Here is a 45538-nt window from a genome sequence, read left to right on the forward strand (position 1 = left end):
CGTCTGAAAATTTCGACAACATGGTGGGTCTCGCTTGGTGTTCGCTTTTTTCGGCACCGATGGCGTTTCGTCCTGACTTTTTTCCAATTTCACAGTTTCACCTACTTGACATTGCACCGCTGGGCTCATACAATGGATACCTCGCTAATTTTTTTAGAAATCCGATTAGCTGACAACACCAGAATTAATGAAATGACCCCATTAAACAAGCCTACAGCTGTCGACATGGAGTAGTTCGTATTCTCCATCCCCATCCTGTATACGAAAGATCCTATAACATCGGCTGTTTCATAAGTAATTGGCTGATACAACAGAATAATCATTTCATAACCAACATGCATAATGTTCCCGATACTGAGAATAAGCATAATGCCAATTGTCGAATACAACCCCGGCAACGAGACATGCAAAATCTGTTTGAACTTCCCTGCTCCATCGATGGTTGCGGCTTCATATTGAGACGAATCAATAGACATCAATGACGAATAGAAAATAATCGAAGAAAATCCTGCGGTGGCCCAAATGCTTTGAATAACATAAATGATGCGGAAATACTCTGGTTTCGTTAAAAAATAAATGCTTTCAAATCCCATCATATTGAGAAAAATATTGACGATCCCCGTAGATGGCGACAAAAAGTTAACGACTAAACCCGCAATGACAACCGTTGATATAAAATGCGGCATATAAGAGATTGTCTGCACGAGCGTTCGAAACCTTTTGCTTCGTAGCTCATTGAACAAAATAGCAAGAAGAATCGGAATCGGAAATGAAAAAATTAGCATCAGAATACTGATATAGATGGTGTTGCGAATAATCCTCCAAAAGAACGGTCCATTGAAAAATTCGATGAAATTGTCGAATCCGACCCACTGACTCCCACTCATCCCCAGAAAAGGCTTGTAATCCATAAATGCCATTCGCAATCCGCTAAAGGGTACATAATAAAAAATGATGTAATACAGAAGAAACGGGGCAATCATCATGTACAAATAACGATTTGCAAGGATAGAATCCAGTTTTCCTCTCCGGCGGGACCGACTGCTTATTGATGTGCGTAATTCCAATTTTTTCAAATCCGCCCCTCCTAATGCGCCTATCGCGTTCGCGACCGCTACAGGCTATGATGCCAAGGCAACGCTTTCAGTTCGCTGACGAACCTTCTGCCCTTGCAATGTAACACCTTCACTCATCTATGAAAACCCTTTCTTTTTCCGATCGTCTTAAAAATATCGAAACAGCCCTTATTTTTTACAAAACAAGCAACCGTAACTTTTAAGGGGCAGTCCAGCCTTCATTTATAGTCCTGGTTTCGTTAAAATAAAATTAGATACACAAGGGGGAATGTCATTGCATTATTACAGAAAAATGTTCCGTACCTTTGCCGGAATCGCCGTCATCTATACAATTCTGTTAGAAATCGGTTTCATCAGTTTCTACTGGGTATCCTTTCACAACAAATTTTCCGAATCATTAGAGACAACCATACAGCAGTTGATCGAGTATTCCGACAGCAGATTGCAATCGCCTCAATATATAGGTCATATGTTAAGCATATCGGATTACACGAAGAAGTATTTGGGGCAATATATGACCGATTTCGAGAGGCTGAAGTTTTATCAATACGTGAATGGCATATCTGGAATCACGCTGCCCCCCTATAACGATATTGCCGTCACAATGATTACAGACGATTACGTCACGATGAATAACATGACAGGAAGCATTGACTTCTTTCAATCTACATTTCATATCGACGATGATCGACTTGAAGAAGTCATTCAGGTTTTCTATGATGATCGCATCCTTCCGATGCAGATGTTCTCCGTGCGCGATGACCGAGATCGGGAATTGTATGTTATCGCCCGCAGAGAGTGGCTCGGCGCATTGCAGCCATTATATATTTTCTCAAGTTATTACGACTATCAATTGTTTAATTTGAATGCGCTTCCAACTGGTGGAGCCTTTGCTATTCTCTACAATAATAAGCTTGTAGCCTCCGTAGGAGAAATCGCTTCTGTAGAATTACAGGATATAGGGGCTGCCGGGCTAAAAAACTCGGAGAAGGAATATCGAATGGGATATTCCGCTGTCAGCGGATTCAGCTATGTATACCTGTATGAACCACAATCGATCATGTCGCCAACGCTAATGATGATTATCGGCATCAGCTTGCTTGCGCTTGCTGCAAGCATTGGTCTGATGGCCTATATTACAAACAGGATGTACACACCGATCGAGGGCGTTCTTCAATCGACTGGAGAGTCATTCACGAAAGGAGACGAATTCGCTCACATTCGCAATACAATTCAATCCTTACACCTTGATATGGAGACTATGTCCCATTCTCTTGGGGAGTATCAGATTTCGGTCGAGAACAAGCAATTCCGCGAGCTATTGCTCGGCCTTATTCCCCCGGAGCGTATAGATGAAGCGCTTGTCCCCTTTCCGCAGCTTCAGGTCGAGGGGCCCTTTATAGCAATTCTGCTCAAGTATGTTGACACCGGGCAATTCACAACAGAGTTTTTGCAGAACATCGTGCTCGATTCCAAACAAAGTCTGCAAACTTCGCTTGAAGCGCTCTTCGCGGCCAGACGATTACTTCGAATCGTAGACTTGAACTTTGAGACGCAGGTAATCATTGTCCATTCCGAAGAGGAACAGTTGGATCTTGAACGCCTTCGCAACTCGATCATCTCCGCCGAGCCCAAGCTCGGCTTGGAAATCTCGGCAATTGTCGGTTCTCCATGCTCCACATTGCATGCTATCCCGGCTTCCTATCGACAATTGGTCAATGCAGCCGATCAACAACTGTATTGGAACGTCAATTCCAAAGTCATTCGTGTGAAAGAGTTGAACGCCCATTGGACAAGCTCCGTCTATTATCCTATACGAGTGGAGCAATCGATTGTGAATGCCGTTGTCCATGGCAAGTCATCCGTATGGAAGGCTGCGCTTGAAGAATTGATTCACACCAACAGCATGGAACGCAAGACAAGCTTGCTTCCCTTAGCCCGAATGCTTGAAGCGACTATAACCCGGATTATGGATGGAGCCGGAGTAGAGAATCTGGAGCCAATTGGAGCCGAGGCCACCAATCCACGCTTCCGCAACTGTCAGACATTCGGGGAACTGCACCATAAGGTTGAAGATGTTCTCCGCTTGTTCGAGCGTTGGTTTGCGCACGAGCAAGACAAGTCAACCACGGGACTCGCATCCAAAATGCTGTCCTATATTCACGAACATTATCAAAGTGACATTGGTCTGTTCGATCTGGCGGATCACTTGAACTTATCCCGCAATTACGTGTCGACCTTGTTCAAAAATACCGTCGGGCGCAATTTCAAGGACTATATCGGAGAGTTTCGCTTTCAGAAGGCTTGTAAGATCATAAAAGCTGATCCAGATATGAAAATCAAGCAAATCTCTGAAATAACCGGCTGTAATACGGATATCCTGACCCGGCTTTTCATCAAACATGCTGGTATGCTCCCCACCGAATTTCAGCAATTGATGAAGAATGGGCAGCAAAAATCGTAATTGAAAATCGATAAAGATTCACAGAAAAAAGGTACTGCTCCTCCATTTGTTCAGGAACAGTACCTTCTATGCGGCGAAACTTTTTTGGAGAATCTCCCATGCGTCCGGCTTATTTTCCCATCTGCTTGTAAACCATCTCCATCACCTGTTGAGTGTACAGCGCCACCTTGCCGGACGTCAACGGCTGTGCGCGCGTACGCACACACTCCGCAAAGTGCTCCAGCTCCTGCTGAAAGCCAAAGGAATTGCTTCCCCCTCCCGGACCAGTTACTCCAAATACCGTCTCGGTAACTTGGCCGTTCTCCTTGACTTTGAAAACATTAGGCGCCTGTATCTCTATCGTCCTCGCATGCCCGAACATGCGCACCGTTTCCTCCCACAGACCGGCACAACAGCTCATCAGGAACTGCCCCTTTACTCCGTTATCAAAGCTTAATTGGACTTGAACAGAGGATTCCCTCCCGTCCGGCATTCGCGTATAATTGACAGTGCACGACGTAACTTTCCCATCGCAAAGCCACAGTAGTACATCCAAGGAATGGATACCGAAATCGAGCATAGGCTTATCGTGATAATAGGTCATATGCTTGACCTTCTCGACTGAGACCAGTTCCATCTTCGCAATTGGCATCAGTTGCTTCGCTCTTAGGAACGAATCTGCGAACCTTCGATTTAATCCGATCATATAGATCGCGTTCTTCTCCTCGGCTAACCGCACGAGATCCTCTGCCTGTTCCAACGTCTCCGCCATCGGTTTCTCGCTGAATACGTCGATTCCTCTTGCTAGCAGCTCCCGTACGATTCCGAAAGTTGCTTTATAGGGAGTCAGTACAAGTGCAGCGTCGATATCAACCTCCATCATCTCCTCGACGCTGGTGAACAACTTCGGAATATTGTACTTGCGTGCAGCGTCCTGCAAGCGTTCCTGATTCGGTTCAATCGCGCAAACAATTTCTATATCCTTCATCTTCATCAGCGCTGGCAGAAATTCTGATAACGAAATAAACCCAAGTCCGACAATTGCTATTTTCATAATCGCATCCTCCCGTGGCTCAAACAGACAAAGCATTCATGTAATTCACATAATCGGGAAAAATCACTTCTGGTTCCATACCGGTTATCTGAAGCTCTTTGCGCCATTTCGTTTCCCACTCTAGAGAATAATACCCTCTGTATCCTGCCTGATTTAGTAAGCTGATAATTTCTGCGATTGGAATCGCGCCTTCACCAACCTTCTTGTACTCCCAATCTATTTTCATCGGATCTTTGAAGGGCACGCCATCCTTCATATGAACAAGTGCGCATTCCTCTCCCAGGTGCGCAATCGTATCCGCCGGAGATTCATCTGCCTCAATGGGATGAATAATATCGTAGATTACCGCGCAGTTCGCCCGATTGACGTCATCAAGCAACTTGCGGAGTAGCTTGCCTGTTGCAAATTCATTATGTGTTTCTATCCATACTTGCACTTGCAAGAAAGCTGCATAATCACAGGCTTGCCTAATCGAAGCTATCATATATTCATAAGAGATTTCAGGAACTTCATTGTCTCTGCGATCATTAAAATTTCCGAGAAAAACTCGGACTCCGTGAGCCTTCAGATCATGAGCAAGCCGTGCAACCTTCTTAAAATGCTCCACCATGGAATAATCCGTATCTCTCCCCTTAAAACAGACGTTTGATCCGATATCCAAAATATCCAATCCCGCTAATTCGAATAGCTGACTGGCCTTCCATCGTTCTGCTGATGACATGTCGACAGTAACGGACCATTCTTTACCTTCGCGCAATTCAAGAGCTGAAAATCCGTTTCTCTGAGCGAACATGATCATTTCTGGAAGACTCCAACCTTCAAAAGGTAGCGTACTAAACGCTAATCTACTCAAGCAGTTCCCTCCTTCTTGTCACTTTATTTTTATGGCCTGCATTAGCCTTCCAATCGAAACCATATTGTACATTTTCACGCCCCCATGTAAAATCATAAATAAAAATGAAAGCGTGGCGCGTCACATGTTGGATTTCCCCGTCTATTCGTACATAGAAATGTTGGGCGATGATTTTCCATTTAAAGTTGAAGTGCGAACTCCAGTAGACATGAATAGAGTTAAGCATGCACATGAGCATTTGCAGCTTTGCTATATGATGTCAGGCAGTTGTCAGCATGTGACGAATAGCCGGTCTTACATTCTAACCAAGGGAGATTTATTTTCCATACCACCCTATCAAGAGCATCGACTTGAAGTGTATGAGTCAATGGATTTTGTGTTAATTCAGATCGATTTCATGCCGCATGTTATTAACGAGAATCTTCGAGACCTTACCCGCATGCAAACCTTCATGGATTTTGCGTATATCAGACCATTGATTTCTCAGGAAGATCTTATTCCAAAAATGACCCTTCCGCCGAGCAGCCAGATATCCGTTGAAAATTTGCTTGAGGTCATGATGACCGAATGGATGAAGAAGGAAGACGGGTATCAGTTGGCAATTAAAGCTGAACTCTTAAAGTTGCTTGTGATTACAGGTCGACAATATGCTCGTTATTCAGAAAATCAGGGTCAGCAAGAGCATAGAATCGTCTTATTGCATCGTGAAGCTTTGAATCAAGCAATTGCTTTTATGGAATCTCATTACCATGAAGACCTTCATCTTGAAGACATAGCCAACATCGCTTATATGTCTCCTTCTTATTTCAGCAGTATTCTGCGACTGATTAAAGGAAAATCGTATATCGAATACTTGTCCGCTATTCGTATGCAAGCGGCTATGGAACTCCTTCGCTGCACCGAACACAATATAACCGAGATTGCTTCCCGCGTGGGCTACAATCATATCAGCCATTTCACTCGCATGTTCAAAAAATATACGGGTGTGACTCCGAGTGATTTCCGAAAGTATCCTTCTTATTCAGGTTAGTAACACGCGAGTCACCTAAAATTCATCTTGGTGTCGATCTTCTATAATGCTCCAAAGAAACTTTGCCGAGCAGAGCCTCTCCTTTTACAAATCTATGTAACTCTTCCACGATAAAATCACATAACTCACGCTTATATAGTCCATGGTACCCGCCAATATGAGGGACACACAGAACATTAGGTAAGGTCAACAACACATGATTAATGGGAAGCGGTTCGTTTATGAACACATCAAGTGCCGCAAAAATACGTCCTGTCCGAAGCTCCTCCAGAAGCGCTTGTTCCTGCACAGTCGCCGCCCTTCCCGTATTAATGAAGAGCGCCCCGTCTCTCAGCCTTTTCAGTTGTTCCGCTCCAATCATTCCTTCTGTTTTGGGTGTCCATGTATTGTGCATAGAGACAATGTCGCTGCGTTCAAACAGTTCATTCAATTCACAGCGTTCAACACCAATCGCAATTGCCTCCTCCTCGCTGCAGTAGTTGGAGTGAAGGAGAATCTTCACATTAAAAGGTTGAAGCATACGGATCACATTCCGGGATATTTCTCCATATCCCACCAATCCCACCACTCTACGCGACAAACCAAGTACGGTTTCGCGGCTATTGTTGCTCCACTTCCCCTGCTTCAATCTTGAGGCGTACCCGCTCAAATCCCAAGCTCCCGCAAACATCAATGAGACTGCACACTCTGCGGTCGATAATCCCAGTACTTTGTTCGCAGAGGTTACGGTTATTGCGTTATAGAATACCTCTTCATTGACTATGGCAGCGACGCTTCCTGCACTATGACCAATAAACTTTAAATTTATGGCCCTTGCAAGCACTTCATTCGTAAACGAAGGGGAGCCCCAAGAAGTAATACAGGCATCATATTCTCCGATTACTTCAGCAAAATCATCACTGCTCAATTTAATTCCCCTTGGAATGAAATCGATTTGTGAGAAACTCGCCAGTTTATTCTCCGTAGCTTCTTGCCAAAACAATTCTCGCAGATCTTCATTTGAGATGGCGATTAATGTTTTCAACATCATTACCTCATTTCATTGAAGTTGTACGCTACTGGCAATATTACATGGATGCCATATGAGTACATGTCACCACTATGACACGCACTGATACGCGGCGCCTTACCTTTTCCACAAAACTTTTGCATATTTCCGCAAATCGTATAGCAAAATAAATGATTCCTGCGCAAACGTCAAATAGCCCCCACCTGGCGATAGAAGCGGATTATGAATATGCTGAACGGTTCGAATTTATTTTCGAGGCTTTGCTGTTGTAACACCCGTTTCGATCTCGCATTGAATGCGAATATGTTCATACGGAAGAGTTGGATTCGCCAACCGCCAAAGCATCCGGTCCGCAGCCCGATATCCAGCTTCCCATATGGGCAGAACCGGCCTTGTAAATTGCGGATACGACAAGACATTTTCATTTAAAAATCCGATTATCGATACATCTTCCGGTATCCCCCAGCCTAATTGTTTGCAAGCTTCATACACAAAATGAACTTCATCACTTATTCCGCATATGATCGCTGTCGGAGAAGAGCGCAAGAGCCGATCTTTCAAACACGCCAAGATATCACTTGTTGGCGGGCTGTTTGTGAAAAAGTACATTTCGGGATCAAAGATACGACCAATTTGGTCCATTGCGTGTTGAAAAGCTTGCCACCGCAAAATATAGCCTCTTTGACTTTGAATATCTCCTACATACATGATTTTTTGATGTCCAAGTTTGTGCAGGAAGTCAACCGCTTGATAAGTGGCTTCATATACATCCCAGATTACACTATCGATTTTTGTTCCAGGCTTCGGATAATTGAGCATAATCCTAGTGATCTTTATTTCCAAAAGTATCGTCTCCCACAAACCAGGAGTAATGCTCGGAGCAATGAACAAGCCATCCGCATATGTAATTTCGCGCTCTTCGATCCATGCTATCATCTGTTTTTCACTTAAATCCTTCGGTAACAATACCACCTCAATTTGATGTCCGAAAGCTCTGAATCGATCCCTCAGTCCTTTTAAAAGCAACCGGTTATATGCCACCGATTCCTCCGTCTGTGCGAGCAAAAAGTGCAAGCTTAAATTGGGGTACGGTGTAATTTGCTCTATCTTTAAACTTCGAATTTGTTCGGAAGTATAGTAGCCCAGCTCTTCAGCCGCCTGAACGACAAGTCGGCGAGTACCTTCTGACATTCCGGGTTTCCCTTTTAACGCTCTGGATACTGTCTGTATAGTCAGGCCTAAGTGCACAGCAATCGTTTTTAGTGTTACCGCTTTCCGAATCGGCATTTTTGTTCCCTCCATCCTTAACACAACAATACAACTCTTTTTATTGAAACAAAAGTTAAACTAGTGAATTGTAAATCGACTCCTATAATTAAGTTCAGTACAACTTATCACTAATGTCCAATGATTGGGGAGATTCGGTTTATGCAAACTGTTCTGGTTCCGGAACAAACCTTGAACGTAAGCCATTTGGCGGATGTCGTTGTCGTCGGAGGTGGTCCGGCAGGAATTGCTGCAGCAATTGCTGCAGCGCGCAATGGTTCAAGTACGCTCTTAATCGAACAGCGAGGCTACATGGGCGGAATGGGGACTGCCGCCTTGGTGCCTGCTTTTTGTCCATTTACGGACGGAGAAAAACCTGTTATTCGTGGTATCGGCTTAGAGCTTCTGGAAATAATGAAGCGCGAGGCAGGAGAGAGCTATTACGATCGCTTTAAACAACAGTTGGACTGGGTCCCCATAGATGTTGAGACGTTAAAAAGGATATACGATCGAGAGGTGCTGGGAAGCGGGGCTCACATCCTGTTCCATACGATGGTCGAACAAGTACTTCTCAAAGATGATGCAATCGAAGGCATAGTGATCGTAAATAAATCAGGTCGCACCGTTGTAAAAGCAAAACTTTATATCGACGCGACAGGAGACGCCGATCTGGCTGCATTAGCAGGCGTACCATTTCAACCGAAGGATGATAACGGAGAGCTTCAACCTGGAACAATGTGTTATGTTGTTGCAGGTGCAGATAAAGCTCGCTTTGAGAAATTTCTTGAGGAAACTGGCGAACAACGGCATTTAGAAAATATCGTATCTAAGGCCCAACAGCAAGGAGACCTACCTGCCGGACGCAAGCGCATATCCGGTATGGCTTGGATTACTGAAACCGTTGTCGGGTTTAACTTCGGTCATCTATTCGGCATCGATGGTACAAATACTTCGGATCTGACGCAAGCAGCCATTGAAGGCCGCCAATTGATCCAGACACAAATTCGTTTCCTGCGCAACTATATACCAGGGTTCGAAAACATTCACCTCGTTCACTCTGGGGACCAAGTAGGCATTCGAGAAACGAGAAGAATCCTCGGAGATTACACACTGGTAGTCGATGATTACATCTCGGCCAGAACATTCTCAGACGATGTAGCCCGCAACTCCTACTTTATCGATATTCATCTCGCAAATGCACAAAGTACAATGACAATTAAGCATTTGCCTAAAGGTTACTCCCATGGCGTACCTTATCGTTGTATGCTGCCGCAAGGTAAATCAAATTTAATTATTGCAGGACGGTCTGTCTCATCCGATCGCCCCGTACAAGGCTCTCTTCGGGTTATGCCAAATTGTTTCGCCATGGGGCAGGCTGCCGGCACCGCGGCATCAATAGCAGCCGAATTGGATATTGGATTTCGCGACGTTAAGATTCAAGAACTTCAGCACAAATTAATCCAACAAGGCGCCTATTTAGGAGATACACCTGGGGTTGAAAGTACAACCTTGCAAGGAGGAACTGTTGTCTTCGCTGAAGAATGTGAGGACTCTGATCATCAGTAATCTTTAAGAACCACTCTCGAAGTTCTTAACCCCCGCATCGTCATTAAAGCTGAGGAGTTCGAGAATCTTTTATAGATTCTCGAACATTGTTTACATCCATTCTCTTCCTGTTGGGAATCTTGCAAATGACTATTTTTTCCGCGCCTCGTACAGCAACCGCGCTTCGTTGTCTCATCTGGATTCAATCCTTGAACGCACTTCCGGCAACCATCATATATCCGGCCCCCCGAATCGTAACGATTCTCTCCGGGTTGGCAGGATCGGCCTCGATTTTTTTGCGTAAATTGCTGATGTGCACGGCGACCGTCCTCGTATCCTCCAGACTCTCCATTCCCCAGATAAGCTGGAACAACGTATCGACAGGGACGACACGATTGACATTCTGCGCCATATAGGACAATAGACTGAACTCTTTTTTCGATAAAAAGACGGTTTTACTATTCATGTTGACGGACTGTGCGTAGTAATCCAGCGTCAGCCCCGGCAGCTCCAGCAGTTGTTCTCTTCTGCCCGTCGACACCCTGCGAAGGTGAGCCTTGATCTTGGCCATGAGCACGCCCGGACTGAACGGCTTGGTCACATAATCGTCGCCGCCATCCGACAATGCGCTGATCTTCACCTCGTCCTCCCCGCGGCTGCTCAGAAACAAGATCGGCGCATTCGTGCAGTTGCGTGCGTTCCTGCACCAGTCAATGCCGTTCTCATTCGCCAGAAGGACATCCAGTACAATCAAATCCGGCTCGAGCGACACAAGCAGCTTCATGGCTTCTGTCCCGCTGTGGCTATACGAGGCTATAAAGCCCTCCCGCTCGCAATACGCCTGAACGATCTCGCATATATGGGGATCATCGTCGACGATCAGAATTTTGTACGCATCCATCACGCCGTCACCTTCCTTCTTGTCGGATACATAGGCAGCGTTACATGGAATATCGAGCCCGTCTTGCCGTCGCTCTCCGCTCGAATGGTCCCTCCATGCGCCTGTATGATTTCCCTGCAAATCGCCAGCCCGAGCCCGCTGCCTTCGATCTCTGCCTCCGCCTCCGCTTCTGGCGAAGCATACCGGTAATTACGATCGAAGATTTGCTCCAACTGATCCGGAGGAATCCCCATTCCGGAATCTTGTACGCTCATGATCGCATAACGGGTATGATTCACCTCGCACAGCGCTAGCGCAATACGCACCACTCCGCCTCTTGGGGTGAACTTTATCGCGTTCGACACGAGGTTAAACAACGCCTGCTCCAGTCTTGGCGCATCCATGTTGACAACCATTGGCACGTCGGGGCGTTGCTCTTCCACCTCTCCAAGGTCCAGTTGGAACTCCAGTCCCGCGTCGCGCACAACAAGCTCATACTGCTCATAGAACCGGCGAAGGAAGCGAACCGCATCCACCTGCTCCATTCGATACGACACTTGTCCCGTCTCCAGATGCGACAAGAAGCTCAGCTCCTCGATCATGCGGTTAATTCGGATCGTGTTATCCCGGATATACTTCAAATACTGTTCATTGCGCTCCGGCTTGACGCTGTCTCGCACAGCCTCGACATAACCAAGCATGCTGGACAGCGGCATACGCAGATCATGCGTAATATAAGCCAGGAGCTTCTTCCTCCCTTGCTCGGATTGAAGCAACCGATCATACGAGGTGCGAAGATCTTCATGCGCCGTGGACAACGCATAGGTGCGCTCCGCTACGAGCTGTTCCAAATTCGTATTCATCTCGATCAGCCTGCTGTTCGCGTCCTGCAGCTCCCGTGCAATCCGCTCTTCGTTCGTTGCCGTCCTCGTAAATCTGGAGAAGAGAAGCATCATCTGTGCGATTGTAAAGATTAACAGCCCAATCGGGGAGATATTCCCGATTCGCGACCATTCATTGTAATATAGAAAATCGTCGATGACCGTAACGAGAACAACGACCGACGCCAGCAGGAAGATCAGCGCTCCTTCCACACGCCTCGCAGCCGCATCGACCAGCCCAACCATCAGATACACCATATGCAGAACAACGATCACGCCGATCAACAGTAACATTTTCGAATAAATCAATGCAGGGGTTGCTACGACAACTAGACAGAGTGTGCCGGTTACGACCCGCGTGCCGAGACGGAACCATCGCGACACATAATTCGGGAAGACGCAATCAAAGTACATCGTGATGATATACCCGCTGCTGCACAGAATCAGGTATTCGAGCTTGAACTGCAATTCCCATGGAATAGCCGGCCACAATTGGGCAATCATGAGATCGCCGACCAGCAAGGAGCGAATTCCGAACAGCAAGGCGAACAGGCCGAAGTACAAGGGAGCCCTGTCCTTGCGCCGCAGGAGGAACAACAGCAGGTGATACACGCCGATGATCAGCAGGCTTGCGGTGACGAACATCTCGGCGGCAATGTCCACATTGGTCCTGACCGTTAACCCATCACTGCCCCCCAACTCAATAGGCTTGGTAATACCGCCTCGCTTATGGGTGAAGTTGGCGACTTGCATCACCAGCTCCAGCTTGTCATTCCCCGGCGGGATGAACACCAGCTTCGTTGCCAGATGCGGTGTCGCGCTGCTCTTGTCCTGACCAACCGTACCGACCTGTGCCAGCAGCTCGCCATTCACCCATAATTTATACGCGTGGAAAATCGTCGGCAGCCGCAGCGCAAGCCGCTCGTTCCGATCCTGCTCGCCAAGCTGGATGTTAAGCCGAAAGGTTGCATAGCCTGTACCGCTCAACCGCTGCCCCTCTAACCGATAGCCGAGCCAGGAGCCGGGGATGTTGATCCAGCGATCCGCATTGCCGTCCGTGGCCGAACGAAGCCGGATATCCTCCGGCGACAGCAGCTCTTGCCAGTAGAACTCCCACTCCCCTTGCAGCTTGAGCGGCTGCTCACTGACATGAATCTGCGTGACATCCAGAACGCCTTCTTCGCTTTGGTACTTAGGGGAGTCCGGTGCAGGGAGGATGGCATAGCTTACCATCATTCCGACAACAACCGCAGCAGCTATATATAGCAAGATCGAACGAGAACCGAAGCGGAGCATTCCCCTCATAATGAGACCGACCCCAATCTGCAGGATACGAGATACATTCGTTGATTATCTCAACAATAGCATCGTTAAGGAAAAATGTACCCTGCAAATATCTGTAAAGTGTGGATCGGCCTGCCCCCGGCGGGAGCAGGCCGATCTGTCTCTTATGTGCTAACGAAGAAAGTTAAAGACCGGAATCGTGCTTCATAACCATCAAGTGAGCTTTCCCTTGCGTATATATGGCGTCCAGATAGAACACATATAAGTTGTCATGGCTGTCTATAGCCATTCCGGTATCGTAAGCCGCAGTATCAGAGAATTCGGCATTGCCTACGGGGGTCCAGTTGCCATCGACGTATTTCACCACGGTCGCCTTGCTCCCGAATCCATAGATCATATAAGGAATACCGGAGCTATCGAACACAAGATTGTCACGGGCGCCGAACCAATTATCCCCTAATTCGATCGTGCCGATCGTTTCCCAATCAGAACCCATATATCGCATCACGGTCATGACTGAACCATCCCTGTAAACGATATAAGGCACGCTATTGGGATCCAGTGCAAATGAACTATATTGAGCCCCGTAAGGGGAACTGCTGACGACAGTGTTCCAACTGCCGCTCACGTACGTAGAAATAAATGCGCTTCTCTCTCCCGACACCAAATCCGATGTTTCTTGGAATACATACGGGATGTTGTTTTTGTCAAACTTGATGGTCGGAGGCATCCAACCGCTAACGAGAGCATCTCCGCCAACTAACTCCACCCACTGATTACTGCTACCGTCAAATTTGGCCACCTTCGTGCTGTAAGAACCTCCACTAGCAAACACATAAGCTAGATAAGGAATATCATTGTTGTCGAAGGCGAGGGACGGGGCGTTAAGGCCGCTGGAGAGGCTCTGGCCTACGTCTCCCCAAGTGCCAGCGTTATACTTGCGCACAACTAGCTGTCCACCTTCAGGTGCGTAAACAATGTAAGGAGTGTCATTGTGATCCAGGGCAATCGCTAGCAGGTCCCCTCCCGCGAACGAACCGATGTTTGCCCAAACGTCTCCTTCATATTTCATCACATTTATAGTTCCATTTAGCGATGTAATCACATAAGGAGTTCCCTGACTGTCAAGAGCAAATCTAAAGCTAAACGCTTCACCTGGCGAGTCCCCTACAGCTTGCCACGGCGACAAGGTCCACTTCGCATATATCGTCAGATTGCCGGTCACCGCCGCATTGAAGTCGTAGGCTTGCGTACCCGAGAGATCCATATACCAGCCCTCGAACGTATACCCCTTCCACGTCGGAACGTTAGGCGCCGTCGCCTTATTGCCCGGATCCACCGTTTGGCTATTCACGGCTGCCCCGCCGTTGCTGTTGAAGCTCACCGTGTAGCTGGTCTTCGTCCACTTCGCATATAACGAGAGATTAGCCGTCACCGGTGTCCCGAAGCTATAGTAGGCTTCATTCTGATCGGCGTCGATATACCACCAACCGCCGAACGTGTAACCGTCCTTCGTCGGTTCGTCAGGTTCCCTTGCCGTGCCGTTAAATTCCACCGTTTGGGCCTCAGCCGTCGGCAATCCTCCGTCGCTGTCGAAGCTCACCGTGTAGGTGGCCGTCCACTTCGCGTACAAGGTGAGATTAGCCGTTACAGGCGTCGTGAAGACGTAGGCATTCGTCCCCGCGAGTTCTCTGTACCAACCACTGAACGAGTAACCGGCCAGCGTCGGTGCAGCAGGCTCTGCAGCCGTGCCGTTATATTCCACCGTCTGATTCCCCACCGCAGAGCCGCCGTTGCTGTTGAAGCTCACCGTATAGCTGTTCGTCGTCCACTTCGCGTACAACGTGACGTCCGTCGTAATTGGTGTCGCCGTGAAGCTGAAGGATTGCGTCACGCCGCTGTCGCTGTACCAGCCGCCGAACGTGTGACCGGCCAGCGTCGGTGCAGCAGGTTGGGTAGCCTTGCCGTTATATTCCACCGTCTGGCTACCCACCGCAGAGCCGCCGTTGCTGTTGAAGCTCACCGTGTAGCTGTTCGTCGTCCACTTCGCGTACAACGTGACATCCGCCGTGATCGGTGTCGCCGCGAAGTTGAAGGACTGCGTCACGCCGCTGTCGCTGTACCAGCCGCCGAACGTGTGACCGGCCAGCGTCGGTGCAGCAGGTTGGGTAGCCTTGCCGTTGTAGTCCACCGTCTGGCTACCCACCGCAGAGCCGCCGTTACTGTTGAAGCTCACCGTGTAGCTGTTAAGCGTCCACTTCGCGTACAACACGAAGCTCCCCGTCACCGGCGTTGTGAAGCTGTACGCTTGCGTCAGAGTTCTGTCGCTGTACCAGCCGCCGAATGTATGGCCCTCCCGCGTCGGTGCATCAGGTTCCGAAGCAACGTCGCCTTCTACCACCGTCTGGTTGTCCACTGTTGTACCGCCATCACTGTCGAAGCTCATCGTGTAGCTAGCCGTCCACTTCGCGTACAACATGAGGTCAGTTGTTACTGATGTCGTGAAGTCATAACGGCTTGCCAAGTTACTGTTGCTGTACCAGCCGCTGAACACATAACCAGCCTTCGTCGGTTCCTCCGGTTCTCTTGCTTGGTAGCCTTCTCCAACCGTCTGGTCAGCCACTTCCGACCCGCCATCGCTGCTGAAGCTCACCGTGTAGCTATTAAGTGTCCACTTCGCGTACAACACGAAGTTGCCCGTCACCGGTGCCGTGAAGTTGTAAGCGTCAGTTAGACCTGCGCTGGTGTACCAACCAGCGAATACATAGCTTTCCCGCGTAGGAGCAACAGGCATCGCAACCTGCGCGCCTTCGTTCACCATCAGGCTGTCCACTGGCGTGCCCTCAGTGCTGTCAAAGCTCACCGTGTAGCGATGGATCCACTTCGCATACAAGAGAAGATCAGCCGTCACCGGTGTCGCGAAGCTGTAAGCTTGCGTCAGATTGCTGTCGCTGTACCAGCCAATGAACTCATAGCTTTCCCGTGTTGGTGCCGTTGGCTCTGCAGCCGTTCTGTTGTATTCCACCGTCAGATCGCCCACATCCGTACCGCCGTCACTGTCGAAGCTCACCGTGTAGCGATTAAGCGTCCACTTCGCGTACAACACGAAGCTACCCGTAACCGGTGTCGTGAAGTTGTAAGCATCAGTTAGACCTGCGTTGGTGTACCACCCGCCGAACGTATGACCCTCCCGCGTCGGTGAAGCAGGTTCTGCAGCCGTACCGTTGTATTCCACCGTCTGGCTAACCACCGCGGAGCCGCCATTGCTGTTATAGCTCACCGTATAGCTGTTAAGCGTCCACTTCGCGTACAACGTGAAGCTCCCCGTCACCGGCGTTGCGAAGCTGTAAGCGTGCGTCTTAGCGCTGTCGCTGTACCAGCCGCCGAAGGTGTGGCCGATCAGCGTCGGTGCGTCAGGCTCCGAAGCCACGCCGCCCTCTTCCACCGTCTGGTCACCCACTTCCGTGCCGCCGTTGCTGCTGAAGCTCACCGTGAATAGGGCCGTCCACTTCGCGTATAACGCGAGGTCGGTCGTCACTAAGGTTGCGAAGTCGTAGCGGCTCTCCAAGACGCTATCGCTGTACCAGCCGCCAAACACATAACCAGCCTTCGTCGGTTCAGCCGGCTCGCTTGCCGGATCACCATAATCCACCGCCTGGTCAGCTACCTCCGGACCGCCGTTGCTGTCGAAGCTCACCGTGTAGCGGTTCGTCGTCCACTGAGCGACTAGCTCGATATCATGCTCAGGCATCGTTGTCGGTGGAGCGGGCGACCATCCCGTGAATACATGTCCCTGCCAAGTTGGAGCTCCCAGGTATAACCCCGTCGTTGCCCCGAACGGGATGTTAACCTCCTTAGTCGCAATACCGGCGCCATTGTAGTTGATCGTCATCTTGTAGCTATTACGCTTATAGTACAGCTTCAGCACCGTTGTTCCGTTGCCCGCAATCGGGGCCGCCAGCACGGTCCCCGGAACGCTCTCGTCGAACGTAAAGCTCTCATAGGACCTGGTCGGATTCGTCAGGCTCGCCTCGGTGCCGGTGGCCCCATAATACGTTTCCGTATCCGCCACGGTGTAGGTGTTGTTGGCGATATTCTGCTTCAAATATACGACATTATAGGACGTGTTCTCCCGAGCGGTCCACAATGCGGTATAGGTGGTGTTCGAGGTCGGCATGATGCTCGGCGCCTCCGGCGACCACCCGGCGAACGTATAGCCCGGTCTTGTCGGCACCGGTACACGAGCGGAGATATTTTTACCGAACAGTGCCGTTATCGAACTTTGAGGAGCGCCCTCATAATTCAAGTCGAAGGTCATGGTTCGACTCGTCGGATAGTATTCCACTCGCACTACCGTCGAACCGTCGCCCCTGATGTACGCACCGCTTGCCGTTCCGTTCGCGTAGCCTTGATCTTGGAAGCGGGCAGAGTTGATCCGAATTTCCGTATCGGTGGTACCGGTCAATTCCTCCGTATATGCAGGTCCGGACGATGTTCTTGTGTCAGGATCCATCAAGTAGTGTTCCACCGTATACGGCGTATTCGTATTCGCGATCCAGTGTGCGTACAGATGGAGATCCACTGTGGACATTCGACTCGGAATCGTCACCTTCGTGCCGCCAGCAGCAGCCGTATACCAACCGTCAAACGTGTATCCCGGATAGTTCAGCGTCGTTACGCTGATCGCCGTGTTAGGGGGAGCAACGATAACCTCCGTCACTCCGCCGTTCTGCGGCTCCAACTGCAGGGTATATTCCCCCGACCTGATGCGCCAAGTCACCGGAATCGAGCGCTTGATCGGATCGGACGTGAACGACAGCGGCGCCCCTCTCCACGTGATGACCAGGTTGCCTTTGCTCAACGGACTGCTTGTATCCACCACCTCGACCTTCCCGGTAGTCGTGTTATACCTGAAGTTCGCATTGTCTACCTGAATATCGAATCTCGAACGATCATAGGCTTGGGTATCCGTGTTGCCGGTCGTCAAATCGAACGTACTCATCGTGAGCAAGGACTCAGGCACAGCAAGAGATGTCGCTGCACCCGCCAAGTTCAATTCGATCTTATTATCCTGAGGATAGGCGAAGTCGCTGACATTCCGCTTCTCACCTACCGTGTACAGCGGCCATGTGTTCTCGTAGATCGGCACGCTGGCCGAGAGCAAACCGTCGCCCAATTGGGCGCCAACCGCGCTCTGCAGATAAATGCCAATCTCGACATACAGAGCACCCAAAGACTGGGTAGACTGCACCCCGTTCAATCGCTTCAACTGATAGTAGAAGTATCCCCATAGATTCACATAGGCGCCGGGTTCTATAGACAGCCCGATGCTATTCAGCTCGACACTTCCAATCCCGGCTTTAAGCTCCATATGAATGCCCGCCCGCAAGCCGAGCGTTCCCATGACATAGAAGGTGAACTGATAATTGCCGTCTCCCGGCAAGCTTACGGTGCTGCTCGTACCTGTGAAGCTAAGCACGCGCAGGGTAGCCGAGTAACGCTTCGCAGTCGTATAGTTGAAGTCCGCCCCGACCGTCAGGTTCACATTGGCGGTGACAACGAACTCTGCGGTAAAGTTGACTTCAACGATATTGAGCGCCACGCGCACGCTCTTGCTCACGAGTTCCTTCTTGATTAACGTAACCCAATCCGTCTCGTTCTCCATCATCTCTTGATACTGAGCTTTCAAAGTCTCCGCGTCTACTGCGGTATCTTGCACCCCATCAATTAATGCTTGAATCTCTGTCGCGATGTCTCGAACCTTGCCCAGCACACCGCCATTATTCGCCTTATCCCAGTCCGTTAGCGCATCCTCCAGCTTATCATGTTCAACGGTGGCGATCTTCGCCGTAACGTTGATACCGGTGTAGCTATAAGCATCCAGATTCGCGGTGACCACATAATCGTCTATGCTGTACCAGTAAGGGATATCACCGAGCCATGTCTCGATATAATGCCAATGTCCTTGCATATCCCCGTTTACGCCCAGACCCAAGTTAATCTCCTCAAGGAAGGTACCGGTCATATGGATAACGAGGTCGCTCTCTTCATGAATCCGAATGACAATGTCGGCTCCCACCTGCAGCGTGGCGCTTACACCGGAGGTTCGGCCCTCAATATGCTTCAGAGTCGTGCCTAGCGAAGCGACGACGGTCAGATTCTCTACGCTGACCTTGTCTGCTGCCTTTGATGCCGACAGCATGTTCACTTCCGTCCGCGCCTTGAATTCATTCGTCTGCATGGCCAGGGTGGACAAATAGTCCGCGGCTTGATCGACGAAGCCGCTCGCTATCGCTTGCTGCTCCATTTGATCCTCGAGCCTTGCGATGTCCTCGTCAGACAATAGCTGATCGCCGTCAATCGCCTGCTGCTGGTAGATGTTGAAGGCATTCTCCATATCTTCCACAGTCGCATCGACATACGTAATGATATCCATCTCCGCCGCTGGCGTAATGGACGTAATGCGCCCATAACCGACGATCGTAGAATCCTTTTCCGCGAATTGCCCCTCATAGAATCCGATAAAATCGCCCACATCGACGGTAGTGAGCTCACTCAAGCCGAATGGAGCATACCGACTGTCGCTGTAGCTCATCGAAGTGTGCGCTACCGTGATGGAGTAATTGTCCGGATCTTCATCCGTGTCCGCCTCTACGCTCACAGGCAGAACATCCGGCCTGAACAACACTTGCTTGACATCCGCGTGATTATAAGCGTAGGTGCTGCCGTCAATCGCTGTAATCTGGACGTAGGCGACATCGCCATCGTCGGCGCCGGTTGTGTCTACCGTACGCAGATCCGGGCGAACCCCTTCATAGATGGCGACGGCATCGCCCACCTGAATCTCGGCGCTGCCTGTATACGCGAACGTTCCGCTACTCGCATTCGCTGCAGCGAGTCCGGCATCGCCGCCGCCCACCGTCGTCGAGATCACCGGAATGGCCGGCGAATCCACATCCGCGCCGTTCAGTCTCATATCCGTGATATCCGCGAAGCGCAGATAGATCATATCCGGATTCAGCGGAATATTCATAGCTTCTTGCTTGGCGATGCTGAACACGAAGTTCCTCGTCGTCGCATCTTGCCCTTGGAACGATAGTCTATCGTCCGTCAACGTCAGTTGATAGGTATTGCCTTCTGCGAACAGACCGCCTTCGGCTGCGGACGCTGCCGTGAAGAGACCGCTCCCGCCGGTGACGGTAATCCCCGCAGAATCCGGATTTGCGATGTCTTCTAACGTTATGCCCGCCTGTACCTCAGTTGCCGTCAGGGTACCGGTTACGTCGTTAATAGCGATGGTGTAGCCCGGCTCGACATCCAGCATAGAGTAGCTAGGAACGCTCTGTATCGCATTGCTCACGTTATCTATATACTTCGCATACAGCTTCGTATCCGCAGTAACCGTACTGCCCTCCACGAAGATAAGCGACAGCTCGCTGTCCCTAAACCATCCTTGGAAAATATACCCTTCCTTCGACGGAGCTGGCAACTTGCTCAGCTCTTCCCCTTGCCGTACCGTCTGAGCGGCTACCGCCGTGCCGCCGTTGCTCTCGAACGTAAGGGTATACGTAGGAGCGTCAGGGTTGGATCCGCCACCATTGTTGCCGCTGCCACCGTTGTTGCCGCCGGTTCCGGTGTCGCCGCCGCTATTATCGCCGCTGTCGTCGCCGGTTCCGGTGTTGTTCGTCGTGCCGTCATCCGTACCGGGTTCTGACCCTTGATTTCGCCACATCTCCACAACAATGCTATTGCGCATGAAGAGAACAGCCGCTTCCGCTCGAGACGCTTGGGTACGCGGGTTGAAGTTCCCACTTGCATCCCCGGCGAACAAGCCCGCTTGCCACAGCTTAATGACCGACTCAACTGCCCAAGGAGACACATCGACGAGATCGCCAGGCTCCGTCGTTACGCCATTGCTTGATTCATAGGGAATCTGATAGCTTTCCAAATACCGCAAAGTCTGCGTCGCCATCTGCTCTCTGGATATGGTTGCATCCGGAGCAAAGTTCCCGTCGCCCGTGCCGACGGTAATCCCTCTCTGAGTCGCCCACTCTACATATGGCGCATACCAAATGCCTGCCGGCACATCGGCAAAGCTCGAGGTTGAATATTCGCTTACATCCACTCCCGCCATTCGTCCAAGCGCCGTCACATACATGGCACGCGTCATCGTTCCCTTGGGTGAGAAGGTGTCCGCGCCCGTTCCGCTGAATATGCCATTCTTCTGGACGTAAACGACCGCATCATAGAACCAGTCCGTTGGACTAACATCCTGGAAGCCGCTTGATGGGGCCGCTGCCGCCTGCTGCACCGGGAACCCGCCTGGCTCTGCCGCCGCTGCCGCCTGCCGCACCGGAAGTCCGGTCACCACCAGGCTGATGACCAGCATCCACACCAGAATCCGCGACCTCGACTTCCACCCCCGTTTTATTGCCTTCCTCACACTCATCCATCCCTTCCGGTATCTCTAAGTAACAAGCGAATCCGCATCCTATGTACCAGCGAAAATAGTTTATCATGGCAGATTCACTCATCTATGAAACTTAAAGAAAACTTTAAACAGAGCTGGACCGTGCACAATTCTCATTCAAAATCGTCACATAGAAAAACAACCCTCTCGAACGAATCTGTGCTACCCTTATGGCTCCTGGGCCAGAAAGGAGAGCAGATCGTTAGAAAGGGTTGCCGGTTACATTGGATACCTGAATCTCTTATTATTGCTTGCTTCCAAACTCATCGAGCCATGCACGCACTTCACTCGTTGACTTCGTATTCATTAAGTTATTTCTTAATTCGCTTGCCCCGCGGAATCCACGGACATAAATCTTGAAGAAGCGAGTCATCGGCTTAAACAGCCGTGGTTCCAGTGTTGAATAGTGATCATGGAGATCCAGATGCAACCGAAGCAGGGCAAGCAATTCCTCGCTGCTATGATCCCTTGGCTCCTTCTCAAAGGCAAATGGATTATTAAAAATACCGCGTCCGATCATAATTCCATCTACGCCATACTGTTCTGCGAGCTTTAAGCCGACTTGGCGGTCAGGTATGTCTCCATTAATGGTCAAGAGCGTATCCGGCGCCACCTCGTCGCGAAGCTTCTTAATCTCCGGGATGAGCTCCCAGTGAGCGTCTGCTTTGCTCATCTCCTCCCTTGTCCGCAGATGAATGGATAGATTAACGATATCTTGTTGTAAAATGTGGGTTAGCCAATCGCGCCATTCGTCTATAGCACGGAACCCCAGCCTTGTTTTGACACTTACAGGCAGATCTCCGGCTTTGGCTGCTTGAATGATATCCGCTGCAACTTCGGGACGACAGATCAAGCCGCTTCCTTTTCCATTCTCCGCAACGTTATCTACAGGACAGCCCATATTGATATCGATCCCTCTAAACCCTTGTTCCGCCATGCCTATACTCATCTGACGGAAGTGTTCCGGCTTATCTCCCCATATGTGCGCTACGATGGGTTGTTCGTCTTCTGTGAAGGTCAAACGTCCGCGCACGCTATGGTGCCCATCCGGGTGGCAATAGCTCTCCGTGTTCGTAAACTCCGTAAAGAATACATCGGGTCTTGCCGCCTCGCTCACGACATGGCGAAACACAACGTCCGTCACGTCTTCCATGGGAGCCAATACAAAAAAAGGTCGGGGCAAATCACGCCAAAAATTATTGATCATGTCATAAACCTCTCTGTATCCCAATTTATCTCAATTATTAGCTATCCGTTCAATTGTCAACCTTGGGCAACGTGAAATAAAATTGGCTGCCTTCGCCGGGCTTGCTCTCCACCCATATCGCGCCACCGTGCCGCTCAACAATTTCTTTGGTAATCGCTAAGCCCAATCCGCTTCCCTGCGCTTCGCCGGCTTTATAATGCCGCTCGAATATGCGTATAAGATGCTCCTGTTCGATTCCTTCCCCCGTGTCCCCCACCATAATGATAACCGCGTCGGTTCTATGAAAGGTCTGGAGCGTTATCGTACCGTCGGGCGGAGTGAATTTGCAAGCATTATGGACCAGATTCGAGAGCACTCGCTTGATCAGGTGAGCGTCGATCCAAACCTCGGTATCCGCTTCGCTAGTTGACCTTCTCCGTGCGCATCGCCGCCCGGTATGTTCGATGTCCATAGCCAGTTCCTCAAAGATGCCTTCAATCCAGTCGTTGAAAACGACCTTCTCCAGCGCCACGGGCGTCTGCATGCCTTGCGCACGGCTAATCTCGAACAAATCGTCGATATAACGATTCACCACTAGCACCTTGTCGTACACTTTGCCGAGTAAATAATGCTGCTGGTCCGGCGCCACCGTCAACTTATTCACAAGCACTTGAATACCGCCTTGAACGTAAGTGAGCGGACCGCGGATATCATGGGAAATGTTCTGCAACAATTGGGTACGCGACGCTTGAATTTGCTCGAGTTCTTCATTGGCCCGCTGCAAGCTCGCGGTTTGCTCCGCTACCGTTCTCTCCAGATCCGTATTCCAGTCCTCCAGCGTATTCATTAGCTTGCGCTGCGCATTCTCCTCTTTTTTGCGCATCTGATCCATAAGTCCGTACAGGATAATAGCCATAAAAATCAGTTCGCCAATCGAAGAGAACTGCGAGGAGAAATGCGTATACGGATTGCTCGGTAAAAGGCCGAGAAGAAGCAACGCTTTGGGAACAACCGCCACTAGAACAGTCGGCACTTTAACCATGGCCAATTGCCTGGCTACGCGACTTCCTCTCCATGCACATATAATAATAACCCAAAGGATAAGCAGCAAGGTGACATACTTGAACCAGAACAGGAAAGATCCGATTCCGAGCGGATAGGCAAATACGATGCCTAAGCAAACGATCGGGCATGCGATGTTTACCAATCGGCAGATCCGATCAGCCATCGGCGCATAGGTTCTCGGAAGCAGCAGGTGCAATAAGAATAAGCTTCCCATCCAACGGCCAAGCACGTAAAAGAAATCATACAGAGCGGACGGACTATTCCAAACTGAAATCTCTGACGTCGATCCCGATAAATAGCCTGCTCCGATGAACGGCCGCACGAGTCCGTTCCATATAAACAAGCCGCCAGCGAAGGCGACCACACTAAGCGTATAGTAAAGATAAGCTCGATTGCGCGTATACCAATAGAGGGCCAATTGATAGGCCACAATGACGAAGTTCGCTCCGTAAAAAAATCCGAATAAAATCAGTTCGACGTTCGCATGGTTATAAACCGCCGATTGTTCGATTAATTGAATCGGGGCAACCATGGAGCCTAGTGTTTCGATGCGAATATAGACGGTTGCAGGTTGATCTTGCGGAAGATTTATCGCGAAGGTGGGATAATAGCGATTCAGGAAGACCGCCCCGCCTGGTGCATAAACTTCCATTTTATCCATAAGGGAATTGTTTAAGATCATCTCCCATTTGGCCTCGGAAGACTCGTTTAGAATCACTGCGCGAATCCAATAAGCAGACCGTGTATATCCGAATGAAGATTTGCCGCCCGCTGATTTAAACCGTCCCTGCACCTCTTGCGATTGGATGTCCTCATACGACCATTGCCGCGCAGCATCCTCCAGTATGTCCATCGTGGCGTTCAGCGAATAATCGGATTGGCCGTCGCTTAACGTAAGCACTGCAGTGTCATGAGCTTCCTCAGCCTCGGCAACAGAGGCGACAAAAAGCACGTGAAATAATCCAATCACAAATAAACAACGTATCATTCTCATAACAAATCTCCGAGTGAGCTTATCCCGATATTTTAGAACATTCGATATAAATAGTTCCACTCTGCGGGTGCAAAATCCTTTTTATCTTGTCTAAAAGCAAAAACCTCCAACCTACTGTAAAGTAGATGGAGGTTCTTGTATGTTAATAAAGGGAATTCACGAGCCACCCGCTTGCCTGTGTCGGCATAGCCAATTGCATCGATGACTGCGATCATGCATCGTATTGCAACTCGACACCAGATACCCACTTTCCGCATGAATAAATTGGTCATGGTCATGGCGTTACTCATATTTTACTTCAGCGAGGCATACTTGCTCGATCTCACGAACTCGCGATGGGCTTCCTGAATCGCGTTCGCCCGCATCTGCAGCTCCTCGGAACCGCCATGCTTCAGTTGCCCGGCAATCTGCATCAGTTTGAACGTATGGTAATAGTCCGCAGCCGCTTTGCTACGACTATGCTGCAAGGCGTCCTCATACGCTTGGCGTTCCTTTGAGATGCTCATTGCTTGATTGTGTAGATTGGGGTCATATCGTTGCAAGTAGTTCATTTCGCCGGAGCTTAGCTTCTTGCCCATCATGAGTACATTGCGAATAGATGCTAATCGCGACCCATCCTTGCCTTGCTGCATGGATTTGAGATAATTACTGACTGGCTGCACGGAATTTACGTTCATGCCATTCCCCCCTAATGACAAACATCGCCACATGCAACGATGCCTTGATCCAAGTAACCGAAAAAACCTACAAATATTACTTCCAAATTTATCATGAAAGATTGTGCTACTTATGAAACTTAAAGAAAACTTTGAGTTCTTGAAAAAACCTTGGCATGCTTGAAGGCTCGTGAACGGGCCGTTGATCTGTAGATGCCCGAGAATTGGCGGCAACCTCGCGGCTCGTTGCTGAATCATCTGCCTCGAATATAACCCGACTTGGAACCTCCCCCGTCAACTGCTGCACCGTGCCGAGAATCTGCTGGGTATACCGCGCTTCCAGCCAATCACACGCAAACCTCGTGGGCGAATACACGGTCAGACATCCATCTACCATCACTGCACGGCTGTTATGGAACCAAGTGTCATAGACCGGCTTAGACAACTGGCTGCGGATCACAGACAAGGCATTGCTCCACAAATCATCAGCATCCAACGCAGTCTGCTCTGGCGGTTCATGTTGGTCGGGCAAAATCATAGGTATGACGAGCCCCCACCGTATGTTCAATCGCCCATTCTCTATATCAGTACTCAGGTCATTAGGCGGTGCATCTGAGGCCATGACGACTTGCTTGAAGTCAGAGCACATTCGCCTTACGAGGACCAGTAAATGCTTCCGCTCCTTGGCGTCGGTAAGTTGTTCCACCTCATCCAGCAAGAGCACATCGCATGACTCCAATGCAGACTCCAACGACTCACGGGCATGGAAATAGGATTTAAGCTCATTGGCGGTGAGATAAAGCACTTGTCGCCCAGTATTGAGCTTACCGATCGTCCTGCCTATCGCTTGAAGCAAATGCGTCTTACCCACACCCACAGGACCATGGATAAAGAGAGGATTATAAGCTTGGGCAGGACTCTGTATAACTGCTTCAGTTGCTGCGTAAGCCAAGCGATTTCCAGCATGAAGAACAAAGCTTTCTAGCGTCATTGTATCATCCGTTGTACAAGGCAATGTCGAATCCCCCTAACGGCAATTAGTTAGATCATTATAACCAGGAGTTGGAAAGGAAGCGACCGTGAAAATCTGGCTAAAACGGGCAGATTCGTGAGGAAAGTTTTACAGGAGTCAGACGTATCGGGGTCCTTGCCCACCAAAGGATTGTTTTTCTTAGTGTTGCTGTATAAGTTCAACTGGGCCTACCGATTATCCAATAATACGGTGAAATATTAATAACTGGTGGATTTTCGACACATTTCAAACGACTGCCCGTTTGCCTGGGCAGGGCGCAATTGAAGTTGCTGATTTCATTGGATACCTGAACGCAAAACGAGAACGCGAAGCATTAAAAAATCTCGAATACGCCAGCCTGACCAGCATGGAATTCTGGAATAATTCAGTGGATGATGAGGTTTGGAACAATGTATAGACAAGGAGATATTGTACTGATCCCTTTTCCGTATAGTGACTTGTCTGCAACCAAACAGCGTCCCGTTCTTGTCTGGTCCAACGGCCGCTGATCTCGATGAAGGGCTATTGCGCGCTACGTCTGCTGTCCGTGCGGATAAAGTATATACGTTCTCGAATCAAATTGTTATTAAAAAATTCGGACACCTAAAGCCTTCGCTTTTCACAGAGGTTAAACAGCAATTTATGCATCTGCTCGACGAATGAATTAAGAAGCAACAACAGCCTTTCACCGCTCTACTCAGTGATGAAGGGCTGTTGTTGTGCATCGCGATAACTCGGGTGTTAGGCGCCCCCAATTATTGATCAGTCCGATACAACGAAGCTACCGCTTCTGTATGTGTCATCTGAGGAATAGGAACATGAATCACTCCTTTCACTTACTGCGGACTTTTTTTGATAATGCTTCCCCATCTTGCCTTACACGCCTATCAAGGATTTAGAGTCCTGTTTACGTTTTCAGAGAGCGGTTTATTGTTCCATGCGGCAAGTTCGGTTACCGTCGCCCTTTGACCTACTCCTCTTCGCCGGTTGGACGCTCCACATAGCTATGGACGATGCTGGCCTCCTGGATTTGGCCATACGCCCAGTAGCTTTCCGGCACGTCCGTCCATTTCGGCACCGTCCCGTACAGCGGCCCTCTGCCCAACAATCGATTAAGGATTGTCACCGCTTCGGCGCGGGTCAGCGTCCGGTCAGGGCGGAATGTTCCGTCCACATAGCCGTTCACAATACCCGACGCCGCTGCCCGCTTGATCGCCGCCTCCGCCCAATGGCCGTCAATGTCGACGAAGTCTTCCACGCTGCCGCGTACATTTGTCACAGGTAATCGCACCAGGATGGCTGCCATCTCCGCACGAGTAATCGGCGCTTCCGGCTTGAATCTGCCGTCGGGATAGCCCGACATCATTCCCGTTGCCGTCACTTTGTCGATCGCGTCTTTCGCCCAGTAACCGGACGCGATATCCGTGAAAGTTACGCTGGCTTGCCGGCCATTGACGACGAACAGCCGTGCCAGTATTGTCGCCATCTCTGCGCGGGTCATCGTTCGCTCCGGTCCAAATGTGCCGTTTGGAAAGCCGAAAATATAAGCGCCATGCTCCTCGTCGGTCGACTCGCTCTTCATCTGTATGACCGTAAACGTGCTGAATTTGCTGGTGGTGAACTCGATGCCGGACATGCCGGTTGCATCGTATGCGACAATGTCCCCTGCGACCAGTTCTTTGGTCCCATCGCTATGCTCGATGAAGACGCTCCATTCGCTCGCTTGCCCTTCGTTTAAGGACGCATTACTCAGCGGCAGTACCAGCGTAACAGGAAGGCTCGGCATGTTCGTCTCGATCGTCATCGGCCGGCCAATAACTTCGATGCCGCCGCTGACGGCCTCCTCAAGGACAAACTCATCCGTCTTCGCGCGTTGTTCAATTTCTTTTCGCTCGTCCTCTGCCTTGATAGGCACGACGCGGAAGAATAGATCGTCCGCTGTGCCTTGCAGGGAAGTAGATGGAATACGGATGAGCACGTTGTCCGTGTCGATCTCCATACCGATGCCTCCGCCTGCCAGCAGCCTCGCCGACTTGGCCGAAATCGAGAAGGTTAATTCCGCCACTTCGTCGTTCGGGTCTGGAATGACGATCCGAGCCAAGTCGGAGCCTTCCGCCGTCAACTGCTGGACCGCCTTCGACGCTAGCTCGACCGGAAGCGCAATTTGGTCCGTCTTGCGGCCGCTCGCATCTGTCATTCGGATAATGTTGACGATCGCGACTACCAAGCCGCCGACGCTTTCCACATTCGCCGGGATGATCTCATACTTCGAAGCACTTGCCGAATCCGTCGGAGTAGAGCCGTTCTTTTTGACCTCCCACTTAGCATACAGCGTCACGTCGGCCGTTCCCATGAGGAACGTCGCGCCTGCGGAATAACGGTGGTCGCTGTCGTCCGCCGCCGTGTTCCAGCCAGAGAAGATATACCCCGTTCTCATCAGGCTCCCTGTATTGTCAAGAACTGTTACCGTATCGCCTTCCTCATATTTGTCGTTGTCGACAGGAACGCTGCCGGAAGTAGCCCTGTTGCCGCTATAGGTTACGGTGTACGTCGTGGCCGTTACCGTTGACGTTGTCCATTTCGCATATAGCATCACATCGCCCGTAATCGCCGTGTCGAACGTATATGCAGCGGTCAGATCGCTGTCCGCGTACCAGCCGCCAAACGTATGGCCTGGCTTCGTCGGGGCCGGCATCGGCTCGCCTGCCGTGCCTCCATAGCTCACCGTCTGGTCAGCCACCGCCGTGCCGCCGTCCACGTTGAAGCTCACCGTGTAGCTGTTCGACGTCCACTTGGCGTAGACTGGCGTATCGCCGGTGATCGGCGCGGCAAAGTCAAACGACGTCGTCAGTTCCTCATCCGCGTACCAACCGCCAAACGTATGGCCCGGCTTCGTCGGATCCGGCGTCGGCTCGCTTGCCGTGCCGCCATAGCTCACCGTCTGGTTCGCCACCGCCGTGCCGCCGTCCACGTTGAAGCTCACGGTGTAGCTGTTCGGCGTCCACTTGGCGTAAACCGGCGTATCGTCGGTGATCGGCGCGGCAAAGTCAAACGACGTCGTCAGTTCCTCGTTCGCGTACCAGCCGCCAAACGTATGGCCCGGCTTCGTCGGGTCCGGCGTCGGCTCGCTTGCCATGCCGAGATAGCTCACCGTTTGGCTCGCCACCGCCGATCCGCCGTCCACGTTGAAGCTCACCGTGTAGTTGTTCGGCGTCCACTTGGCGTAAACCGGCGTATCGCCGGTGATCGGCGTGGCAAAGTCAAACGACGTCGTCAGTTCCTCGTTCGCGTACCAGCCGCCAAACGTATGGCCCGGCTTCGTCGGGTCCGGCGTCGGCTCGCTTGCCATGCCGAGATAGCTCACCGTCTGGTTCGCCACCGCCGTGCCGCCGTCCACGTTAAAGCTCACGGTGTAGCTGTTCGGCGTCCACTTGGCGTAAACCGGCGTATCGTCGGTGATCGGCGCGGCAAAGTCAAACGACGTCGTCAGTTCCTCGTTCACGTACCAGCCGCCAAACGTATGGCCCGGCTTCGTCGGGTCCGGCGTCGGCTCGCTTGCCATGCCGAGATAGCTCACCGTTTGGCTCGCCACCGCCGTGCCGCCGTCCACGTTGAAGCTCACCGTGTAGTTGTTCGGCGTCCACTTGGCGTAAACCGGCGTATCGCCGGTGATCGGCGTGGCAAAGTCAAACGACGTCGTCAGTTCCTCGTTCGCGTACCAGCCGCCAAACGTATGGCCCGGCTTCGTCGGGTCCGGCGTCGGCTCGCTTGCCATGCCGAGATAGCTCACCGTCTGGTTCGCCACCGCCGTGCCGCCGTCCACGTTAAAGCTCACGGTGTAGCTGTTCGGCGTCCACTTGGCGTAAACCGGCGTATCGTCGGTGATCGGCGCGGCAAAGTCAAACGACGTCGTCAGTTCCTCGTTCACGTACCAGCCGCCAAACGTATGGCCCGGCTTCGTCGGGTCCGGCGTCGGCTCGCTTGCCGTGCCGAGATAGCTCACCGTTTGGTTCGCCACCGCCGTGCCGCCGTCCACGTTGAAGCTCACGGTGTAGCTGTTCGGCGTCCACTTGGCGTAAACCGGCGTATCGCCCGTAATCGGCGCGGCAAAGTCAAACGACGTCGTCAGTTCCTCGTTCACGTACCAGCCGCCAAACGTATGGCCTGGCTTCGTTGGAGCCGTCGGCTCCGTCGCCGTGCCTCCATAGCTCACCGTCTGGTTCGCCACCGCCGTGCCGCCGTCCACGTTGAAGCTCACCGTGTAGCTGTTCGCCGTCCACTTGGCGTAGACTGGCGTATCGCCGGTGATCGGCGCGGCAAAGTCAAACGACGTCGTCAGTTCCTCGTTCGCGTACCAGCCGCCAAACGTATGGCCCGGCTTCGTTGGAGCCGTCGGCTCCGTCGCCGTGCCTCCATAGCTCACCGTCTGGTTCGCCACCGCCGTGCCGCCGTCCACGTTAAAGCTCACGGTGTAGCTGTTCGGCGTCCACTTGGCGTAAACCGGCGTATCGCCCGTAATCGGCGTGGCAAAGTCAAACGACGTCGTCAGTTCCTCGTTCGCGTACCAGCCGCCAAACGTATGGCCCGGCTTCGTCGGGGCCGGCATCGGCTCGCCTGCCGTGCCTCCATAGCTCACCGTCTGGTCAGCCACCGCCGTGCCGCCGTCCACGTTGAAGCTCACCGTATAGCTGTTCGGCGTCCACTTGGCGTAGACTGGCGTATCGCCGGTGATCGGCGCGGCAAAGTCAAACGACGTCGTCAGTTCCTCGTTCGCGTACCAGCCGCCAAACGTATGGCCCGGCTTCGTCGGGGCCGGCATCGGCTCGCCTGCCGTGCCTCCATAGCTCACCGTCTGGTCAGCCACCGCCGTGCCGCCGTCCACGTTGAAGCTCACCGTGTAGCTGTTCGCCGTCCACTTGGCGTAGACTGGCGTATCGCCGGTGATCGGCGCGGCAAAGTCAAACGCCGTCGTCAGTTCCTCATCCGCGTACCAGCCGCCAAACGTATGGCCCGGCTTCGTCGGGGCCGGCGTCGGCTCGCTTGCCATGCCGAGATAGCTCACCGTCTGGTTCGCCACCGCCGATCCGCCGTCCACGTTGAAGCTAACCGTATAGCTGTTCGGCGTCCACTTGGCGTAAAGCGTCGTATCGCCAGTGATCGCCGTAGCAAAGTTAAACGCCGTCGTCAAGCCGCTGTTCGCATACCAGCCGCCAAACGTATGGCCCGGCTTCGTCGGGGCCGGCGTCGGCTCACTTGCCGTGCTGCCATAGCTCACCGTCTGGCTCGCTACCGCCGTGCCGCCGTTACTCACGAAGGTGACAGTCGGCCTCGCTAATTTCATCACAGTGGCTTTGGCTTGAATATTATCCGAATAGGCGACATAGGGAGTGCCGCCTTCCACATAGAGCGATATGTAATTGGCAAGTCCTGCCGAAAATCCAGCGTTTCCCACCGTCTCCCAGCTCGCGTTCGTTTCGTTGTATTTCTTCACCGTCGCTGTGTTGGAATACCCTCCATCCCTATAGGCCAAATAAGGAGTGCCGTTATCTACAAACAACGACGTAAATAGGGCAGAGCCTGCCGAAAATCCGGCGTCCCCTACAGTCTCCCACCCCGTGCTCGCGCTTGTGCTCGTGTCGTCGTATTTCTCCACCGTCGCTTTGTTCGAATTCCACCCATCCTTATAGGCGAGATAGAGGATGCCGCCTTTCACATAAAGCGACGTGTATTGATGATTGGGGCCTGCCGCAGCCTGGGTGGTTCCAACCTCATTCCAGCTATCGCTCGTTTCGTTGTATTTCATCACGAACGGTTTTGCTAAACCACCCACATTCCCTACAAAGGCCACATAAGGGATGCCGCCATCTACTTGAAGCGATATGTAAGAGGCAGTTCCTGTCGAAAACCCGGCGTTCGCAAACCCGGCGTTCCCAACTGTCTCCCAATCCGTTCCGTTGTACTTCATAACCGTCACTTTAGAGGAATTCCCCGCATCCACATAGGCCACATAGGGGGTTCCGTTATCCACATAGAGCGACGTGTAGCTTGCCACGTATGCCGAAAATCCGGCATTTCCCACTGTCTCCCAGCTCGTTCCATTGAATGTCATGACCGTCGCTTTGTTGGAACTCCCATCCCCCATAAAGGCGATATAAAGGGTGCCATTATCCATATAGAGCGACGTGTAATCGGCATCGCCTGGCGAAAACCCGGCGTTTCCCACCGTCTCCCAGCTCGTTCCATCGTATTTCATGACGGTGGCTTTGTTGGAATTTTGAATATCCCGGTAAGCCACATAAACGATGCCATGATCCACAACCATCGAATTATATCGGACACTGCCTGCCGAGAATCCCGCGTTGCCTACTGTCATCCATCCTTCGCCTTCCGCATAAACATGACCTCCCCCCGACGTAAACCACTCGGAACTGCCACTAATCAGCATAAGCATTGCGAGAATCATCATTCCGGTTTTTTTCCACATGCGTATCATTTCTTGCCTCCCCGCTTCCGCTCCGTATTCCGTCCCTGTCCCAAAAGCTCCGATACTCTCTATTATAAAAAAATATCGAACCGCAAAAAAACTACCCCCCTGTATAGATTGGAGGGAAGCTTCGAATGAACGCTGAAGTCAGAGACCCAACGATTCGCCTTTTTGAATCGCTTCCGGGCGGGTTCTCACCTCGAGCTTGCTATAAATATGGTTGATATGCGATCTGACCGTGCCATAGCCGATCTGAAGCCTTGCCGCGATCTCCTTGTTCGTCAGCCGTTGCGCGATGAGTCTTAAAATTTCGATCTCTTTTCTGGTCAGAAGCAAGGGCACATCTGCCGACTCTCCTCCGTTCGTCCGATTTCTCCCGAAGGCAGCCAATATCCGGCGAGCATAATTCAGGGAAGGAGTGGCTCCTTCCTGCATCCGGGGCCACGCTTCGATCAGCTTCGCGAGCAGTTCGGCCATCGTCTCGCCCGCATCGACGTAGGCGCGAACAAAACCTTGCGCCTCGGTAGCGTGCAAATGCTGTTTCAGCCGGATTAGCGCTTCATCGGTTCGTCCCGTGAGATGCAGCAAAACGGTCTGCATCACGCCGACTTCGACCCGAATGTACCATCGATCCGCCGCTTCCGCGGCGGCTGCAAGCCTGTTCGCCAGCTCCCGGGCTGGCTCGTACCGCTCCTGATAAATAAGGAAGCGAACCAAATATTGATATTCAACAAGGCGCGATGCTGCAACGGGATCGTTCTCCGTGAGCCGATACATGCGCATCCACGCTTCGACGGAGCTTGAATCGCCTTCGCGCAAGGCCAGCCATGCCCGCTCCGCATCGCAATAGATGAGCGTTGTCGCCAGTCCCAGATCGATAAGTTCATGTCTGGCGCTCCGCAGCAGCTCCTTCGCTTCGTCGTATAAGCCCCGGGCCTGCTGAATTCGGGACAACAAGAGACGGGAAGGCAATACAAGCTCAAGCAGCATAGGATTGGATAGATCGGTCGATCGAATCGCTCTTCTGACGTTTTTCTCGGCTTCATCCAGTTCGTTGAATTCATAATAGCCTTCCGCCAGACAAACGAGCGACGAACCGGCCAGCCCCGCCTCATCAAAGGTTTCAATCATTTGATTAAGGAAGGAGACGAGAAATTCCTTGACGATCATTTTGCCTGGATGTTCCTTCGAAATGGAAGGCTTGCCGGCCAGCCTCGATTGTCGCGCGAAAACCAACCGGGGTCCCTTGGGCCTGTACTGCTTGGACAGGTTCATGTAATGGATCACCTGGTTCTGGTCACCGAGCACGAGAGCCGCATGAAGCATTTTGTTGAAATAATAGCTCGCCCAGAAGTCGTTCTTGCTCTCCTCCGTCCACCCTCTCGCCGTACCCTCGTAATGCTTCTCCGCGTAGCTCAGCAATCGATCCGCTTTGGCGGCCTGCTCTTCGCCGAGCAGCAATAAATGAATATACGAGAAATACAGAAAAGGATACTGCAGCAGGATCGGCTCGGGGATAAGCGCGAGCTGAGTGCATAGCCAATCGGTATTCATTCGCAGCAGCATCTTGGCCGTCGTCTCTTCGAGCAGGCCGACCGACCGTTCGTAAAGCTTGCCGGTCAGGTAATATTCAAGCGCTTCCTCCAGATACCCGTCCGCTTCGCACGACCGTCCCGCCGCTTCGAGCAAGTAGGGGATGCGATCGGGATTCGTTCGCAGAAGACGATTGTACAGAAACTCCGCAAAAAGATGATGGAACCGGTACCAGCCTCTACGGTCGTCAAGCGACACCATAAAAAGCTGGGCCCGCTCAAGCTGCTCAAGCATCTCTTGGCAGTCGTCGAAGCCGGTCAGGGCGCGGCACAGGGAGGCGTTCATCCGCTTCAGAATCGAGCAGTCCATCAGAAGCTGCTGAATCGGCTCGCTCTGCCTGTCAAAGACCTCCTCCATTAAATACTGCTCGATCAGAAGGGACGCCCCGGTAAATTTTCGCAGCAGCATGGAAGGGTTGTCCTCGACTCGAAGGGATAAAGCGGCCAGCTTCATGGCTGTAATCCACCCTTCGGTTCTCTCCAGCCATTCCTCCTCTTCCTCCTCCGGCAACGCAAGCGCCATGCAGGTCCGATAGAACTGTCTTCCCTCGCCAAGAGTGAAGCGCAGGTCCGGCGTATCCAGCCGGCTCATCAACTGGCGGCTTTGAAGTCTCGCCGTCGGGAAGGGAAGCTCTTCTCTGCTGACGATCGTCAGGTGAACGCTCTCCGGCATATATTCGATGAAGTAGGCTACGGAAGCAATCAGGTTGTCGTCGGTAAGGGTATGAAAATCGTCCAGAATGAGCGCAACCGGCTTGTCCAGCGAATGAAGCTCGTTCAGCAGCATCGTCAGCGCCAGCTCGTATTGCGCAGGCTGAACGAGCTTGAGAACGGCGTCCGTCCGCTCCCGGAAGCCGGGATGAAGCAAATCGATCGAGGCGATGACGTAGTGCCAGAACCGCTTCAGATCGTTGTCTCCCCGGTCGATCGAGAACCATGCGGGCCGTATGGCGGCCTGTCGCGCCCAATGCTCCAACAGAGTAGACTTGCCGAATCCCGCAGGCGCGCAGACTACCGTAACATTATTCCTTAGACCTTGATTCAATCGGTCGATCAGCCGCGAGCGTTGCACCGTCTCAGTCGTTTCCCGGGGGATATGGATCTTTGTTGTCAATATGGGCATTACGACGAGCGAATCGATCGGATCTTGTTCATCGTCTCTCATAGACCGCTCTTCTCCCTTTTCTTAACTGCAGGATTCGACAAAAGGATTCGACAAAAGCGGGTTAAATTCCTCCTTCGGCGAAAACAAAGAAGTTTGTTGATTAACGTCACCGCCTCCACTCGGGTTAGCGTCTGATTCGGACGAAATGTCCCGTCGGCATATCCTCTCATGATGCATTTGGCGGCGATGTTCACCATTTCCGCCCGCGTGATCTTGCTCCCGTTTAAAGCCGGAAATAATTTTTCACCAGCACTGTGACTAGTACCGATAGACTATCCGGTTCGTGGAATCCTAACGAGTCCGTCAGGTTGCCTTGCGCATCCGCATCTACCAGCAATACCTTTTTCCCATCGGCGGAAGCACTCGAAGAACGAAACGTATAACTTCCGCCTGACAAGCGCAGAAGTGCCTACGGGACCGCCGGGAACGGTCCAAAACGTTTTCCCAATCCGGAGAGAACGTCGCGGGAACCCGCCACGAGCTGGACATGTGTGGAGTGCTTAATATTGACGTAAATACAGGGGGCGAATTACGCCCCCGCAGACAACGGATTTCCAAAATTATAGTGGATAATAATTCTACCATCCAACTCAATCTCGATACGTTCGATTAAACGTTGAAGCACTTCGCGAAGGGCTTCCTCGTCATCCATCTGTAATTCCGCAAACCGCCTGACTTCTTCCCTGAATTTCTGCATAAGCCGCTCACTGGCTTCACCTTGATTCAGAACCGCCTCCAAGATTGCCGCTCTTGCTTTCAAAGCTTGTTGCTCGTCCTTTAAAGCAGTATTGCTCATCTGGAACGTATCATCGTTAATCATTTTCCGTGTCAAGGCGCGAACCAGTTCCAACTGCTCTTGTTGGAGCTGCTGCGACTTCTTCTGGATCGCATTCAGTTCAGACACGGCTTGGTTCGATTTTTCAATCGCCTTTTTGAGCGCCTTCTCCACCAAAGAGTCCCGATCCAGTGCGTTCACTGACAATTGACGCAAATCCGCTAAAACAGACTCCTTTAACTCATCATGCCGAATGAAATGGGAAGGGCATCCTTTTCTGCCGCGCTTCTGATAAGTAGCGCAAACATAGCCTTCGCGGTCATTCTTATAATTCATCCCTTTGCCGCAATGAGCGCAGTATGCAAGGTGGGCAAACAACGATTTTTTACCTCGACCACTAAACCCTGTTCTAGCTTTAACCGCCATCCGATCCTGCACAGCGGTAAACTCTTCGTGTGAAATAATCGGAGGATGCGCATTCTCTACGACAAACCACTTGCTTTCATCGACTTGCTGACGCAGTTTGTAGCCCTTCTCCTGATGGAACAGTTTATTGCTCCTGTCCACGCTCGAACGCCCTTGTACCAAGTCTCCAGTATAATGGCGATTTAGCAATATAAGCTTAACCGCTGTCTCATGCCAGACACTACCCGCATTCTTAGCTCCGGTAAGCCTCCTCGGAGAAGGAATCTTCTTGTCGGTTAGATAGTTAGCGATCTTTTGCCAACCCCAACCTTCATGCAAATACAGGCGATAAATCAGGCGCACCTCTTGTTTGAGACGGGCTTCAACTTTCTCTTGTCTTTTACATAAATCACCATTTCCCGATAAATCCGCAGCGGCTTTCGCATGCTCAATAAACCGCCCATCGAACGCAATATGTAGCCATTCTGGATAAGGCATTTTCTGCACCGCGATCCCTCCCTCGTAAGCGTTTGTTGCATGTTACCTTGGGTGCGTTTTTTGTGCAAGTAGGAGAAATGGGAGGATAAAGGTAAGCTGGCGACTTAGAATTTCGCTCCGCAATTCGCACTTAGAATTCGCGGATTTTTTTGTTTTAGCGGTGAAAACGCCATCCGCACCCCGGAATTTTATGAATAGAAAAACGAAAAGAATATTACAGTTAAAATCAGTAGCACACACTGTAGCCGCACCAAAACCCCGTTATAGGCATACCGTATCCGGCGATTTTGATAATTGCTTCTACTGCGTCATAATCACCCCGCCTACGCCCATAGTAGAGAAAAAAGGGCAGACAAACCGGGAAGAGCGAATCTATATCCGCACCCTCTCAATTTGCTGCCCGATTCCGGCACTTACTTCAACTTGTTCATAAACCGCTGAAAGTGAACCCATTGATAAAATTCCAACAGGGTCGTATTACCACTGCTCGTGTCGACTAATCCATCCAGCGAGATCAGAAACTTCCCTCCGGACGAGATCACTTCGCCCAGTTCATATCCGACCTCTACGTCACCAAAGAGTCGCCATATTTCGGTGACAAGAATGGCGTCAAATCTCTCGCACCGCATATCTGCTATGAGTGTACTAAGCCCCGGACGATCACGATATGACACTTTAGCCGAGCAAATGTCGAAGTATACGTCAGAGATAGTACCCCAACGCCCTACCTTTGTTTTTAACGTCTGAAGCTGCGACAGGAGCGAATCGCTTCGCTCTTCACCATTTCTGTCCTCTTGAATGTACAGTGCCACCCTATACGATGATGGGAGTTTTACGTTCATACGAATATCACCTTCCATGAGTAGGATTGCCGGACCTGTTCGTGACCGACAATTAGCATAAACCCTACTCACAACATCGCAACCGCCAAGAGCTGGAAATATCCCGGAACATCAAAAAAGCTCAAGCTATCTAACGGCTCAAGCTTGCACCTGATATTAGTTTTTTACGTCCTTACGCCATTCCGCGATTAGGTCATCGCGCATCGCCCTCAAACTCTGAATTTCTTCGATGATTTGCCGGCGTCGCTCCGGCATCGTGCCGACTTTGCCGTGTTCTATAGCAAGTTTACAGTGAAGTCTCGCGATGGACAAAAGCATCGCTGTTTTTAAGTAATCCAGTTTGAGCCCCCTCAGTGTACTATGTGGATAACAAGAACCAGAGAAAATAACGGTCATTTAGCCCCCCTCCAAGCAACAAGTTTGTTGCATGTTAACTTGGTCGGGAATAGTTCGCAAGCATTCCCTTTCGAACGCATTTACAAATTTAGTAAATTCTAAGTTGATGTTCAATAAGGACGACAACTTATGGTAAAATTGATCCATGTGGAGGGGCAGATTCCCCAACAGATCTGAACAGAATAAATTTTCATGATAATATAGCATGTTAGGGACTGGATGGTAGTCGAAATGGCATTTACTTGTATTGAAACATTTTGTGGTGCTGGTGGTCTTGGCGCAGGACTAAAAAAGTCCGGATTTAAACTACTATGGGCATTTGATAAGAATGAACAAGCAGTAACAACATATAAAAATAATATCTCAACAAAAGCTTCAGTCGAAGATGCTGCCAAGCTTAAACCTGAAATTTTATTAAAATTGGCTGGAATAAATAAACGAGAATTAGTTTTGCTTTCGGGAGGACCTCCCTGCCAAGGATTTTCCCGACAAAAGCGTGGCGGAGAGAACGGTGATAAAAGAAATCGCTTAGTCGTAAAATACATCAGGCTGGTTCAAGGAATTGAGCCTTTATTCTTTTTATTAGAGAATGTAGACACATTTAAGAAAAAAAGAGGAAAAGCGTATTTAGATTTATTGAAAACTGGGCTTGAAAACCTGTATGAGATTCATGTTAAGGAGATAAACTGTGCAGATTACGGCGTACCACAACTCCGAAAAAGAACAGTGGTTGTCGGCGTACGCAAAGATTTGGGGATCGAATATAAATTTCCTACTCCAACTCATACGAATAACTGGGTTACAGTTGGCCAAGCGCTAAAGGGGATTCCTGAGCCACCTGATGATGGAAGTGAGCACCCTAATCCTAATTATCCCAATCATTGCGTGCCTAAGGTAACGAATATCAACCTTGAACGAATCAGTTACGTCCCGCAAGGAAGCGGGAGAAAATGTTTGCCGCGAAGACTACAACTGCCATGCCATAAAAAGAAAACAGGATGGCCCGATGTTTATGGGAGAATGGCAACTGATAAACCAGCGCCCACAATTACCGGAGGATTTGATAATTTTACACGCGGAAGGTTCGCTCATCCATATCACAATAGACCTATAACCGCTAGAGAAGCCGCAATACTACAAAGTTTTGATAATAACTATAAATTTTTCGGAAACAAAGGTCAGGTAAGGCAACAAATTGGGAACGCTGTCCCCCCATTACTGGGAAGAGCATTAGGAAAATCTATTATTGATGCAATCCGATTAAAAATGAAACAGCAAGAGGAAATAGCTCCAGTAACATCATTTTTGGAAGTTGCGATTGGAGGATAAATGATGGCTAGATTCCGAACAAAAGCAAGAGCTGTAGACTTACTAGGCAAGCAACAAATCAGAGATGAAATTACCGCTGTATCCGAATTGCTGCGTAATTCATACGATGCCGATGCAATGGAAGGCCTGATCCATATTGATTCCGTTAATAATTATATTATTGTTTGGGATGACGGAGATGGGATGGACGAGAAAGATATAATTGAAAATTGGTTGACTATCGGCACTTACTCTAAAAAGACGAAAAATATAAAGCCTAGTCAGAAACAACGGATCAAAATAGGAGAAAAAGGGATAGGGAGACTGGCAATATCTTTGCTCGGCGATCAGTTATTACTTATCTCGAAAAAACGTGGCGTTCAAACCTGGGTCCTTCTGTATTTACATTGGGATCTATTTAGAAATGAACGTCTTTTTATGGAAGATATCGAATTGCCTCTCAGGACATTTCAATCTTTTGATCTAATGAAGGAATTCCTTGCAAACAATATCATCGATATAAAATTAGATCTACTAAAAAACTTATCCGACGAAGATAAGTGGGACTCTGAAACTGCTGCAAAAATTAGGCTTGAAATAAATGATTTTCGAGTAGATGATGCATCATTGAGTCGCTTGCGTTTAAATGAACGGCGCGGCGGCGGTACTTTATTTTATATCAGCAACTTAGAAAATGACTGGGATTGGAACGTTTATTTGACTCAAGTAGAAGATGAAAGTCGCAAAGAGAGAAGGTTACGATTACAAAATGTGCTGGTTTCTTTCCAGAACCTTATTGATCTCTTTGATCGCAAAGAAAACGAAGACGACGATAATAAGTTTCTACCGAAGTTGCACATAAACGGGCATAAATTGGAAAATGAATCTTGGTTTAATCCAGACGATATTCAGTTATTTGACTACGCTTTAAAAGGAACAATTGAGAATGGACATTTCTCCGGTCAAGCTGTAATAAAAAGCATAAAAAATGCTGAAACACATGAAATATTACATCAACAACTCTCCTCTGGTATTCACACAAGCAACATGGTGGATATTGGTCCGGTGCATATAAAATGGTTTTTTGTAGAGGGCACAAAAGATTTAACTGCTCTTACTCCAGAACAACACGATATGATGATGAAGAAATTATATGATTCCGGGGGAATTTACGTTTTTCGTGATGGGCTTCGAATACTTCCATATGGAGAAGCCGGTAATGACTTCCTTAAAATTGAAGAACGACGTTCAAGGGGTGCTGGTTACTATTTATTCAGCCACCGTCGCATGTATGGCTACATGGAAATTAGTAAATTAAAGAACCCAAAACTGATAGATAAATCAAGTAGAGAAGGTTTTGTCGAGAACAGCGCTTTTGAATATTTTCGCGCGCTTGCCATAAATCTCTTAAAATGGTGGGCTACAGAGTTTCTTGAAACCAAGCTAAAAGATCTAGGCAAGCGGGGAGTCAGAAACCAGAGATTAAAAAATGAAAGAGAACAAGCAGTAAAAGCACTCGAAAAGCAGCGGGAAGAAGAAAGACGAGAGCGTCAATATTTTAAAGATTTAGAGAATGAATTGTCAAGTTTTGATGATACCTTACTTAAAACATTCGGTAGCATTATAAATGAGATCAATGATCGAATACACAAAAAAGAAGCAGAAATTACATCTATTTCGAGCAATAAAATTTCTGTTACCGAAATTCTTGATAAGCTTAATTTTGAAGTATACCGCATCGCAGAAAAAATAGAAAATATTAGGATCTCTTATAATTTGAGGTACTATCATTCTCCAGAATGGACTGACAGAATTGATGGAGCTCATCTTCGCTTAGCGAAAACCAAAAGCGAAATACATAAGCATATCGATGTGGAAATTGAATCAATAAAACAGAAATTAAAAGACTTAGACGAACATGCAGATGATGAATCTACAGATGATACAGACTCCTTAGAGATACAAGCTAGATTAAATCACGCCCTTCAATGGATTAAGGAAGGAATCCCTTCTCTTATCAACCATTCCGTAGAGTTGCAAATGAAGGAGTTCGAAGAAGTGGTAGAAGCATTTGCTGAGGAATCGTTGGAAGCATGTCGCAAGCATATTCTCAAGGAATACTACCACCAACTCTCTCCCGTTCTGAGCAACTCCCAGATCAAATCTCACGATTTGGAAAATATGTTGAATACATTGACCTCTCTCGACTTTTTTTTCGATCCACATGGTAATCATTCTGAAGCATTACGTTTGGTAGAAGATTTTGAAAGACTGAAAGAATCGGCCCAACAAGAAATTTTAAGTATACTTAATGATAACGAAAGAATTGCTTTGGTTAAGGAAGCAGTATCGGCGGTTACGGGGTTGAAAAATAAAATTGCTCGTGGAGATAAGACATTCTCTGACGACGCATATATCGGTTTGTTAAAACAAGAAGTAAATATGTATCGTGAATTGTCTGCAGTCGGCTTAGCCGCAGAATTGACTAGTCATGAGTTCAATGCTCTATACAAAAGTATACGTGATCAGTTGGGATTGTTACAAAAATCTTTGGCAAATACGAGTATTTTACCTGTAGTCGAAAAAACAGGGGCCGCCTTCCGCTCTCTTGAGAGACTACACCAAAGGATGAATCCTCTGTATCGTCAAGTTAGAGCACGAAAACAGAGCATAAGCATCAAATCCTTTTTGGAAAACGTACTGGAGTATTTTGAATCCGATTTAGAACGCTATTCAATATCCACTGTCATAAAAGTAAGCGACGAGTTTTCAATAAGGGAAACAGACTCCATTTTGTTCACGCCACTTGTTAATTTGGTATCCAACTCCATTTACTGGATGCTAAATAGCGAAAAAAAACAGTTGCACTTTTATACTGATAAAGAAGAGCGCTGTCTTTATGTACATGATTCAGGCTCAGGAATTGAGCCACGTGACCAAGCGCATATATTTGATCCTTACTTCACCAGAAAAGCTGAAGGCAGAGGTTTAGGACTATTCTTGTCAAAAGATATCCTTGAATCACGGGGACATCAATTATATTTAGTTGAACCAGGGCATGAGATTTATCCTCTCGGTGGTGCATGCTTTTGCATCGAATTCAGTGAAGAGTCGAGAAAAGAGGGTCTGCTATGAGTATCCAAGAACAGATTGTAGGAATTGTGAAAAGGTATTTTGACAATGCCGTCATCATAGATGATGAACTTGAATTTGAACAACAAAGACTTCCAGAAATAAAGGATGAGGAATTAGGATTTATTCCTGATGATGTTGATATCATAGATGATGTTGCCCCCGCATCTATGAAGGGACAACTACCTGCAAATGAACAACCGGGTGAGTTATTTCATGAATTGACCAAAGAGGGAATTGTAACATTTCCATACAAATATCAAAGAACAGCCGATGAGCTTCAACTTAGATGGTTGTCCTCCATATTACGAAATGCAAAGCTCCTTTTTTTGGATTGGAATCTGGAAGAAGCTAAGGCCGGCTCCAGCTCCGTTGCTGGTACCGCGTCCTTGAAAATTATTGAAGAGTATTCCAAAGTTCGATCCGGATTAAAATGTGCTGTTATTTACACTCAGGCTGACTGTTCAGAAGTATTGGAGGAAATATCTTCTCATTTTGAAATAGTTGATAAAAATGCTTACTTTTTTCAAGAACGTAATGCCGAAGAAGGCAATTCTTTATTCGGATTTGTTATGAATAAAGAAATACAACCTTCGAATATTATGGAGATCATTGGATCAATTTTATTAAAGGATAAGAGCATATCATTGCATATTTTGGACAGTGTACATCGTTTGGAACAAAGCATTTCTAATGTTATGCATCGTTTTAATGCACCTTTCGAAAAAGTAATATTTACGCAGATGATCTCGTCTGAAATAGATAGCAATGATATCCCAGCGTTTTTGGACGACACTTTACTTTCCGATGTGTTAACTGAGCACTCGAAGATTTCTGCAACAAATTTTCTATTTCAATCGAAGAAAACAGAGATATTACAGACATTACTGCAAAGACCTATCGAACAGCAAGAAATCGAATCCTTCCATGCCCTCATCACTCTTAAAAAGAAGGACCTTATAGTAAGAAAACTTTTGGACTCTACTTTCATGAGCAATATTATCGAACTATTGCGCAATCACGAATTAGATTCTATAGCTACATTGAAGGACGAAATAATGAGGATTTCAGCCAATCAATTGAATGATGAACACATTCGAGATATCATTCTTGTCCTTATGCTGATAGATGGATTCAGGAAAAATTCTAGTGATTTCCAAAAAACATTTCAAAAACAGACTTATTATTTGACTAAATTGATGAAATATTGTAAGACGAATTCTGATCTAATCGACACAGGAAGTATATGGAGCATGGTTGATGAGAAAGGACAGTATATGCTTTGCATTACTCCTTTTTGCGATACCTACCGTCCTGAAAAAGTAAATCATATTTATAAATTTATTGTTGGAAGGGCAACCTCTCCAACAGAAAAGTTACTAAATAATAAAGACACCAACTTCGCATTTATTAGTGTACCCTTGGAGGAATCCAAATCTCTTGTTTTTGTCAAATGGGAGTTCTACAATGTTGTATCCATGGATGGAGCCAGTGCTCTACAAAAGATGCGAAAGATTACAACATTAAAAAAAGAATATGTGCAAAATATCATTAACAGATACATAGGTTATCAGGCACGAGCAGGCGTTAATGAGCTATTTTATAAGGAATCGTATCGTTCACATTTTGTCGATCTTCTATCCTAAGTAGAAAGGTCGGAGAGATTATCTTGCATATAGTTCTTTAAGTTGTACCTAAGTTAAGAGTATAATTTTCTAATCTTCAACCTCGATATTACATATGAATGTCATGCAATCTTGGCTTCCATATGTAATATCGACTTCATAAGCTAAGCAGGTTATTAATTTCAGATTGAGAAACTGACCAATTAATCTGAACAGATGTGAAAATATTCTTATTCGCACTAATTTTTCCACTTGGATTTTGAATAATATTAACTTCTGCCTCATCATTTACATTATGAACAATAACTAAGTAATATTTGTCTGTTTTCTCCTTAGCCACCTGCCACTCTTTATTAGTAAACATCACTCCCCCAGTATTTCCACCTAATCCCTTCACCTCTATGTATGATCTTAACTCCCCATTTAAAATCTCAAAGTCATAGCCACAACCCCTTTCTCTAGTATCAACAAGAATTCCGTCCATAGTGTCGCCGCTCACTTCCGTTGACGGAAGCAGAGCGGCGATTTTTCATATCCACTGACGGAGCGAGTTGGCTATAATTGGCGGAGGGGCAGCGTGAGATTACCGACAATCATAGGGGGTACGGCGGA

At 49.2% G+C, this 45538-nt stretch carries 26 protein-coding genes; 6 read left to right on the plus strand and 20 right to left on the minus strand.

The genetic code is table 11. The features are described from left to right. Positions 1–125: 125 nt before the first annotated feature. Positions 126–1076, minus strand: a complete 951-nt coding sequence (locus E6C55_RS30105; RefSeq protein ID WP_230986923.1) for an ABC transporter permease — start codon at positions 1074–1076, stop codon at positions 126–128. 274 nt (positions 1077–1350) lie between these two features. On the opposite strand from E6C55_RS30105, the gene E6C55_RS30110 reads away from it, so the two are divergent. Continuing rightward, positions 1351–3540 carry a helix-turn-helix domain-containing protein gene (locus tag E6C55_RS30110; RefSeq protein ID WP_168735949.1) on the plus strand — a complete coding sequence of 730 codons (2190 nt, stop codon included), beginning with the start codon at positions 1351–1353 and terminating at the stop codon, positions 3538–3540. A gap of 109 nt (positions 3541–3649) precedes the next feature. Here the strand turns inward: E6C55_RS30110 and E6C55_RS30115 are convergent, their stop codons facing one another. Further along, positions 3650–4573, minus strand: coding sequence for a Gfo/Idh/MocA family protein (locus E6C55_RS30115; protein WP_168735950.1), 924 nt, complete (start codon positions 4571–4573; stop codon positions 3650–3652). Between the two features lie 19 nt (positions 4574–4592). Further along, positions 4593–5426 carry a sugar phosphate isomerase/epimerase family protein gene (locus E6C55_RS30120; protein ID WP_168735951.1) on the minus strand — a complete coding sequence of 278 codons (834 nt, stop codon included), beginning with the start codon at positions 5424–5426 and terminating at the stop codon, positions 4593–4595. 124 nt (positions 5427–5550) lie between these two features. Here E6C55_RS30120 and E6C55_RS30125 point away from each other — a divergent pair, with 124 nt between their 5' ends. Next, a complete protein-coding gene (locus E6C55_RS30125) occupies positions 5551–6456 on the plus strand; it encodes an AraC family transcriptional regulator (protein ID WP_168735952.1) in 906 nt (301 codons plus the stop codon). Positions 6457–6478: 22 nt separating this feature from the next. Here E6C55_RS30125 and E6C55_RS30130 read toward each other — a convergent pair whose 3' ends face one another. Further along, positions 6479–7480, minus strand: coding sequence for a hydroxyacid dehydrogenase (locus E6C55_RS30130; protein ID WP_168735953.1), 1002 nt, complete (start codon positions 7478–7480; stop codon positions 6479–6481). 231 nt (positions 7481–7711) lie between these two features. Next, complete coding sequence (locus E6C55_RS30135) at positions 7712–8752, minus strand: LacI family DNA-binding transcriptional regulator (protein ID WP_168735954.1); 1041 nt, start codon at positions 8750–8752, stop codon at positions 7712–7714. A gap of 141 nt (positions 8753–8893) precedes the next feature. On the opposite strand from E6C55_RS30135, the gene E6C55_RS30140 reads away from it, so the two are divergent. Beyond that, entirely contained in the window at positions 8894–10297 is a 1404-nt protein-coding gene (locus E6C55_RS30140) for an FAD-dependent oxidoreductase (protein ID WP_136373552.1), read from the plus strand. 181 nt (positions 10298–10478) lie between these two features. Here the strand turns inward: E6C55_RS30140 and E6C55_RS30145 are convergent, their stop codons facing one another. The 14 genes from E6C55_RS30145 to E6C55_RS30220 all read right to left on the minus strand — a co-directional run bounded on the left by E6C55_RS30145 (position 10479) and on the right by E6C55_RS30220 (position 38861). Then, positions 10479–11177 (minus strand): response regulator transcription factor, encoded by a 699-nt coding sequence (locus E6C55_RS30145; protein ID WP_136373553.1) that lies wholly within the window; start codon positions 11175–11177, stop codon positions 10479–10481. After that, complete coding sequence (locus tag E6C55_RS30150) at positions 11177–13273, minus strand: ATP-binding protein (RefSeq protein ID WP_230986924.1); 2097 nt, start codon at positions 13271–13273, stop codon at positions 11177–11179. The genes E6C55_RS30145 and E6C55_RS30150 overlap by 1 nt, the downstream gene beginning before the upstream one ends. 232 nt (positions 13274–13505) lie before the next feature. Further along, complete coding sequence (locus E6C55_RS30155; RefSeq protein WP_168735955.1) at positions 13506–21764, minus strand: InlB B-repeat-containing protein; 8259 nt, start codon at positions 21762–21764, stop codon at positions 13506–13508. Positions 21765–22035: 271 nt separating this feature from the next. Further along, positions 22036–22998 carry a tRNA dihydrouridine synthase gene (locus E6C55_RS30160; RefSeq protein ID WP_136373556.1) on the minus strand — a complete coding sequence of 321 codons (963 nt, stop codon included), beginning with the start codon at positions 22996–22998 and terminating at the stop codon, positions 22036–22038. A gap of 49 nt (positions 22999–23047) precedes the next feature. Next, the gene (locus E6C55_RS30165; RefSeq protein WP_136373557.1) at positions 23048–25036 is read right to left on the minus strand and encodes a sensor histidine kinase; all 1989 of its coding nucleotides are present in this window, start codon (positions 25034–25036) and stop codon (positions 23048–23050) included. A 293-nt stretch (positions 25037–25329) separates the two neighbouring features. Then, positions 25330–25713 (minus strand): hypothetical protein, encoded by a 384-nt coding sequence (locus E6C55_RS30170; RefSeq protein ID WP_136373558.1) that lies wholly within the window; start codon positions 25711–25713, stop codon positions 25330–25332. A gap of 106 nt (positions 25714–25819) precedes the next feature. After that, on the minus strand, positions 25820–26707 hold the full coding sequence (locus E6C55_RS30175) for a DnaA ATPase domain-containing protein (RefSeq protein WP_136373559.1): 888 nt from the start codon (positions 26705–26707) through the stop codon (positions 25820–25822). A 967-nt stretch (positions 26708–27674) separates the two neighbouring features. Then, a complete protein-coding gene (locus tag E6C55_RS30190) occupies positions 27675–32507 on the minus strand; it encodes an InlB B-repeat-containing protein (protein ID WP_168735956.1) in 4833 nt (1610 codons plus the stop codon). Between the two features lie 828 nt (positions 32508–33335). Then, a complete protein-coding gene (locus tag E6C55_RS30195) occupies positions 33336–35945 on the minus strand; it encodes a LuxR C-terminal-related transcriptional regulator (protein ID WP_136373561.1) in 2610 nt (869 codons plus the stop codon). Next, the gene (locus tag E6C55_RS35510; RefSeq protein ID WP_136373562.1) at positions 35942–36142 is read right to left on the minus strand and encodes an S-layer homology domain-containing protein; all 201 of its coding nucleotides are present in this window, start codon (positions 36140–36142) and stop codon (positions 35942–35944) included. Before E6C55_RS35510 ends, E6C55_RS30195 begins: the two co-directional genes overlap by 4 nt. 26 nt (positions 36143–36168) lie before the next feature. Beyond that, a complete protein-coding gene (locus E6C55_RS35270; protein WP_330999674.1) occupies positions 36169–36342 on the minus strand; it encodes a ParA family protein in 174 nt (57 codons plus the stop codon). 132 nt (positions 36343–36474) lie between these two features. Beyond that, the gene (locus E6C55_RS30210) at positions 36475–37623 is read right to left on the minus strand and encodes a recombinase family protein (protein WP_230986925.1); all 1149 of its coding nucleotides are present in this window, start codon (positions 37621–37623) and stop codon (positions 36475–36477) included. A gap of 413 nt (positions 37624–38036) precedes the next feature. Further along, positions 38037–38465 (minus strand): recombinase family protein, encoded by a 429-nt coding sequence (locus E6C55_RS30215; protein ID WP_168735957.1) that lies wholly within the window; start codon positions 38463–38465, stop codon positions 38037–38039. Between the two features lie 156 nt (positions 38466–38621). After that, on the minus strand, positions 38622–38861 hold the full coding sequence (locus E6C55_RS30220) for a hypothetical protein (RefSeq protein ID WP_136373565.1): 240 nt from the start codon (positions 38859–38861) through the stop codon (positions 38622–38624). A 231-nt stretch (positions 38862–39092) separates the two neighbouring features. Here E6C55_RS30220 and E6C55_RS30225 point away from each other — a divergent pair, with 231 nt between their 5' ends. From E6C55_RS30225 to E6C55_RS30235, 3 genes are read left to right on the plus strand one after another with little or no spacing between them, the layout of a single operon-like run. Beyond that, positions 39093–40190: a DNA cytosine methyltransferase gene (locus E6C55_RS30225; protein ID WP_168735958.1), complete on the plus strand. Its 1098-nt coding sequence runs from the start codon at positions 39093–39095 to the stop codon at positions 40188–40190. Positions 40191–40193: 3 nt separating this feature from the next. Next, the gene (locus E6C55_RS30230; protein WP_168735959.1) at positions 40194–43304 is read left to right on the plus strand and encodes an ATP-binding protein; all 3111 of its coding nucleotides are present in this window, start codon (positions 40194–40196) and stop codon (positions 43302–43304) included. Beyond that, complete coding sequence (locus E6C55_RS30235) at positions 43301–44947, plus strand: response regulator receiver domain (protein ID WP_136373568.1); 1647 nt, start codon at positions 43301–43303, stop codon at positions 44945–44947. Before E6C55_RS30230 ends, E6C55_RS30235 begins: the two co-directional genes overlap by 4 nt. Before the next feature lie 136 nt (positions 44948–45083). Here E6C55_RS30235 and E6C55_RS30240 read toward each other — a convergent pair whose 3' ends face one another. Next, the gene (locus tag E6C55_RS30240) at positions 45084–45410 is read right to left on the minus strand and encodes a DUF3883 domain-containing protein (protein WP_136373569.1); all 327 of its coding nucleotides are present in this window, start codon (positions 45408–45410) and stop codon (positions 45084–45086) included. Positions 45411–45538: the final 128 nt, after the last annotated feature.

The organism is Cohnella fermenti (genome assembly GCF_004801405.1).
GTDB classification, from domain to species: Bacteria; Bacillota; Bacilli; order Paenibacillales; family Paenibacillaceae; genus Cohnella; species Cohnella fermenti.

Coding starts and splice junctions, on each gene's coding strand:
- E6C55_RS30115 (WP_168735950.1), bottom strand. CDS start 4,573: ATGAAAATAGCAATTGTCGGACTTGGGTTTATTTCGTTATCAGAATTT.
- E6C55_RS30125 (WP_168735952.1), top strand. CDS start 5,551: ATGTTGGATTTCCCCGTCTATTCGTACATAGAAATGTTGGGCGATGAT.
- E6C55_RS30135 (WP_168735954.1), bottom strand. CDS start 8,752: ATGCCGATTCGGAAAGCGGTAACACTAAAAACGATTGCTGTGCACTTA.
- E6C55_RS30140 (WP_136373552.1), top strand. CDS start 8,894: ATGCAAACTGTTCTGGTTCCGGAACAAACCTTGAACGTAAGCCATTTG.
- E6C55_RS30145 (WP_136373553.1), bottom strand. CDS start 11,177: ATGGATGCGTACAAAATTCTGATCGTCGACGATGATCCCCATATATGC.
- E6C55_RS30150 (WP_230986924.1), bottom strand. CDS start 13,273: ATGATGGTAAGCTATGCCATCCTCCCTGCACCGGACTCCCCTAAGTAC.
- E6C55_RS30160 (WP_136373556.1), bottom strand. CDS start 22,998: ATGATCAATAATTTTTGGCGTGATTTGCCCCGACCTTTTTTTGTATTG.
- E6C55_RS30165 (WP_136373557.1), bottom strand. CDS start 25,036: ATGAGAATGATACGTTGTTTATTTGTGATTGGATTATTTCACGTGCTT.
- E6C55_RS30170 (WP_136373558.1), bottom strand. CDS start 25,713: ATGAACGTAAATTCCGTGCAGCCAGTCAGTAATTATCTCAAATCCATG.
- E6C55_RS30190 (WP_168735956.1), bottom strand. CDS start 32,507: ATGAAATACAACGAAACGAGCGATAGCTGGAATGAGGTTGGAACCACC.
- E6C55_RS30195 (WP_136373561.1), bottom strand. CDS start 35,945: ATGAGAGACGATGAACAAGATCCGATCGATTCGCTCGTCGTAATGCCC.
- E6C55_RS35510 (WP_136373562.1), bottom strand. CDS start 36,142: ATGGTGAACATCGCCGCCAAATGCATCATGAGAGGATATGCCGACGGG.
- E6C55_RS30210 (WP_230986925.1), bottom strand. CDS start 37,623: ATGCCTTATCCAGAATGGCTACATATTGCGTTCGATGGGCGGTTTATT.
- E6C55_RS30215 (WP_168735957.1), bottom strand. CDS start 38,465: ATGAACGTAAAACTCCCATCATCGTATAGGGTGGCACTGTACATTCAA.
- E6C55_RS30220 (WP_136373565.1), bottom strand. CDS start 38,861: ATGACCGTTATTTTCTCTGGTTCTTGTTATCCACATAGTACACTGAGG.
- E6C55_RS30225 (WP_168735958.1), top strand. CDS start 39,093: ATGGCATTTACTTGTATTGAAACATTTTGTGGTGCTGGTGGTCTTGGC.
- E6C55_RS30230 (WP_168735959.1), top strand. CDS start 40,194: ATGGCTAGATTCCGAACAAAAGCAAGAGCTGTAGACTTACTAGGCAAG.
- E6C55_RS30235 (WP_136373568.1), top strand. CDS start 43,301: ATGAGTATCCAAGAACAGATTGTAGGAATTGTGAAAAGGTATTTTGAC.
- E6C55_RS30240 (WP_136373569.1), bottom strand. CDS start 45,410: ATGGACGGAATTCTTGTTGATACTAGAGAAAGGGGTTGTGGCTATGAC.